Below are 57,671 nucleotides of genomic sequence, written 5' to 3'. Positions count from 1 at the left end.
AACATGTCGTCGGCCTGAAACCACACTTTGCGCGGCTGGCCGAAATCGGGGTCATCCGGACAGCCAAACCAGAAGGCCAGTACGGTAGCGGGCGTCACCGCATGCGGGCGGCGGCCGGATTTTACTTTGCCTTCCGGGCTGGCGCGGTGAATCAGCGGGGCGTCATTCATTCGTTCACTCCAAAAGGCAGCCAGACAAATGCTGCGATGCTACTGGCATGCAGGATACCGCCTCTGGCCGGTTGCGGCCAAAACTCACGCCACATGCCAGCCCGGCAAACTTGACCCGACAGCGCGATGCGGTAGACTTGCGCGATGATTTTTTACCACGAACCGCATCCTTCTTACCATTGGTGGCGCTGCAGATAAGGCAGCACTGCGGTTACGTCCAGATCACACCAGATATGTTCAAACCCGGAGTCTGCCATCAGGCCGCACCGGGTTTTTTTATGGGCGCCCAGCACCAGGCATGGGCCGCCGCTTAGCCGGAGATTTGCAATGTCTGCCCCAACTGTAACTTCCAACGACATCATCCTGACCGGCGATCGCACCACCGGTCCTTTGCATTTGGGTCACTTTGTCGGCTCGCTGCAAAACCGTGTGCGCCTGCAGGATGTCTGTAAACAATATCTGTTGCTGGCTGATGCCCAGGCGCTGACCGATAACATGGGCAATATCGCCAAGGTGCGCGACAACGTCATTCAAGTGGCGCTGGATTACCTGGCAGTGGGTATTGATCCGGCCAAAAGCACCATCTTTATCCAGAGCCTGGTGCCGGAACTGACCGAACTATTCTCGTATTATTTGAATCTGGTCACCGTGGCGCGGCTGGAACGCAACCCGACCATCAAAGACGAAATCAAACTGCGTGGTTTTGAGCGTGATATCCCAGCCGGGTTCATGACATATCCGGTGGCGCAGGCTGCTGATATCACTGCGTTCAAGGCCACGGTGGTGCCGGTCGGCGCGGATCAGATCCCGATGATCGAGCAAACCAATGAAGTGGTGCGCAAGTTCAACGCCAGCGTAGAGGCTGAAATTCTGGTGGAATGCCGCGCTTTGGTGCCGGAAAACGGCTCACGTTTGCCGGGTATTGATGGCAAGGCCAAGATGTCCAAATCGTTAGGCAACTCGCTCACGCTGGGCGCCAGTGCCGACGAAATCAGCAAAGCCGTGAAGATGATGTACACCGACCCCAACCACCTGCGCGTAGCAGACCCTGGCCAAGTGGAAGGCAATGTGGTGTTCACCTATCTGGATGTGTTTGATACCGATATTGAAAAGGTTGCCGAATTCAAAGCGCACTATCAGCGCGGTGGCTTGGGCGACAGCGTGATCAAACGTTACCTGGAAGAACGTCTGCAAGCGCTGCTGGAGCCGATCCGTACTCGTCGCGAAGCGCTGGCTGCTGATCCGGCTGCGGTGATGGAAATTCTGCGCCAGGGCACCGACAAGGCGCGTGAGCAAACCGCAGCGACGCTGGATGCGGTGAAGCGGGCGATGGGGATTGTTTATTTTTGAGTGAGGTTGTGGCTGTTTTGTTGGGTGGGTTAGCTGATGAGGCGTAGCTCACCCTGCAGAGCCGTTTGTTGTTGAATGGATGGTTGTAGCCCGGATGAAACGTAGTGAGAATCCAGAGAGCTATGTTTCAACGGAGCGCTGTTTGTCAGTGCCTTCGGCACGGTGTTGAAAGGCATTTGATACCCGGTGGTGACCGGGAGCACGTTTCTTTTCTTTGCGTCGCCAAAGAAAAGAAACCAAAAGAAAGGCGACCCCGCTGCCGCAAGGGGGCCCAACGTCAAAAGCCGAAGCAAACCGTCTGTTTGCTTAAGTTCTTTGCGCGGCTCCGCCGTTCCCTTGGTTGGCCGGAGCCTAAGGTCTCCGGCTCTCGGTCGGCGTGGTTTGCATAACGGTATGCCTAGGTCAGATGCAAGAGCAAGAGCGCCAGCTCTTCGCATCCCAACTACCTCGTCATTCCCGACCTCGGCGGTCCCCTTGGCGGGAATCTTGTGCACTGGTGGTTGCCCGCAGCGGCAACAATAAACAGGCACTGCCCGCCAACAGAGGTGTGTTTTCCGTCCCTTGGTACTACCTCCCCGCATTTGGCAGCCACCAAACGCATCAAACCGGCCATAACCATTTAAAATCCCACCCTTACTCCAACAAGGCCAAGCTTCATGCCAGCATGTGACGTAGTCGTAGTAGGCGCAGGTGCCGCCGGCATGATGTGTGCGGCCACTGCCGCCCAGCGTGGTCGCAAGGTGCTGTTGATTGATCACGCCACCAAGCTGGCCGAGAAAATCCGGATCTCGGGCGGCGGGCGCTGCAATTTCACTAATCTGGATGCGCGCCCCGAATGTTATCTCTCGGAAAACCCGCATTACGTGAAATCAGCGTTGGCGCGGTATACGCAGCACGACTTCATCAAGCTGATGAATCGCTACCAGTTGCGTTATCACGAGAAAACGCTGGGTCAGTTGTTTTGCGATGATGGCTCGCAAGCCATTATCGATATGCTCAAGGCCGAGGTCGACGCCGGTGGCACGATCTGGCGAATGGGCACCGCGGTGCTGGCGGTGCATCAAGTGGACGGTGGTTTTGAGGTGGAAACGGCCAGTGAAACCTGGCGATGCGCTTCGCTGGTGGTCGCCAGCGGTGGCTTGTCGATTCCGCAGATTGGCGCGACCGCTTGGGGTTATGAAGTCGCCAAACAGTTTGATTTAGGCATCGTGCCGACCTTTGCCGCGCTGGTACCGCTGACTTTCCAGCCGCAAGATTTGTGGACTGAACTGGCGGGCGTGGCGATTGATGATGTTGAAGTCAGCTGCGGCAAAGGGCGCTTTCGCGAGGCGATCTTGCTCACGCATAAAGGCGTTTCCGGCCCGGCGATTTTGCAGATATCTTCATACTGGCGGGCGGGCCAGCCGATTACCATCAACTTGCTACCCGATGTGGACGTTGCGGAATGGTTGGCTGAAGCTAGCCGTGATGCACATCTAGTGACCGTCTTGTCAGAACGCTTGCCGCGCAGTTTTGTGCAGGCGTTTGTTGCTCGCTGGGGGCAGAACTTGCCGCTCAAGCAATACAGTCCCAAGCAATTGGCGAGCCTGGCGCCGGCTTTACAAAACTGGCAGATCATCCCTTCTGGTTCAGTGGGCTACAAAAAAGCCGAGGTGACGCGCGGCGGGGTGGATACACGGCAGCTGGATTCAAAAACCATGATGGCCAAAGCGGTGCCTGGTTTGTACTTCATTGGCGAAGTGGTAGATGTGACCGGCTGGCTGGGCGGTTACAACTTTCAGTGGGCGTGGTCGTCCGGCTTTGCTGCAGGCAGCGCGGCTTGATCATGTTGGACAACAAAAAAGGCATCCTGCGGGATGCCTTTTTTGCGTCTGCGAGTGCGGCTTAACGCAAGCGCATGCGGCTCAACACACCGTCTTTGACCACAAACTGATGCCACAAAGCAGCCAGAATATGCACTCCAACGAGGTAATAAACCGCGTTGCCGATAAATTCATGCACTTCTTTAACCGGGCTACGCAGGTCCGGGTTGGCGGCAATCAGATGCGGCAGGGTGAGGCCAAAAAAGGAAATCTCGCGCCCACCTGCCTGTACAAAGATGATCCCGGCCAGCGGTAAAGCAAACATCACCGCATACAACACCAGATGCAACACACCTGAGGCGAGCTTTTGCCAGGTTGGGCCGGGCAGAGCGGCGGGCACGGGTTGGGTAAAGCGCAGGTACACGCGTACTACTGCCAACAACAGCACCAGTTGCCCGGCGGTCATATGCACCAGTGCCAATGTGCTGCGTAACGGGTCGCCTTTGGGAACAAAGCTGCGGATCTCAATTGCCGCGAGTGCTACGACGAAGAGTAAAAAGATCAGCCAGTGTAGTGTCACCAGGCCCGGGGAGTAACGGCTTTGACGGATAGCCATGAACGGGAATTCTCCAGATTTGCAGGTGGCATGATAGTGCGACCGAAGGGCTTAACCTTTGCTTAACAACAATGCAAATGGCCCAACCGGTAAGGGTTGGGCCATTGATGTGTTTGTTAGCGCAAACCAAGCACGTCTTGCATATCGAACAAGCCGGTGGGCTTGTCCGCCAGAAACCGCGCGGCGCGTAATGAGCCTTGAGAGTAAATGATGCGGCTGGATGCCTTGTGGGTAATCTCAACCCGCTCGCCCATGCCTGCAAACACCACCGTGTGATCACCCACCACGTCGCCGCCACGCAATGTGGCAAATCCGATAGAGGATGGATCGCGTTCACCGGTAATGCCTTCGCGGTCGTACACGGCGACTTCTTTGAGATCCCGGCCCAAGGCGCCGGCAACCACTTCGCCCATGCGCAGGGCGGTGCCGGAAGGCGCATCCACCTTCATGCGGTGATGCATTTCGACGATCTCGATGTCGTAACCGGTCGCCAGAGACTTTGCCGCGACTTCCAGCAACTTGAAGACCAGGTTCACGCCCACGCTCATGTTCTGGGCGTAGACAATTGAAATATCTTTGGCGGCGGCGCTGATTTCATCTTTATCGGCTGGCTCAAAGCCCGTTGTGCCGATCACCACACTCACACCGTGTTCGCGGCAGACCTTGAGGTGTTCCAGCGTGGCTTGCGGGCGTGTGAAGTCGATCAGCACGTCGGCGTGCGCCAACGCTTGCAGATCATCAGTGATCAGGACGCCGGACGTTTTGCCCAGGAAGGCGGTCGCATCCTGGCCCAAGGCCGGGCTGCCTGCGCGATCAAGCGCCACGGTCAGTTGGCAATCCGGTGCCGCGCTAACGGCTTCAAGCAGCATGCGACCCATACGTCCGCTGCTGCCGGCAATGGCGATCTTCAAAAACATGGTTTTACGTATTCCACAAAGCAATTACTTGAGCGGTGCGACATCCACTGCAGAAGCTGCCGAAGCGCGCGCTACTGGCGTTGCGGATGACAACGCAGCGGCAGCAGCAACGGGTTCGTCCAGTGCCATTGGCGCGCTGGCGCCATCGGTGCCCAGCTTGATCAACTTGGAAGCGGGCAGGGTTTCGCCTTCCCAGCTCTTGAGTTTGTCACCCTCGAACTCCACGTGGAAGGTAAGCTTCTCACGCAGCTTGCCGCCCTTGGCATCGCTGTAGATATAGTCCCAGCGATTGGCGTGGAAAGGATCGGTCAGCAGTGGCGTGCCCAGTACGAAACGCACTTGCGTACGCGTCATCCCTTCTTTGAGCTGTGCGACTTGATCTTTGGTGACCTCATTACCCTGTGGAATATCCAGTTTGTAGGGAGTGAGAATGTTGCCGATACTGCAACCGGCCAGCACTGTGGCGGTACCGATTGCTAAGAGAAATGGTTTGATATGCATGCGTCTTTGCTGTTTCACAACGTGGGTCGGTTGGAGCGGGTGCGGCAAACGCTATATCATAACCTGTTCTTGCTGCTTGCCGCAGCCGCCAGGTGCAACTTGTGATTTGCACCGGGTCGATGACCTAAACTAACGACGGGGTACACCATGAGTTCTGCCGCTGATTTGAAAGGTATGGGGCTGAAAGCCACCGGTCCCCGCCTGCGTATTCTCAATCTTTTCGAAACCAGCCCGCAACGCCATCTGACCGCAGAAGATGTCTATCGCCTGCTGCTGAATGAAAACATTGATATCGGCCTGGCCACGGTTTACCGGGTGCTGACCCAGTTTGAACAGGCCGGGATTCTGGTTCGCCATCACTTTGAAACCGGCAAAGCCGTGTTTGAAATGAATCAAGGCGGTCACCATGATCATCTGGTTTGCCTGAAGTGCGGCAAGGTAGAAGAGTTTTGCGATCCGGAAATCGAGAAACGCCAGGACGCCATTGCGCTTAAGCACAATTTTGAAATCCAGGATCACGAAATGTATCTGTACGGTTTGTGTGCCGATTGCCGCATCAAGTAAAAACCTGCATCGATAACCTGACCGTTTATCAGTTGTACCGTTGTATCGGGGGAGGGCGCGGGTGATCGGCTGGCTGGATGACACTGAGCGCTTTCCGCCATTGCAGCACGCGCTGCGTGAGCCCAATGGTTTGCTGGCAGCGGGCGGCGATCTATCTGCGCCGCGCTTGCTAGCCGCCTACCGGCAAGGCATTTTCCCTTGGTATATGCCGGGCGAACCCATCTTGTGGTGGAGCCCGGATCCGCGCATGGTACTCATCCCTGCCGCGCTGCATGTCCCTGTTTCTTTAGGTAAAACACTGCGCAATAAGCCTTATCGCATCACCTTTGATCAAGCCTTTGATCAAGTCATGCAAGGCTGCGCCGCACCGCGCCAAGGCGAAGACCTGACCTGGATCAGCGATGAAATCCGCGGCGGTTATGGCCAGTTGCACGATTTGGGCTATGCCCACAGCGCCGAATGCTGGATGGATGGCGAGTTGGTCGGCGGCCTCTACGGCGTTGCCATCGGCAATATGTTTTATGGCGAATCCATGTTTGCCAGCCGACCCGATGCGTCCAAGCTCGCCTTTGTGCATCTGGTTCAGTATTTGCAGGCGCAAGGATTTGGCATGATCGATTGCCAGATGCATACTGAACACTTGGCGCGCTTCGGTGCGAGCGAGATCGAGCGCAGTCTGTTTATAGAAAATCTGACCCGGCTGACTGCCGCACACCGAGAACCGGGCCGCTGGCAATACGATTTCCATAATCCGGGAAGCTGATATGAATCCGCGTGGCCACACGCTGCAGCTGCAGTTTTACGCGACTACTTCTTATCCGTGCAGCTACCTGCCCGAGCGCATGGCACGCTCGCAAGTAGCGGTGCCCTCTGAACTGATTGATGCCAGGACCTACAGCCAACTTGTGCTGCATGGTTTTCGGCGCAGTGGCCAGTTTGTTTACCGTCCGCATTGTGATCATTGCCAAGCGTGCGTGCCAGTGCGTATCCCCACTGCCGACTTCACGCCAGATCGCGCCCAGCGCCGGGCGCAGAAACTGCATGGCAATCTCAAAACCCGTTTGTTGGGACTGGAATATTCCGAGGCGCATTTCCAGTTGTATCAGCGCTATCAACTGGTGCGCCATGCGGGCGGTGGCATGGACCAGGATAACCGCGAGCAATACGAGAATTTCATCCTCAAAAGTAACGTCGCCAGCTTTCTGGCCGAGTTTCGTGACGATACGGGCGTGCGCATGGTCAGCCTGATCGATCAACTGGATGACGGTTTGTCGTCGGTTTACACGTTTTACGATCCGGATGCTGTGGGCGCCAGCTTTGGCGTGTTCAATATCCTGTGGCAAGTGGGCCTGGCCCGCCAGCTTGGCTTGCCGTATCTGTACCTGGGATACTGGATCGAAGACTGCCGCAAGATGGCTTACAAGACGCGCTATCAACCGATGGAAGGGCTGGTCAATGGGGAGTGGCAGCGGTTGGCTGATTTGCCAGCGGCCACGAAAACGCGTTGACGGTCTGACGCCGGTGCCTCGGTCCACACAAATATCGTCGGACGATGGTTAAACAAAAAAGCCTGGCAATGCCTGGCTTTTTTGTTTGCAGTAGAACCAGAGCCGTATCGCCGCTTTAACTAGTCAGCCCGTTATGGCGCAGCAGTGCGTCGGTTTGCGGTGCACGACCACGGAAGGCGATGAATGACTCCAGCGCTGGCCGACTGCCGCCACGCGCCAGCACTTCCTGTCGGAAACGCGCGCCGGTTTGCGGGTTCAACACGCCGGATTCTTCAAACGCGGCATAAGCATCCGCCGACAGCACTTCCGCCCATTTGTAGCTGTAATAACCGGCAGCATAACCGCCAGCAAAGATATGGCTGAAGCTATTGGGGAAGCGGTGATATTCCGGCACGGCCGGGGCGTCGAATTCGGTCAGCAGCTTGAAGTAGCGCTGCAAAGCTTGCGGACCGACCGTATCCATATGCAGCTCCATATCGAAAATGGAGAACACAATCTGGCGGATCATGCCGGTGCCAGAGAGGAAGTTCTTCGCCGCCAGCATTTTCTCAAACAGCGGCTCGGGCAACGATTCCCCGGTTTCCACATGTTTGGTCAGTTGCGGCAGCAGTTGCCATTCCCAGCAGAAGTTTTCCATAAACTGGCTTGGCAGTTCAACCGCATCCCATTCCACGCCGTTAATGCCGGACACATCACGCTCGTCCACCTCAGTCAGTAAGTGGTGTAAAGCGTGGCCGGTTTCGTGGAACAGTGTGATGACGTCATCGTGCGGCAGCAGCGCGGGTTTGCCATCCACGCCTTGGGCAAAGTTGCACACAATCAGCGCGACTGGCGTTTGCACGCTGCCATCCGGCAACAGATGACGGCTGCGCACTTCGTTCATCCACGCGCCGCCTTGCTTGCCTTCGCGCGCGTACATATCCATATACAGGCCGCCAACCAGGCTGCCATCCTTGTTGCGCAATTCGAAATAGCGCACATCCGGATGCCAGACCGGCGCTTCGGCCGCCACAAATTGCAGGCCGTATAGCGTTTCGACCAGATGGAACAAACCGGCGATAACGGTCGGCTCGGTGAAATACTGTTTTACTTCTTGTTCGGAGAACGCATAACGCGCTTCGCGCAGTTTTTCTGCAACAAAGGTTTGATCCCACGATTCCAGCGTATCCAGGCCAAGTTCATCCTGGGCAAAGCGCAGTAGTTCAACGCGATCAGCCTGCATGAATGGCTTGGCGCGATGGCCCAGATCACGCAGGAAATCAAGCACTTCAGCCGGGGAATCGGCCATTTTGGTGGCCAGCGATTCTTGACCGAAATTGGCAAAACCCAGCAGTGCTGCGGCTTCCTGACGCAGGGTATGGATTTGCTCGATCAGGGGCGAGTTGTTCCATTCATCCTTGCCAAACTCAGCCGCGCGCGTGGCGTACGCCCGATACAGCTTTTCCCGCAGCGCACGGTTGGTGGCGTATTGCATGACCGGAAAATAACTCGGCATTTTCAGCGTGAGCATGTAACCGGGTTTGTCGTCGGCTTGGGCCGCAGCACGAGCGGCGGCGAGGTTATCTGCAGGCAGGCCATCAAGCTCTTTGGCGTCATCAATAAACAGCGCAAATTCGTCAGTGGCATCCAGCACATTTTGCGAAAAGCGCGTGGTCAACTCGGACAGCTTTTCGGCGATCTCTTTAAAACGTTCTTTCTGGGCGGCTGGCAATTCGGCGCCAGACAAGCGGAAGTCGCGTAGCGCATGGTCAATCACCACGCGGCGCGCTTCGGTAAAAGCGGTATATTCCGGGCTGGCAGCAATGGTTTTGTAGTGCGCGTACAGCGCCTCGTTCTGTGCCAGTTCGGTAAAGAAATTGGAGATGCGCGGGATATTGCCGTTGTAGGCTTCACGCAGTTCCGGCGTATTGACCACGCTTTCCAGGTGCCCGACGGTGCCCCAGGCGCGGCCGAGGTTTTCCAGCGTTTGATCCAGCGGCACCACAAAACTGTCCCATGTCGGGTTAGTCAGCACTTCTGCCGCTTTTACGGCTTGGGCCGCTGCGTGCAGCAAGACATCCAGCGCGGGGGTGATATGTTCCGGGCGGATTTCGGCATAACGCGGCAGGCCGGAAAAATCGAGCAGTGGATTGGTTTGGGTCATAGGTGGACTCGTCTAAAATGTCTGGATCATGAAATGCGTTGGCATTGCGTCGATAGGTTAGATGGAACCGGCCATGCTGGTTGCCACTCGAACCCACCGGAACTGTGTCTGGATTGGCTGATTTGTTAGCGGGTAACTAGATAGCCTAGATGTACGCGCCTCGAACAATTATCAAGCGAGAATTGCATGGCAGTCGAAAATTTTGAGTCTTATGAGCCGCTGGTTCCGTCGACAGCGTGGGTACATCAGTCCGCACAGGTGATCGGCGAGGTCACGCTAGGCCAGAACGCATCCGTATGGCCGGGCGCGGTGGTGCGTGGCGACGTGAACTTTATCCGCATTGGCGACGATAGTAACGTGCAGGATTGCAGTGTGCTGCATACCACCCACCGCCGCCCGGAAGACCCGGAGGGCGCGCCCTTGATCATTGGCGATCGCGTGACTATTGGCCATGGCGTAATGCTGCATGGCTGTACGATCGGCAACGAATGTTTGATCGGGATGGGATCAATTGTGCTGGATCGCGTAGTGGTGCAAGACCACGTCATGCTCGGCGCCGGCTCATTGGTGCCACCAGGCAAAGTGCTGGAGTCAGGCTATCTATATGTAGGCAGCCCCGCCAAACAGGTGCGACCACTGACTGCGCAGGAGATCGCCCACTTTGCGTACTCGGCCCAGCACTATGTGAAGCTGATGCGTAAATATCATCTGCGGGATTTGAGTACGGTGCGGGATAAGGAACACGGCTAGACCGTTTTTTAGTTGTGCCCAACAAAACAAAGGGAACCTGCGAGGTTCCCTTTGCTTATGCGCGCTCTCTAATCGAGCTTATTGCAGTGGCAGTTGCATCCACAAATACGCTTGGCCTGGAACACGAAGAACCGTAATCAGATTTTTGCCATAAATCGGCGCGCTCTGGGTGCCTTTATTGACGACGTCAATGGTGGCCAAGCCGGTATAGGACGTGCCATAAACAAGATGGCAAGCTGCCGACTGGGCCACAGTCAATGTGACGTTGAAAATGTTCTTCTTGCTGCTTGGATCAACTAGCGTGATGGTGCCCGAGTAATTACAAACGCCGACGGAACCCGATGTCACCGTGGTACCAGTGAACGAGCCATCTTGGGCCACGATAACTTTGGCTGGAAAACCGTCACCCCAAGTGCCTGCCACGCTTGCTGCAGTTGTTGCGAGTGCATTGGCCGGTGCGTAGGTATCAAAAACAAACGAAGAGCCCGCAGCAGTATCGGTTAGCGAAGTTTTTGCAACAAACGTACCGCCATCATTGAATGCAGTGACGTTGCCAGATGCCAGTTGTTCGGCAGGCGAGGCCACCCAATTGGTGCCAGCCGGAGTTGCCGTGCCACTCCAGTAGGTGTTTGACGTGCTGTCAATCGCCACGAACTTGCCATCAGGCGCGACGATAGCCAGACGCGGATTGGATGAAGTGGAGAGTGAACTCTTCCAGTACCCCTCAAAGCCATTGCCGACCGCAGCGGTAGAGCCCGCATCTGGCGCGCTCAGGCTAGGTGGTTGAGGCTGCGGGGTTGGAGTCGGCGTAGGGGCCGGAGTTGGTGTTGGCGCAGAAGTTGGCGTCGGCGTTGGAGTCGGCACTGCGGAATTCTGTGCAGGCGAACTGCTGTCGCTACCGCCACCACCGCCGCAAGCGGCCAATGCCAAAGAAAGTGCGATCCCGCTCAGTGCGAGTAGTTTGTTCATCTCGGTCCCCGATTAATTTATGTGATGTGAAATTTTGAAAACGGGAGAGATTGTAAACAATGTAAGGAAACAGAGCGCCATCTTGCGTTGGTAGATGTAATTTCCAGACTGTAAGAATTTTTAAATGACTCTGCTCTGGCCATTAATTTGGTGAGTCACATTAGAAGACGATGCAAATTACGTAGGGTGATGAGCTGGAGCGCTAAAGGATTGTTTTGTTAACGCAATGATTTATAACAAAAAAATAATAATTTTTAGAAAAATAGAGCATTAGTAAAAGATGATATTTGCGCAGCAAAATCTCATCGGCGGTTATTCAAAATTTGCCCGGTAACCTTGAGTGTTTTGTAATTTTTAAAATAAAGTTAATGCTTTCGTTATTTGTAATAATTTACCCCCGCGTTTTGCTAATGTCTTGAATTTAAGGGATTTCTAATATTTCTGCCGTCCGCCGATGAACGGCAGGTCTGTGTGTCGCGATGTATCGTAATGGATACAAAATTAGCGTGTAAATCCAGCGGGTTGCGAATCATTCGTAGTAAAAGTCTGTTCTGACGTATCAAACCTTTCCTGCCGCTCAATCGAGCAGCCTGTTCTTCCCGCTGGTTTCCCCCGTTTACACAATTTTTACACCCATCCCCACAAGCTTTACCCGCCCTTTATCTCCCTCTCCCTACAGTTCACGGTGTCCAAAAGCCCTCAATCCGTGGGGCTATAACCCGCAAGGAGAAAACACATGGACGCTGTGTATCTGCTCCTCATCATCGTCTTTGGTGCGGCGATACAGGGGCTGGCAGTTTTCTGCAGGCATCTGGAGGCACGCAAATGAACTGGCTGTATTTAATGGCAACAGTAGTGTTCGTGCTACTGCTGGTCTATCTCGTTTACGCGCTGTTTAACGCGGAGGACGTGGCATGAACTCCTCTCCCGTGTTTCAGACCGCGCTGTATCTGGTGGTGTTGTTTGCGCTGGCATGGCCGTTGAGCCGCTTCCTGGCGACGGCGCTGGATGGCAGCTTGTCGCAACGCTTTGCCTGGTTGGGCCGCTCCGAGCGTGCCTTGTGCCGCGTTATTGGCGCCAATCCGGATGAAGACATGCCGTGGTGGCGTTATGCGCTGGCGCTGATCGTGTTCCATCTGATTGGCGGCTTGTTTGTCTACGCCCAGCAGCGCCTGCAAGGCGGCTTGCCGTTGAACCCGGCCAATATGGGTGCGGTTAGCCCGGACTCATCGTTCAACACGGCGGTGTCGTTCCTGACCAATACCAACTGGCAGGGCTACAGCGGTGAATCCACCATGAGTTATCTGACCCAGATGCTCTCGCTGGCCACGCATAACTTCATGTCGGCGGCGACAGGTATGGCGGTGGCGATTGCGTTTATCCGTGGCTTTGTGCGCCGTAAAGCGGGTGGTGTGGGTAACGCATGGCTGGATCTCTATCGCTCCACCGCTTATATCTTGCTGCCCATCTCCCTGGTGTTTGCCGTGTTCCTGGTGGGGCAGGGCGTCATCCAGAATTTCGATGGCTACAAAGATGTGAAGCTCACCGAAGCGGTCGCGTATCAAATCCCCAAGACCGGCGCTGATGGTCAGCCAGTGAAAGATGCCAAGGGCAACCCGGTGATGGTCGATGCCAAAACCGACGTGCAGACCTTGCCGATGGGGCCGGTGGCTTCGCAAGAAGCGATCAAGATGCTGGGGACCAACGGTGGCGGCTTCTTTAACGCCAACTCGGCCCATCCATACGAGAACCCGACGCCGCTATCCAACTTTGCGCAGATGCTCAGCATCTTTTTGATCCCGGCGGCGCTGGTGTTCATGTTTGGCCGCTGGGTCGGCGATACCCGCCAGGGGCTGACTTTGCTGGGTGCCATGACGTTGCTGTTTGTGGCCATGGTGGGCGTTGAATACTGGGCAGAAATCACCGCCAATCCGCTCCTCACGCATCTGGGCATGGATGGCAGCGTGGGCAATATGGAAGGCAAGGAATCGCGCTTCGGGATTGTTGCCTCGGCGTTGTTTACGGTGATTACCACGGCCGCCTCCTGCGGTGCGGTCAACACCATGCATGACTCGCTGATGCCAATGGGCGGTCTGGTGCCAATGTGGCTGATCAAACTGGGCGAAGTGGTGTTTGGCGGCGTGGGCGCTGGTCTGTACGGCATGCTTATTTACGCCATCCTGGCGGTGTTCCTGTCGGGCCTGATGATTGGCCGCACACCGGAGTATCTGGGCAAGAAGATCGAAGCGTTCGAGATGAAGATGGTGGCCATTGCCATTCTGGCAACGCCGTGTCTGATTCTGGGCGGGACGGCGTTATCGGTGATGCTGGATGTGGGTAAAGCCAGCATGGCTAACCCTGGGGCGCATGGCTTCTCGGAAGTGCTGTACGCGTTTGCCTCGGCGGCCAATAACAACGGTTCCGCATTCGCAGGCTTGAACGCCAATACGCCGTACTACAACACCATGCTGGCGATTGCCATGTGGTTTGGCCGCTTCACCGTGATCATTCCGGTGCTGGCCATTGCCGGCAAGCTGGCTTCCAAGCCGCGGCTGGCGGTGACTTCCGGCACCTTGCCTACGCACGGCCCGCTGTTTGTGGCCTTGCTGGTTGGCACGGTGGTGATTGTGGGGGCGCTGACGTACATCCCGGCGCTGGCATTGGGGCCGGTGATTGAACATCTGCAATTGTTCGGTCATTGACCGCTGGATAACCAAATGACATCCGTAGCCCGGATCAAGCGAGCCCCTTGGGGGTACCTCCGCAAAGCTGCCTGATCTCACACATGGCCGTTGCGGCGGGGTAGCGAGAATCCGGGCTACGGGATGGTGGATTGGCCTGGCCGAATCTGCTCTACCGAAATCTGACTCATGGAGTCATGGAAAATGAGTAAAACCAATACCTTAACGCTGCTCGACCGCAAACTCGCGGTCCCGGCGATTTATGAGTCGTTCCGCAAACTGTCGCCGGTGGCGCAATGGCGTAATCCGGTGATGTTTGTGGTGTGGGTGGGCAGTGTAGTCACCACCATTCTCGGCATTCACGCGCTGGGTGGTCATGGCGAAGCACCGGCAGCGTTCATTCTGGCGGTGGCGGCATGGCTGTGGTTTACCGTGCTGTTTGCCAACTTTGCCGAAGCCTTGGCCGAAGGGCGCGGCAAGGCGCAAGCCGCCGCGCTGCGGGCCACGCGTAAAAACGTGGTGGCCAAAAAACTGGCCAGCGCTGCACGTGAAGCCAAAGTCTCGGTCATCGACTCCAATTCGCTACGCAAAGATGACTGGTTACTGGTCGAGGCGGGCGATATCGTTCCGGCCGATGGCGAAGTGCTCGATGGTGTGGCTTCGGTGGATGAATCGGCCATTACCGGCGAATCCGCCCCGGTGATCCGCGAATCCGGCGGCGATTTCTCGGCGGTGACTGGCGGTACCCGTGTATTGTCGGACTGGCTGGTGGTGCGCGTTACCGCCAACCCGGGCGAGGCGTTTCTGGATCGCATGATTGCGATGGTGGAAGGCGCCAAGCGCAAAAAGACCCCGAACGAAGTGGCGCTGACCATTTTGCTGGTGTCGCTCACACTCACCTTCTTGGTGGTGTGTGCCTCGTTGTTGCCGTTCTCCATCTACAGCGTGACCGCCGCTGGAGCTGGTGCGCCGGTCAGCATTACGGTGTTGATTGCTCTGCTGGTGTGCCTGATCCCCACCACGATTGGCGGCTTGCTGTCGGCCATTGGTGTGGCCGGGATGAGCCGCATGATGCAGGCCAATGTCATCGCCACCTCTGGCCGCGCGGTCGAAGCAGCGGGTGACGTAGATGTGCTGCTGCTGGATAAAACCGGCACGATTACCCTCGGTAATCGTCAGGCCTCGTCGTTTATTCCTGCCCCGGGCGTGACCGAGCAAGAACTGGCTGACGTAGCGCAACTGGCCTCGTTGTCGGACGAAACCCCGGAAGGCCGCTCCATCGTCGTCCTGGCTAAAGAGCGCTTCAACCTGCGCGGCCGGGAGCTGCAAGACGCGTTGTTTATCCCGTTCACGGCACAAACCCGGATGTCTGGTGTAGATCTGGGTGTGCGCCACGGCAAGACCGATCCGGCACACGCTGTGGCTTTGGCCACGGATGGTAGTCAAGTTGCGACTTCGGTGACGGTGGCCCATGACCATGTGCGCCAGATTCGCAAAGGTTCGGCCGATGCGGTACGCAAATACATTCTGGAACTGGGAGGTGATTTCCCCAAAGCCGTGAATGACAGCGTCGATGATGTCGCCCGCCGTGGTGCCACGCCACTGGTAGTGGCCGATGGCAAAAAAGTCGTGGGCGTGGTTGAGCTCAAAGATATCGTCAAAGGCGGCATCAAAGAGCGTTTTGCCGAACTGCGACAGATGGGTATCAAAACCATCATGATCACCGGCGACAACCGCCTGACCGCCGCAGCTATTGCTGCCGAAGCAGGGGTGGATGACTTCCTGGCAGAAGCCCGCCCGGAAGACAAACTGGCGCTGATCCGCGAACACCAGGCCGCAGGCCGGTTGGTGGCCATGACCGGCGACGGCACCAACGACGCGCCAGCACTGGCGCAAGCCGACGTGGCCGTGGCCATGAACTCCGGGACGCAAGCGGCCAAAGAGGCCGGCAACATGGTCGACCTGGATTCCAATCCGACCAAGCTGATCGAGATTGTCGAGATCGGCAAGCAGATGCTGATGACGCGCGGTTCGCTTACCACCTTTAGCGTGGCGAATGATGTGGCCAAGTACTTTGCGATTATCCCGGCGGCGTTTGCGGTGACCTATCCGCAGCTCAAAGCGCTGGACGTGATGCATCTGAACAGCCCGGCTTCGGCGATTATGTCGGCGGTGATTTTTAACGCACTGGTGATTGTGGCGCTGATTCCGCTGGCGCTCAAAGGCGTGAAATATCGGGCGCTGGGGGCGGGCCCACTACTGCGGCGCAATCTGCTGGTGTATGGCTTGGGTGGGTTGTTGGTGCCGTTTGTGGGGATCAAGGTGATTGATATGTTGTTGGGGGTGGTGGGGTGGGTTTGATGGTGGCTGTGGCCACTTCGTAGGGTGGGTTAGCCGGGACGGCGTAATCCACCGATCAAGGTTCGTTGTTGAATGGGTTTTTTGTGGGGCGAGGTCAAATTCAAAAGCTTTTGTTAGTGCCTTTGGCACGTCTGTTAAAAAGCGTTTGATACCCGGGGGTGCCCGGGAGCACGTTAGTGTGGCCGTAAAGCCTTATCGTGCAACTTGCTTCGCCAAAAGAAAGTGACCAAAAAAAGGCGACCCCGCTGCCGCAAGGGGCCCTAGGTCAAAAGCCGAAACGAACCGTCTGTTTACCAGTGGTCTTTACGCGGCTCCGCCGTTCCCTCGGTCGGCCAGAGCCTGAGGTCTCCGGCTCTCGGTCGGCGTGGTTTGCAGTGTGGAATGCCAGAGTTAGTTGCAACAGCAACAGCAACAGCAACAGCAACAGCAACAGCAACAGCAACAGCAACAGCAACAGCAACAGCAAGAACCTTCTATATGTCCCCTACCTCGTCATTCCCGCGAAGGCGGGAATCCCGCGCAATGCTGATTGATCGCAGAGGTAGAAAAAAGAGTGGCCACCAGCGCACGGCCGATGTTTTTTTCTCCTGTTTCAGGCAGCTGTTTGCGGGCTAGCTCGTCACCCGCCAAGTATGTAAAACCGCGCCAACGGCGCGCAAGTATTCGAATTTAAATTTTTGGAGTAACCCAAATGAGCACCATCATCCGTCCAGCCATCACCCTTTTCGTGGTGCTGACAGCCATCACTGGCCTGGCTTATCCACTAGTCGTCACCGGTGCCGCCAAAGCCATCTTCCCGGATCAGGCCGCCGGCAGTCTGATCGAAAAGAACGGCAAAGTAGTCGGTTCCAGCCTCATCGGTCAAAGCTTCTCCGGCCCGACCTACTTCTGGAGTCGCCCGTCCGCCACCGGCCCGCAACCGAACAACGGCTTGGCTTCTGGCGGCAGCAATCTGGGTCCGACCAATCCGGCGTTGAAAGATGCAGTCAAAGCCCGCATCGATACCGTTCGTGCAGCACACCCTGATCAAACTGGCCCGGTGCCCACTGACCTGGTGACGGCATCGGCCAGTGGTCTGGACCCGCATATTTCTCCTGCCGCAGCGGCTTATCAGATTCACCGTGTCGCCAAAGCGCGTGGCTTGACCGATGACACGTTGCGGCAACTAGTTAACGCCAATACCACTCGCCCACAGTGGGGTTTGTTTGGTGAGCCTGTGGTGAACGTGCTGCAATTGAACCTGGCGCTGGATGATGCGGCCGGCAAAGTGAAAGCATGAATTGATCACCCGCTGCGAGAGCATGAGTTCAACCCAATGCGCAGCCCCGACGGGTATCCGCTGCAAGGTTGGGAGTCTCGCCCCTTGTAGTCAGCAGCGTGGATTGGGCATCCCGAAAAGTGGAAGATACAGCTCCGCAGGGTGGGTTCGGAGTGAAACGACAATCCACCGTCCCCTCAATGCACAAGGTTTTGCGGCGGATTGTCGCGCTGCTCTTTATCCCGGTATAACGGGGCGAATCCACCCTACACTACAAACCATGACCGACGACCTGCGCCCCAACCCTGACCAACTGCTTGCCGAATTGCAGGCCGATGAAGCCGTTGCCCATCGCGGCAAGCTGAAAATCTTCTTTGGTGCCAACGCCGGTGTCGGCAAAACCTGGGCGATGCTGACCCAGGCGCACAGTCGCCAGCGCGAGGGTGCGGATGTGCTGGTGGGGCTGGTGGAAACGCACAAGCGCGAAGAAACCGCCGCCTTGCTGGGGGGCTTGAGCCTGCTGCCACGGCGCACGCTCACCTATCGCGACAAAGCCTTTGAAGAGTTTGATCTGGATGCGGCGCTGGCGCGCAAGCCGCAACTGATCCTGGTCGATGAACTGGCGCACAGCAATGTGGTGGGTAGCCGCCACCCGAAGCGCTGGCAGGATATTGAAGAACTGCTGGCCGCCGGGATCGACGTTTACACCACCGTGAACGTGCAGCATCTGGAAAGCCTGAACGACGTGGTGGGCAGCATCACCGGCGTGCGCGTGCGCGAAACCGTGCCCGATCAGGTGTTTGATGCGGCTGACGATATCGCCTTGGTCGATCTGCCGCCCGATGAACTGCTCAAGCGCCTGCACGAAGGCAAGGTCTATTTGCCCGGCAACGTGGCGCGGGCGCGCGATTCGTTCTTTCGCAAAGGCAACCTGATTGCGCTGCGGGAACTGGCCTTGCGGCGCACGGCGGATCGGGTCGATGCCGAGTTGCGGCGTCACCCGGCCGTTGGTTCTGCGCCGGGCGAAACGCTGCTAGCAGCCATTGCACCGGGTTCTGCTGGTGAAACGTTGGTGCGGCATACTGCCAGGCTGGCCGGTCGCCTGAAGGTGAACTGGTGCGCCGTCACCGTAGAAACCCCGGCGTTGCTGCGCAGTAACACCAAGCTGGCCAGCGCGCGCCGCAATCTGGATCTGGCGGAAAGCCTGGGTGCCAAAGCTGCCATGTTGCCCGGCCCGAACGTACCCGAAGCGCTGGCCGCTTATGCCAGCGATCACGACATGGGGACGGTGGTCATTGGCAAACCGCCGCGTCGTCTCAACATCCTCGAAAGCTACGCTGCCAAGCTCGCGCGCTTGTCGCCCAATCTCACGGTGCAAATTGTCGGCGTTGCCCCGGCGCCGGTCGAGCGCATTGATCCGTGGGCGGTGATCGGTCGCCGCTGGCAAGGCGCGGTATGGGCGCTGATTGGTTGCGGTATCAGCACGATCATTGCCGCCCAGTTGACCCAGGTGTTCGATCTGGCCAACGTCATCATGTTGTATCTGCTGTCGGTGTTGCTGGTGTCGGTGCGCTTTGGCCGCTTTGCCGGGGCGCTGTCGTCACTGTTGTCGGTAGCGGCGTTCGATTTCTTTTTTGTGCCACCGAAAATGTCGTTCACGGTGGCCGATACGCAGTATTTGCTGACTTTCGGCATCATGCTCACGGTGGCGCTGACGCTGAGTCAGATGTCCGCGCGGTTGCGTTTTCAGGCTGAAATCGCCACCAAACGCGAGCGGCGCACGGCTGCGTTGTATGAGTTGTCGCAAGCGCTGTCCGGCGCGCTCATGCGCGAACAAGTGGTGGAACTGGCATTGGCGCATCTGGCGCCACGTTTTCAGACCGATATCGGCCTGGCTTTGCCGGATATGGACGAACAACTGCATCAGGAAGGTGGCATGGCGCTCGATCTGGCCGTAGCCGACTGGGTCTATCGCCATGGTGAAGAGGCTGGGCAAGGTACTGGTACGCTCGCCGCCGCAACAGCGTTTTATCTGCCGCTGACGGCCCCGATGCGTGTACGCGGCGTGCTGGCGCTGATCCCCAAGGGCGATTGGCTGGGTGACCGCGAAGAAAAGCGTTTTTTGCAGACTTGCGCTGCGCAGATCGGTTTGGCGCTGGAACGTGTGCACTTTGTGGAAGTGGCGCAGAACGCGCTGGTGTCGATGGAAGGCGAGCGCTTGCGCAATCATCTGCTGTCGGCCATCTCGCATGATTTACGCACGCCGATCACCGTATTGCTGGGGCTGGCCAGCACGCTGTCCGAAAGCCCTTACGCTGCGCCGCCCGCCCGCGATATCGCGCATCAACTGGTCGGTGAAATCCGCCGTATGAACGATCTGGTGAACAATCTGCTGGATATGGCGCGCTTGCAGGCGGGTGAAGTACGCTTGCGCCAGGATTGGCAGGCGGTAGAAGAAGTAGTCGGCACCAGTCTGCGCTCGCTGGAATTGCGGCTGGTCGAGCACCCGGTGCAACTGGATATTCCGGCCGATCTACCGTTGGTGGAGTTCGACGCCGTTTTGATGGAGCGCGTGCTGGTCAATCTGGTGGATAACGCCATCAAATACACGCCGTTTGGCACCCCCATTACTATCGCCGCCCGCGCCGCGCCGCAAAAACTGCTAATCACGGTTTCCGATACCGGTCCAGGTTTGCCGCCGGGGCGCGAGGAAATGATTTTCTCCAAGTTCACTCGCGGCCAGACTGAATCCGCGACGGCAGGCGTCGGCTTGGGGCTGGCGTTATGCCGGGCAATTGTCGCGGCTCATGGTGGTACGATAACCGCCGCCAACGCGCAAGGTGGCGGGGCCGTATTCACCGTGGCATTGCCACGCCGCGCACCGCCTGCATTGCCCGACCCTGAAAATTTGCTACAAGACCCCATCGCATGAACAGCCAGAGCGCCACCATCGTCATTATTGAAGACGAGCCGCAGATTGCCCGTTTTGTGGCCATGACCGTGGAAGGGGCGGGCATGCAGACACATCACGCCAGCACGGCGCGCCAGGGGCTGATCGAGGCCGGAACGCGCCAGCCGGATTTACTGGTGCTGGATCTGGGCCTGCCTGATGGCGATGGAATTGATCTGATTCGCGAGCTGCGCACCTTCAGCGAAGTGCCGATTCTGGTGCTGTCGGCGCGCAGCCAGGAAGGCGACAAAGTCGCTGCGCTGGATGCCGGTGCCGACGACTATCTGACCAAACCGTTTGGCGTGAACGAATTGCTGGCTCGCGTGCGGGTATTGCTGCGGCGGCATGCCAAAGATGCGCCGGGCGATGGCAAAGTCGCGCTGGGGGAAGTGGAGATCGATCTGGTCGCGCGTACCGTCACTCGTAATGGTGAGTCCATCCACCTCACACCGATTGAGTATCGCCTGCTGGCGACATTGATTCGCCACGCGGGCAAGGTGATTACCCATCGCCAGCTATTGCTGGAGGTGTGGGGGCCTGCTTATGTGGAGCACAGCCACTATCTGCGCATCTATATGGGCCACCTGCGGCAGAAACTGGAAGATGAACCGGCTCAACCCCGACATCTGCTCACCGAATCAGGCGTGGGTTATCGCTTGCTGATCGGTGCTTAATTTGGCCGTTGGTGCGTGGAGCGGTCACGCCAGCAGAATATGTGTCCCGGCGTTGATAAAAGCGTTCAGCAACGCAGGTTTGGTATCGCGCTCGACGATGATGGTGCTGGCTTCGGTGATCGGCGCAATCACGTAGGGCGAAGCGGCGTTAAGTTTTTCGGACGATGCCAGCACGACCGTTTCTGCCGCCCGTGCCATCAATGCCCGCTTCATATAGGCCTCTTCCATATCGCCGGTGCTCAGGCCTTCACTGGCATGCACGCCGGTGACACCCATAAAGAAAATATCCGCCCGGATATGCGCCAGGGATTCCAGCGCGGCCGCGCCGACATTGACGATGGAATGCTTGAACAGCCGCCCGCCGATCATGACCACATCTACGCCCGCATGCTGGACCAGTTCTACCGCCACGCTCGGGCTGTGTGTGACCACCGTCGCGCGCAATGTCGCAGGGAGCGAGCGCGCCAATTGCACGGCGGTGGTGCCGCCATCCAGGATCACAATTTGCCCATCGCTGATCAGCCCGGCCGCCGCCTTGGCAATGGCGGCTTTGGCTGCTGAGGCAATTTGCTGACGCTGGGCAAAATCACCCACCGCTGGCGAAGCGGGCAGGGCGCCACCATGCACCCGTTGCAACAATCCTTCTGCTGCCAGTTCGCGCAAATCGCGGCGGATGGTGTCCTCCGACAAACCCAGTTCCTGGCTGATGGCTCTGGCCTGAATCTGGCCGTCCCGTTTCAGAACGGCGAGCAGATGTTGTTTGCGCTGGCGGGTGAGCATGGTCTGGATATCCGGTTACCGATTTCTTGTTTGCACGAAAAATCTTGTTATTGCACGAAATTGCATGATAGCTTAATGGCTCATGCTCAAAAGGGCAATGGCTCTGCACAAGGGTGAGGCAATGAGTGATACAGCAAACAAGGTAAGAATCGTCGATGTGAAGGTGTTATCGGACGACTGGTATGTGCTGAAGAAAACGACTTTCGACTTTCAGCGCGCCAATGGTCAGTGGCAGCGCCAAAGTCGCGAAACCTATGACCGAGGCAACGGCGCAACCTTGCTGTTATACGATCCGCAGCGCAGGACAGTGGTGCTGACGCGGCAGTTTCGTTTGCCGACGTATGTAAACGGTTATCACGGCATGCTGATCGAGACCCCGGCCGGTTTGCTGGATCAGGCTTCGCCCGAAGAGCGTATTCGCACCGAGGTGGAAGAAGAAACCGGCTATCGCGTGCAAAACGTGCGCAAAGTGTTCGAGGCCTTCATGAGCCCCGGCTCCGTCACCGAGAAGCTGTACTTCTTTGTGGCGCAATACGATGCTTCGCACAAAGTGGCCGACGGTGGCGGGTTGGCGGAAGAAGGTGAGGATATCGAGGTGCTGGAGCTCACCTTTGCCAACGCAATGCAAATGATGGCGGATGGCGAAATCGTCGATGGCAAGACCATCATGTTGCTGCAATATGCGGCGTTGCATCTGTTTGCCGAGGTGCGGGCCAGCAAATAAAAACGCCCGCTCAAGTTGAGACGGGCGTTTGGCTGATTGATTGGGCGAGTCGCAGTACGGCTGCCCGATAATCCAGTTTGATCAGGCCAGCACGGCCAATGCAGCAGCGTAGTCTGGCTCGTTAGCGATTTCGGATACCAGTTCGGTATGCAGCACTTTGTCGTTGGCATCCAGCACCACAACGGCACGCGCAGCTACGCCAACCAGCGGGCCGCCAGCGATCTCGACGCCGTAATCATTCAGGAATTCACGACCGCGCATCAGCGACAGGGTTTGCACGTTATCCAGGCCTTCGGCACCGCAGAAACGGGCTTGAGCAAACGGCAGATCGGCGGAGATACACAACACGACAGTGTTATTCAGCTTGGAGGCGGATTCGTTGAACTTGCGTACAGACATGGCGCAAGTCGGGGTATCCACACTCGGGAAAATATTCAGTACTTTGTTTTTGCCAGCAAAGTTGGCCAGCGTCACGTCGGCCAGATCCTTGCCAACCAGTGAAAATGGTTTTGCCTGGCTACCAACGGCGGGCAGCGAGCCATTCACCGGAACGGGATTGCCGCCGAGAGTTACTTGGGACATGGGTATCTCCTGAATTGCCTGTGTGGAATGCCCGACCAACGCGAAGTTGGCCGGGTGGTCTTTGTAGATGTTGCTGGTTTTTTTGTTGTAGATGTCTCTTTGCTTTGTGCAAAGGCAGACCGCTCAACAGATGAGGTCGTGCGGCGGGATTTTCAAGCGTAAACGCGGATCAACTTCCATCGGTCGAAGATCTCCAAGGCGAATTGGCACCGTTTATGGATAAAACCAGTACAACGAGTAGCCACTGGCATTCAGACCCGCAGCATTGAGTTGCAGGAAAACATGCAATTCGTCATTGGTGGCCAGGGCGGTGCGTTTTTTCTCGTTGGCAACCAGATAGTCTTTGGCAGTAAACACCTTCTTTGCCACAACTTCTTCTTGCGCGTTGGTCAAGGTCAGCTCCAGCGACGGGAGTGCCTGATCATAAGCGGCCAGATTGCGCAGCGATGCCGATAGCTGAATCAACTCAGGATGATCCGGTACAAAGATCAGTTCGGAATAATCCGAACGCAGCAGGCTGGCATTGCGCGGCAACGGCAGGTCGCAACCAAACAGCTGGCAAACGGAAGTCAGCGGTGGACGCAACCACGGGAAGTTGACGCTCAACTCATTGCGATAGCGGATTCCGGCCTGGAACACCAATAACAGAATCAGCAGCACAGCCACGGGCAGCGCGGCGTAATGCCACTTGGGCCGCGCCGCTGGCAACGCCAGCAAGGCATCGTCTTCTGCGGTACGAATCGGGAAATAACCTTCACCACGCTCACTGGCCTGGGCAGACCAGGTTTCCAGCGGCACGGTAAAAATCGGCTCTTCTTCTGCGGTAACATGAGCCGGCTCGGCCGCAACTGGCGGCGCAACAGGCTCGGCGGCGGGCGCAGTTGCAGTTGATACAACAGGCTCAATCGCTGGTGTCGGAGTAGCTACAGGCGGTGCAACGTAATCGTCGTAGTCGGTGGCTTCGGCTTCAGCTGCCACAGCGGCAATCGCCTGAACGTAGGAATTTGCCAGCCAGTCCTGCACGGACTCTTGTGGCGACACTGTAATTGTCTTGGCGAGGTCAGGTGCGATTGCAGCTTGCGGCGTGTGAGCGACGGCTGCCGGCGTGGGAGTTGGCAATGGAGCCGGTGCCAGCAACGGTGCCGGAACCGGGCTGGGTGCCGGTGTCTCAATGGGGGCAGGCGCTGGCGCAAAAACCGGAACGTATTCTTTGGCGGCAGGTTGTGCGCTGATGCTCACTGGTGCCGGAGCGGCTGCCACAGGGGTTGGAACAACTTGCGGCGCGGCGCGTTCGACCACTGGCGCAGGTTTTTCGGTGCTGGCTTGCAGTTCCAGGCTGTCACGTGCATTGAAAATGAATGCACATTTGCCGCAACGCACTTTGCCGCCATGGGCGGCCAGTTGCGTTTCGGTTACTTTGAAGGCGGTGCGGCAGTTGGGGCAGCGCGTAACGTAGCTCATGGCCGCGATTCTAGCCTGTAACCTGACACCGGTCACGGTTGCGCAAGTATGTTGTTACGTGCAATACGCAGGCATGCAAAGAAGCGCCCGGAATATGCGATTATCATTGGGATTCTTTCTCAGAGCCTCAGCACCATGAGCAATCCAGTCAGCGGCGTTAGCCACCGCCGCGTGCTTGGCCTGGCGTTTCCTATTGCGCTGGCCAATCTGACCCAACCTTTGCTCGCCGCCGTGGATACCGCCATGGCCGGGCATTTGACCGATGCATCCGCCATTGGTGGCGTGGCCTTGGGCGGCGTGTTTTTCAGCTTCGTGTTCTGGGGTTTCGGCTTTTTGCGCATGGGCACGACGGGTCTGGTGGCACAGGCTTGGGGTGCCAGAGATGACATTGCTCTGCGCGATAACCTCTTACGCGCCATGTCGCTGGCGCTGGCGATCGGGCTGACGATTTTGCTGTTGCAGGTGCCGTTGATTGGCTTCGCGCTGAAGTTGCTCGGCGGTAGCCCGGCGGTACAAAGTGACGCGGCAAGCTACGCGCATGCCCGCATCTGGTCGGCTCCGCTGGTGCTGGCCAACTATGTGGTGCTGGGCTATTTGCTGGGCGTGCAGCGGGTGCGCTGGGCCTTGTTGCTGCAGTTGCTGATCAATCTGGTCAATATCGTCGCGGTTTACAGTTTTGTGCGTGGGTTGGGGTGGGGGATTGTCGGTATCGGTTGGGCCACGGCCTGTGCCGACCTGGCGGGTTTTATTGCTGGCGTGCTGGTGTTATCCAGATTGCTGCCACATGTTTTGCCAGGCATGGTCTGGCGCCGCCTGATTGAATCTGCCTCACTACGCCGCCTGGCGTTAATCAATCGCGACATCTTTTTTCGGACCATGTTGCTGTTGGCCAGCTTTGGCTGGTTTGCCCATGCCGGTGCCAGGCAGAGCGACGTGATCCTGGCCGCCAATGCCTTGTTGATGAATTTCCAGACATTTATGGCGTATGGGCTGGATGGCCTTGCCCATGCGATTGAAGCACTGACCGGTGAAGCTATTGGCGCGCGCCGCCGCGATCAACTGGTGCGGGCGATCAAGATCAGCCTGTTATGGTCTAGCGTGCTGGCTCTCATTTTCAGCGTGGTTTATGCCCTGGCTGGCCCGACGATCATTGGTTTGCTCACAGATCAGAGCGCAATCCGCATTGCCGCCGAACGTTATTTGCCCTGGGCCGTACTGGCACCCGTGATCTCGGTCTGGGGGTTTTTGCTGGATGGGGTGTTTATTGGCGCCACGCGCACTCACGATTTAATGCGCTGCATGGCCTTGTGCTTTGGCTGTTTTATCGTGCTGGCGCTGATCTTGTTGCCCTTAATGGGTAATCACGGCTTGTGGCTGGCACTGATGCTATTCATGGCGTTGCGCGGCGTGACGCTGGGGCTGCGCTTGCCCGCGTTGGTGGCAGATGTTGCGGACGAAGCCGATACGGATGTTGGGCTGGCCGGGCGTGTTGTGACGGTTCGGAGTTGAGCCTGGTGATGCGCTGGTCCACCTGGAGTGGCAATAAAAAAGCCGGTTGCAAACGCGACCGGCTTTTATCTGGATGACGCGAACGGCCATCAACCTTGTTTGCGCGTACCCGACAAGCACACCCAGCCTTCTTCGGCAGCGGGCGGCAAGAAGGTGAACCACACGCCGTAAATCGCCATGACTTCATCGGCCTGTTCTTCCAGAATGCCCGACAACGCAATGTGCCCACCGGCACGCACACGCCCGGCCAGCAACGGTGCCAGCGTTTTGAGCGGGTTGGTCAGAATGTTGGCGACCACCACGTCGTATTGCTGCTGGGGTGCTTCGTTGGGCAAGAAGAACGAGATTTCCACGTTGTTCTGCTCGGCATTCTGGCGTGATGCAATCATCGCTTGCGCATCGATATCCACGCCGTGTGTGTCGCCAGCGCCCAATTTCTTCGCGGCGATGGCCAGAATGCCGGAACCACACCCGTAATCCAGCACGGTTTCGCTTTGCTGGATATTGCTGTCCAGCCATTTCAGGCACAACCGCGTGGTGGGATGGCTGCCGGTGCCGAACGCCAGACCGGGATCAAGCACGATGTTAATCGCACGTGCATCGGGCGATTCGTGCCATGTGGGTGTAATCCGCAGCCGGTCGGAAATGCGGATCGGATCAAACTGCGATTGCGTCAAACGCACCCAGTCTTGTTCTTCCATGATCTGCACGGTGTACAGCGGGTGGGCAATGCCGGTGCTGTTGCATGCTGCGGCCACGATGAATTCTGGCGCTGCGCCATCTTCCAGCAAGGCCACCACGATGCTTTTTTCCCACAGTTGTTCGAGCGGTTCACCCGGCTCGCCAAAAATGGGTTTTTCATCGGCGGTGCCCGCAGTGGCGTCCTCGATCGACACGGACAGGGCGCCCAGATCGAAGAGGGCGTCCGACAGCGCCTCGGCATTCCGGGAATCTGTTTCGATACGAAGTTCTTGCCAGGACATGATGCTGCCTCAAAACCAAATGACCATTCTCGCATTGCTCAGCACTGCAAGAAAAGCGCGATTTACGACATGCAACAGGGGCTTTGCCCGAAGTTGCAGATTTTTTGCTGGCTAACAAAGCAAAACGGAGCCGTAGCTCCGTTTTGTATTACCACCATTCAGAGGCAGTTTAGCCGATCTGATTTTCCAGCAATGCGCGGATTTCCGGCATTTTGTGCTCCAGGTAATGAATACTGGTGCCGCCCTTGATAAAGGCCGCATCCAGCAACAGTTGCTGGTGCAAAGGAATATTGGTGTTGATGCCTTGAACCACCATTTCCGACAGCGCAATACGCATGCGGGCCATAGCCTGCTCGCGTGTGTCACCGTAGGTGATGATCTTGCCGATCATCGAATCGTAGTTTGGCGGAACAAAATAGCCTTGGTACACGTGTGAATCCACCCGCACGCCTGGGCCACCCGGCGTATGCCACGTGGTGATGCGACCTGGGCTCGGTACAAACTTGAGCGGGTCTTCGGCGTTAATGCGGCACTCAATGGCGTGGCCTTTGAGCTTGATGTCTTTTTGCGTGTAATTGAGCTTCAAGCCAGCAGCAACGCGGATCTGTTCTTGCACGATGTCCACGCCAGTGATCATTTCGGTCACCGGGTGTTCCACCTGCACGCGGGTGTTCATTTCAATGAAATAGAACTCGCCATTTTCGAACAGAAACTCAAAAGTACCGGCACCGCGATAACCGATCTTGCGGCAAGCATCGGCGCAGGCTTCGCCCACACGTTTGCGTTGCGCTTCGGTAATGCCTGGAGCCGGCGCTTCTTCGATCACTTTCTGGTGGCGGCGTTGCATGGAACAATCGCGTTCGCCCAGATAAATGGCGTTGCCGTGGGTATCGGCCAGAATCTGGATTTCCACGTGGCGTGGGTTTTCCAGAAACTTTTCCATGTATACGGTCGGGTTGCCGAAGGCGGCACCTGCTTCCGACTTGGTCATTTCGACCGAACGCAGCAGTTCGTTTTCTTCGTGCACCACACGCATACCGCGACCACCGCCGCCGCCAGCGGCCTTGATGATCACCGGATAACCGATCTTGCGGGCAATCTTCAGAACTTCGGTGTTGTCGTCTGGCAGCGCGCCATCTGAGCCCGGTACGCACGGCACCTTGGCCGCTTTCATGGCGTTCTTGGCGGAAACCTTGTCACCCATCAGGCGGATGGATTCAGGCTTGGGGCCGATGAACACAAAGCCGGATTCTTCTACACGTTGCGCAAAGTCAGCGTTTTCCGACAGAAAACCGTAGCCTGGGTGAATGGCTTGTGCTTCTGTGACTTCAGCGGCAGCAATCAGCGACGGTACGTTCAGATAGCTCAAACCGGACGGGTTCGGGCCGATACATACCGACTCATCGGCCAGCTTTACGTATTTGGCTTCGCGGTCGATTTCAGAATGCACGACCACGGTCTTGATGCCCATTTCGCGGCATGCACGCAAAATCCGCAGAGCAATTTCTCCGCGATTTGCGATCAGAATCTTGTCAAACATGGCTCAACTCCGTGAGAAGTGAGAGATCTGGCGCAACCTGGCTGGTGTTATCGACCAGTTTTGCAGCGCCGTACACCTCACAGAATTATCCAATAATGAACAGCGGCTCGCCGTATTCAACCGGCTGACCGTTTTCCACCAGCACGGCTTTAACCGTGCCGCTGACTTCGGCTTCGATCTCGTTCAAGAGCTTCATCGCCTCAATGATGCACAGCGTATCGCCGACATTCACTTGCTGGCCGATTTCAATGAAGTTCTTGGCGCCAGGGCTTGGCGCGCGGTAGAACGTGCCGACCATTGGCGACTTGACCGGTGTGCCTTCTTGCACGGCCGGAGCGGCTTCAGCCGCAACCGGTGCCGCAGCTGCCGCAGGGGCGCCGGCTGGCAACTGGATCTGCGGTGCCTGGGTCAGGTAAGTTGGCGCGAGGGATTGATTCACGCGGGTAATGCGAACTTTTTCTTCGCCCTCGGTCACTTCAAGCTCGGCAATGCCGGATTCCTCGACGAGATCGATCAGCTTTTTGAGTTTGCGCAAGTCCATTGATGGCAACCCTTCTTTGATATGTATTTAGTTTTGGGACAACGACGTCGTCTTCAGGACGTCTTGACGGAATGATTGAGCGCGAACGCCAAGGCATATTCATAGCCTTTGGCGCCCAAGCCGCAGATCACGCCAACGGCGAGATCGGAAAAGAACGAGTGATGCCGAAACGATTCACGGGCGTGAACGTTGGAAAGATGTACTTCCACAAAAGGCTTTTTGACGCCGGAAAGGGCATCGCGCAACGCCACACTGGTATGGGTGAACGCGGCCGGATTAATGACAATGAAGTCAGTGCCGTCGTTCAAGGTTGCATGAATGCGTTCGATCAACTCGAATTCGCGATTGGACTGGAATGTTTCAACCAGGGCACCCACTGCGGCGCCTTGTTCAATCAAACGGGCATTGATGGCAGCCAGTGTATCGGCGCCATAATGTTGCGGTTCGCGTACCCCGAGCAGATTGAGGTTGGGACCGTGCAGAACCAGTATTTTTCGGCCTTGCGTCATGGTCGCCCCGGATCGAGTGTTCCCTGTCATCGGCGGGAGTTTGCCGAGCCAGATGGGTGTTGTCCAGTAAATTCGACGAAATTCGCAGAATTTGCAAGATAAAACACTCGTTTGAAAACGTGTTTTAACGAAGCACAGCGCGGCTTGCGACCGTTTGCTGCTGATATACTGCCGTAACTTTGTTACAGCGACTACTGAGTATTTCCATGCAGTTATCTGATTTTGATTACCACTTGCCCGAGCATTTGATCGCCCAGTTTCCGCCGGAACAGCGCGGTGGCAGCCGTTTACTACACGTGGATGGTGCCACCCTGCAAGATCGCACGTTCGCCGAACTTCCCGGCTTTTTACGCGCAGGCGACGTTTTGGTGTTCAACGACACCAAAGTGATCAAGGCGCGGCTGTTTGGGCAGAAAGAAAGCGGCGGCCAGATTGAGGCGTTGATCGAACGCGTATTGGGCCCGCATCGCGCGCTCGCGCACGTGCGTTCATCCAAGTCGCCCAAGCCGGGCAGCAAACTGATCTTCAATGGCGGCTGGACTGCCACCATGATTGAACGCCAGGGCGAGCTGTTCTTGCTGGAGTTCGATGCAGAAGCATCGGTGCTGGAGATTCTGGATGCGGCAGGCTTGTTACCGCTGCCGCCGTATATCACCCACGTGCCCGATGAGGAAGACGCCAAACGCTATCAAACCGTTTATGCCCGCGACCCAGGCGCTGTGGCGGCCCCGACCGCCGGGCTGCACTTTACCGATACGTTGCTGGAACAACTGCGCGCGCAAGGTGTGCAAACCGCGTTTCTGACTCTGCATGTGGGCGCTGGTACTTTCCAGCCGGTGCGGGTGGAGAACGTGGCAGAGCACAAAATGCATTTCGAGCGTTACGCCATTTCGCCAGAAACGGTGGCGCTGCTGCAAAAGGCCAAGGCTGAAGGCGGACGCATCATCGCGGTGGGCACGACTTCATTGCGCGCACTGGAAGCTGCCAGCCAGCAGGGCTTTCTGGCGCAACCAGAAGGCGATACCGATATCTTCATTACGCCCGGATATCAGTTCCGCGTGGTGGACCGGTTGGTGACCAACTTCCATCTGCCCAAGTCCACGCTGTTGATGTTGGTGGCCGCGTTTGCCGGTCACGACACCATGATGAACGCCTATCAGCACGCCGTTGCGCACGAATACCGTTTTTTCAGTTATGGCGACGCCATGCTGCTGGAGCGGCAATCCCTGTAGAATCATGGGTTTTGCTTGTTGGCCCGGGTGTGGCCAGCGCGGCGCAGGCAGCTGGCTTGTGCTGATTTTTGATCAAGCATCGGACTGTTTTCCGATAGCGAGAGGTATGTATATATATGTCCCAACACACTCAGCAAGCACTTGATGGCTTGCAGTTCGAACTGAAGACCACCAGCGGCGGTGCTCGCCGTGGTCAGGTGACGCTGAATCATGGCGTGGTGCAGACCCCGGTGTTCATGCCGGTCGGCACCTATGGCACGGTCAAGGCCATGACCCCGCGAGATCTGAATGAAATCTCCGCGCAGATCATCCTGGGCAACACTTTTCACCTGTGGCTGCGCCCGGGGCTGGAAGTGATTGGCCAGTTTGGCGGGCTGCATGAATTCATGGGCTGGGATAAGCCCATCCTTACTGATTCGGGCGGCTTCCAGGTATTCAGTCTGGGCGATTTGCGCAAGATCACCGAAGAAGGCGTCAAGTTCCAGAGCCCGGTGAATGGCACCAAGTTGTTTCTCACGCCAGAAGAATCCATGCGTATCCAGCGCGTGCTCAATTCTGACGTCGTGATGATTTTTGACGAATGCACCCCGTATCCGGCTACGCACAAAGAAGCGGCCGATTCGATGCGCATGTCTGCCCGCTGGGCGCGGCGCTCGCGTGATGAGTTTGACCGGCTGGAAAACCCCAACGCGCTGTTCGGCATTGTTCAGGGTGGCATGTATGAAGACCTGCGTGACGAATCGCTGGCGGGGCTTGATGACATCGGTTTTCACGGCATGGCCATTGGCGGCCTGAGCGTAGGCGAGCCACGCGAAGAGTTTTACCGCGTACTGGCGTACACCGGCCCCAAGTTGCCGGTGAACAAGCCGCGTTATCTGATGGGTGTGGGTACGCCGGAAGATCTGGTTTTTGGCGTTTCGCAAGGCATCGACATGTTCGATTGCGTGATGCCAACCCGCAATGCGCGCAACGGTATGTTGTTTACACGCTACGGCGACATCAAGATCAAGAATGCCAAACATCGGCAAGACAAACGTGTGCTGGATGAAACCTGCGACTGCTACACTTGCCGCAATTTCAGCCGGGCGTATCTGCATCATTTGTTCCGCTCGGGCGAAATTCTGGCCGCACAACTGAATACTATCCACAACTTGCGCTACTACCAGGTGTTGATGGCAGACATGCGCGCCGCCATTGAACAAGATGCATTCCCCGCCTATGTGACCGGTTTTCACGCTGACCGGGCACGAGGAACTGACTGATTACACGACAGTCAGAGGCGAGCTACCGGCCACTTTGGGCCTGGTAGCATGTCCGCTTGGACGGCCCGTTGTGGATTTCATCCAGGTCGCGGGCTAAAATAAGCGGCTTTTTTAATCGTTTTACACTTATACGGAAAATCAACCGCCATGCAGCTGATCCCTTCTGCCTTCGCCGCTGATGCGGGCGCAAGCGCCGGCCCAATGGGAGGACTGCTGTCCTTCGCGCCGATGATCGTCATCTTCGTGCTGTTCTATTTCTTGTTGATTCGTCCGCAACAAAAGCGCGCCAAAGAGCAACAAGCCATGTTGCAAGCCGTGCAAAAGGGCGATGAAATTGTGACTACCGGTGGTTTGCTGGGACGCGTTGCCAAAGCAACGGATGCTTATCTCACGATTGAACTGGCTGACGGTGTTGAAGTGTTGATCCAGCGTTCGGCAGTTGCCCAGCGCCTGGAAAAAGGCACGATCAAAAACAATAAGTAAAACGTAACCCGAGAAGCGGCAGCATCGTCTGCCGCTTGTCATTACCGGCTCTGAACATGAACCGTTATCCCGTGTGGAAGTACCTGCTGATCATCGTCACCGTTGTGGTGGCGGTGCTTTACACCCTGCCGAATCTCTTCGGTGAAAGCCCCGCAGTGCAGATTTCCAGTGCCCGGGCCACCGTCAAGGTGGATGCCGCGCTGCAAGATCGCGTAACGGCTTTGGCTACCAAGGCCGGGTTTACCCCAGAAGCTGTGCTGGCTGACGCCAATTCGGTCAAGCTGCGCTTCAAAGACACTGAAACCCAGCTCAAGGTCAAGGATGCCATCCAGTCCGCGCTGGGCGACGATTACTCCGTGGCGCTAAATCTGGTGCCGCAAACACCGGCATGGCTGGTGGCCATTGGTGCCAAGCCGATGTCGCTGGGTCTGGATTTGCGCGGTGGTGTGCACTTCTTGCTAGAAGTGGACATGGATGCTGCGGTCAGCAAGTCGCTGGACAAAACCGCCGGTGACGTGCGCCGCGAACTGCGCGACAAAGAAATCCGCTACGGCAAGATCGATCGCCTGCGCGACAGCGTAGTCGTGCAATTGCGTGACGCACAAACGGTGGATGACACCGCCAACGCGCTGCGCAAAGCCCTGCCGAATATGGCACTGACCGAAGCCAAAGACCCGAACAACTACTCCGTGACGTTGACCTTCACGCCAGCCTCTTTACTGCAACTGAAGAACGATGCAGTGAAGCAGAACATCACCACGCTGCATAACCGCGTGAATGAACTGGGTGTGGCCGAGCCGGTGATCCAGCAACAAGGTGAAGGCCGCATTGTGGTCGAACTGCCTGGTGTGCAGGATACCGCCAAGGCCAAGGATATTCTGGGTCGTACCGCCACGCTGGAAGTACGCCTGGTTGATGACGACCAATCGCATCTTCAGCAAGCGCTGGCTGGTAACGTTCCGGATGGCACGGTACTGATGACCGAACGTGGTCGCAATGGTCAACCTAGCCCGATCCTGGTCAAGAAAGACGTAGAACTGACTGGCGACAGCATCAACGACGCCCAGCCTGGTTTTGACGATCACAGCCAGCCAGCGGTCTCGATCAGCCTGGATTCAACCGGCGCCAATATCTTCCGTCAGCTCACTCACGACAACGTGAACAAGCGCATGGCGATGATTCTGGTAGAAAAGGGTAAGGGCGAAGTCGTTACCGCTCCGGTGATCCGTAGCGAAATCGGTGGTGGTCGCGTGCAGATTTCCGGCGCCATGACGGTGGCTGACGCCAACGACACCGCGCTGCTGCTGCGTGCCGGTTCGCTGGCCGCGCCGATGAACATCGTGGAAGAACGCACGGTTGGTCCAAGCCTGGGTAAGGAAAACATCCAGAAGGGCTTTGAGTCGACCATGTATGGTTTCCTCGCCATTGCCGTATTCATGGTGATCTATTACCGCGTGTTCGGTGTGTCCTCGGCCATTGCGTTGAGCGCCAACCTGATGTTCCTGCTGGCGCTGTTGTCCATGCTTGGCGTTACGCTCACGCTGCCAGGTATCGCGGCGATTGCGCTGACGCTGGGGATGGCGATTGACTCCAACGTGCTGATCAACGAGCGCGTGCGTGAAGAACTGCGCAACGGCATGAGCCCGCATATGTCGATCCAGAACGGCTACGCTCACGCGTTTGCCACCATTCTGGATTCGAACGTTACCACCCTGATCGCCGGCCTGGCTCTGCTGATCTTCGGTTCGGGCGCGGTGCGCGGCTTTGCCTGGGTGCATTGCTTCGGCATCATCACCTCCATGTACAGCGCTGTGTTTGTTTCCCGCGGCCTGATCAACTTGTTCTACGGCTACCGTCGCCGCTTGTCCACGCTGGCTGTATAAGGCGGGGGAGAAAAAAATGATTGAGTTTTTCCATGTAAAGCGCGACATCCCGTTCATGAGCTACGGGAAGATCACCACGGCGATTTCGCTGGCGACCTTCTTGCTGGCCGTGTTCTTTCTGGTGCACAAAGGGCTGAATCTGGGCGTTGAGTTCACCGGTGGTACGGTGGTCGAAATGCAATACAGCCAGTCAGTGGATCTGAATTCGGTCCGGACCAAGGTTGATTCGCTCAAGTACGGCGATGCTCAGGTGCAGGCGCTGGGTAACACCCGCGACGTGATGGTGCGTATCCCGAACATCAAGGGCAAGACCTCGGCCCAGCTATCTAACGATGTGCTGAACACGCTCAAGCAAGACCGCCCGGACGTACAAATCCGCAAGGTTGAGTTTATTGGGCCGTCGGTGGGCGATGAACTGGTGTCGCACGGCCTGACCGCGCTGACGCTGGTTTGCGTCGGCATCATGGCCTATCTGGCGATTCGCTTTGAGTGGCGTTTTGCGGTCTCCGCCATCATCGCCAACATGCATGACGTGGTGATTATTCTCGGGTTCTTTGCGTTCTTCCAGTGGGAGTTCTCGCTGACCGTGCTGGCCGCGGTGCTGGCTGTGCTGGGTTACTCGGTGAACGAATCGGTGGTGGTGTTTGACCGGATTCGCGAGAATTTCCGCAAGCCCAACATGCGCGGCAAGGGTGTGCCGGAAATCATTGATAACGCCATTACCGCCACCATGAGCCGGACCATCATCACTCACGGTTCGACCGAAGTGATGGTGTTGTCTATGCTGATCTTCGGCGGCCCGGCATTGCACGGGTTTGCTTCGGCACTGACGATCGGTATTTTGTTCGGGATTTATTCATCGGTGCTGGTGGCTTCGCCACTATTACTGATGTTTGGCGTGACCCGCGACAACATGATCAAGCCAGTGAAAGTCAAACAGGAAGCAGTGGTCTAACCGCCAACAGGTGTGGCTTGTCGCCACATCTGCAATGCAATAGATCATGACGCCGGCGCTGTTTGCGCCGGCGTTGTCTTTTTCTGAGTCAGTTTTATTTAACAAGTGCCGTGATTACCCGTACCATTCCGGCTGCGCGTGTCACACTCTAACCAGACAGGACTTCCCCGCCCCATGGACTTCAATCTGATCCAGATTTTTCTGCACCTGGACGTTTATCTGCAGCAAATGGCGCAGAACTACGGCACCGGCATTTATGCGCTGCTGTTCGCGGTGATCTTTTGCGAAACCGGTCTGGTGGTTTTTCCGTTCCTGCCGGGCGATTCATTGCTGTTTGTGGGCGGCGCGGTGGCGGCACTGGGCGGCATGGACCCATACCTCCTGGCGGGGACGTTGATTCTGGCGGCTATCCTGGGCGACAGCACCAACTACATCATTGGCCGTACCATCGGCGAAAAGCTGTTCAGCAATCCCAATTCAAAAATATTCCGTCGTGATTACCTGACGCGCACGCATGAATTTTATGATCGCCACGGCGGCAAGACCGTGACGCTGGCGCGATTCATCCCCATCGTGCGCACCTTTGCACCGTTTGTCGCAGGTGTGGGCAAGATGCCGTATCTGCGCTTTCTGGCGTTCAGCGTATTCGGTACGCTGGTTTGGGTAGGTGGTCTGGTGGCGCTGGGTTATTTCTTTGGCAACATCGAGTTCATCAAGAAGAATCTTTCCGTGATGATCATCTGCATTGTTGGTATTTCTTTCCTGCCGATGATCATCGGCGCGGTACGGCACAAGCTGGGCAAGGCATGAGTGAAGCGTTTTACACCGATAAAGTCGCCGTTCGCGCGGCTTTTGACAAAGCAGCCAGTACCTATGACGCCGCAGCCGTATTGCAGCGTGAAGTCGTCCAGCGCATGGCCGAACGGCTGGACTATATCCGCATCAAACCAGAGCGCATGCTGGATGCAGGTAGCGGCACCGGCTTTGCCTGTCCGATTCTGCGCGAACGTTATCCGGAAGGGCGGCTGATTGAACTTGATCTGGCGCCCGGCATGCTGCGCATCGCACGTGAGCAACGTGGTGGTGGCGGCATCAAGGCCATGTTCGACCGTCGCAAGCCAGTACAGGTATGTGGCGATCTGGAAGCGCTGCCGCTGGCCAGCAACTCGGTTGATCTGATCTGGTCTAGCCTGGCCTTGCAGTGGTGCAATGTGCCGGATGCGGCCTTTGCCGAAATGCTGCGCGTGCTCAAGCCGGGCGGCTTGCTGATGTTCTCCACGCTCGGCCCGGATACCCTTAAAGAGTTGCGTTCGGCCTTTGCCAGCGTTGACGGCTACACCCATGTGAACCAGTTTATCGACATGCACGATCTGGGCGATGCGCTGGTGAACAGCGGCTTTGCTACGCCAGTGATGGACATGGAACACATCACGCTAACCTATCCCGAACTCAAACCTATCCTCGCTGACCTGAAAGGCATTGGCGCGCATAACGCAACGCGCGGCAGACGTAGCGGCATGATGGGCAAAACGGCATGGCAGCGGGTCGTGGCCAATTACGAGCAATTCAGGCGAGATGGCGAACTGCCAGCAACCTACGAAGTGGTTTATGGCCACGCCTGGAAACCTGAAATCATGCCGGCCAGAACACTGGCCGATGGTAGTCAGGTGATTGAATTCCGGCCGAGAGCACGCTAATGGCCGCGCAGGGTTACTTCATTACCGGCACGGATACCGAAGTCGGTAAAACCGTCGCCACTTGTCAGTTGCTGAGAGCCTTTAACGCAGCAGGCAAGCAAACCATCGGTATGAAGCCGGTTGCGTCAGGTTGTGAGCTGCGTAGCGATGCAGATGGTCAGTCTTTTATGTGGAATGCTGACGTTGCCGCGCATGCCGCAGCCTCTAGCGTGCAGGCAGATGGGCAGTTGGTGAATCCCTACCGCTTCATGCCGCCAATCGCCCCGCATCTGGCCGCTCGCGAAGCGGGAATTGACGTTTCTTTGCCACATCTGCTGCAATGCTCCGCGGCCTTGCAGCAGCAGGCAGATGTGGTGCTGGTGGAAGGTGCTGGCGGCTGGTATGCACCGCTAAACGAGTCCGCCATGATGGCTGATCTGGCTAAAGCGTTGGGCTTTCCGGTGATTCTGGTGGTGGGGATGCGTTTGGGTTGTATCAACCATGCGCTTCTGTCGGTGCAGGCCATAGAGGCGAGCGGACTCCAGTTTGCGGGGTGGATCGCCAACCGGGTTGATCCGGCCATGTCACGCTACGAGGACAACCTGCAAACCTTGCAAAAGGCGCTGCGTTCCCCACTGTTGGGGCAGATCGAGTATGCTGCCGCAGCCGAGCAAGGCTGCTTGCCAGCGACGGCGTTGCATTTTCTTTGCTGAACACTTGTGTCAGGGTTTCGCGTGGCGCAAACTTGCGGGCGACATAGTCGGACCACCCAATGAAAAAACTCTCTGGTTTTTTACGGCCTGCGATATTCGCGGTTCTGATAGCACTCTCTTTGTTGACTGGCTGTTCTAAAGTCGCATTCGAGGGCACCGATATTACCGGGGTAGACTTTGGCGGTGATTTCACGCTGGTGGACCATCACGGCAAAGCCCGACGTCTGGCGGATTTCAATGGCAAGGTCGTGGCGCTGTTTTTTGGTTACACCCATTGTCCGGATGTTTGTCCAACCACCATGGCAGAATACGCGGCGGTCATGAAAACACTGGGCAGCAAGGCGTCACAGGTACAAGTCCTGTTTGTGTCGCTGGACCCGGAACGGGACACCCCGGCGTTACTGGCGCAATATGTCCCGGCGTTTAACCCCGGATTTATTGGCATGACCGGCACGCCACAACAAGTGGCAGACGTCGCCGCGCGTTATAAAGTGGTGTACCAGAAACAAGGTTCAGGTGCGGATTACACCCTGGATCACAGTGCGGGCAGTTATTTACTGGATAGAAAAGGGCGCCTGCGGGTGCTGGAAAATTACGGTGCTGCGCCATCGGTATTGGCGAAAGACCTGAATACCCTGATTGAGGAATAAGCTTGCATGAGCGAGCCTGAGAACCAACAAGAACAGCAAAGCCCCATTGCCGAGGGCGAAGACGTATCACCGTTCTTGCTGACCAACGTACTGGAAATCGGAGCCGTCTTGCGCCAATTGGTGCAGCGGGGCGATTTCGTGACCATCTATTTTTCGCATGGTCAGCAGTTGATGCTGTCGCGCATTCTGGCTGTGGATGTCGCCAAGCGCGAACTGATCCTGGATGTGGGCGGCCACCAGGCAACCAACGACGCGCTGGCCAAATCCGAGCGAAATATCGTGGTGGCCATGCCTGATGGGGTGAAAGTGCAATTTGTGATCGGCCAGCCAGACATTGTCGAATTTGAAGACTCGCCTGCATTCAGGGTTCCTTTTCCGCGTGACCTCGTAAAACTGCAAAGGCGCGAATTTTTCCGGATTGATACCCCATTGGTCCGCCCGTGGGCCTGTGAAGTGATCCTGGCAGGTAACCAGCGAGCCACGCTGGAGGTCCATGATATTTCGCTCGGCGGCGTGGGGCTGTGGGCAAACTCAACTCAAGCGGCAATGCTTCAGCCAGGTGAGAAGGTGCCCAAAGCCGAACTGGAACTGGGGCAGTGGGGCAATATGCCAGTGAATCTGGAAGTGCGTTCCCGCCGGGTGATGATGACGCGTTCCGGGCAGGAAATGCATCATATCGGCTGCCGCTTTCTCAATATTGGCCGCAGCGCCGAAGCCATGCTGCAGCGTTTGCTGGCGCACCTTGAACGTGAGCGTAAGTCATTGGTCGATCGCTAGGAGCAAGGTTACTTTTGAGTCGCCCTATAAAACAAATACCCCGCTAGATGCGGGGTATTTGTTTTGGTTAGCCACAAGTGGCAACCGTCAGGGATGGATTGATCTGAAGAGTCAGAAGGTCAGCACCACGCGTCCCAGCAATTCGCCCGCTTCCATTTTGGCGAAAATCTCATTGATCTCATCCAGTTTGGCTGTGCTGTAATGCACTTTGACCTTGCCGTCTGCCGCAAACTGCAGTGATTCACGCAAGTCTTCGCGGGTGCCAACGATGGAGCCGCGAACGGTGATGCGCTTGAGCACGACGTCAAAAATGGGTGTTTCAAAAGTGCCCGGTGGCAAACCAACCAGCGAAATCGTGCCGCCACGGCGCAACAGATCGATACCTTGTTTGAAGGCGGCAGGCGATACCGCAGTAACCAGCGCGCCGTGCACGCCACCGGTGTCTTTCTGCACTTTGGCCACCATGTCCGCGTCGGCGTAGTCGTAGGCCAGATCTGCGCCCAGTTCTTTCGCCAGCGCCAGTTTGTCAGCGCCGTGGTCAATGGCAACCACCTTGAAACCCATGGCCTTGGCGTATTGCACCGCGACGTGCCCCAAGCCGCCGATGCCGGAGATGGCGACCCAGTCACCGGGTTTGGCGTCGGTCTCTTTCAATCCTTTATAGGTGGTCACGCCAGCGCACAGAATCGGCGCGACGTCCGCAGGATCAAGCCCTTTCGGAATCACGGCCACGTAGTCGGCCGGGGCGAGCATGTATTCGGCAAAGCCACCGTTCACCGAATAACCGGTGTTGTTTTGGGTTTCGCACAGCGTTTCCCAGCCGGTGACGCAATAAGTGCAGCAGCCGCACGCATCATGCAACCACGGCGAGCCAACGATATCACCCTTTTTGATGCGTTTTACGCCCGGCCCAACCTGCACGACTTCGCCAACGCCTTCATGCCCCGGAATAAACGGTGGTGTTGGTTTCACCGGCCAGTCCCCATGGGCCGCGTGCAAGTCGGTGTGGCACACACCGCAGGCGATCAGGCGGATCAGCACCTGGCCTGGACCTGGATCGGGGATATCGACATGGGTGATTTCGAGCGGTTTTTTGAATTCGCGAACCACGGCTGCGCGTGCGGAAACCGGCATGATGAGACTCCTTGCCTGAGGATAAAAGGAGGAAGCCACGGCAAGCCGTGGCTAATTGGAAAACGATACGACTCGGTGACCTACTGAGGTTTGACCTTAGGCAATTTATGAGAAATTTGCGAATGCAAATATTTCATTGTCGTGGGCCAGCGCAAATGCAGGCGCAATTCTCGTTTGATACGGCAGTTGCGCAGTTTTCTGGATTCATTGAGATACGACATCAGCGCCGGTGACAGCTGCTGACTGGCTTCGCTGCGGGCGATGCGTGGTGGTCGGGGTAGATCGCAGGCGTCGGCAACCTGGTCAAACCAGTCGCCCATGAGTGTCGGGTGATCATCCACCGCGTTGTAGGCCCGTAATGGTTTGCCCCGAAATAACGCCAGGCAAACCGCGTGGGCCAGGTCGTCGGCATGAATATGGTTGGACCAGCTGTCCTCTGCGGGATTGATAGAAGGATCGCCCCGCCTAACCCGTTCTACTGGCAAACGGCCTTCGGCATAGATGCCAGGCGCCCGCAGGATGCTTAAGCGGCGACCAGCGCGCCGCGCCCAAGTCCGCATTTGCTGTTCTGCGCTGACTCGTCGCCGGGCACGTGCGGAATCCGGTCGCAATGGCGCGCATTCGTCCAGCCATTGGCCGTCGGCATTTCCATAGACCCCGGTCGTGCTGATGTAGACAGCCGCCAGGGTTGGGTATGCTAAAATTGGCCGCTTCTGTGGTCTTGCCGACGATTTTTGTAATGCAGCAAGCAACTTGTGAGTACGCAAATCGGCCTCACCTGAAGCAACAGGCGGCGCGCTATGAATCAGTGCTGCGCGCAGGCCGCCGAGGCGGCTGAGTGTAGACGCATCGTCAAGGTCGGCCCGCAATACATGGGCACCGGCGTGTCGCAGTTCGACGGCCTGATCTTCGCGGCGGCAGATCACAAAGACTTGAAACCGTGCCAGCAACCAGGGCAGTGCGCGCGAAATGACGTCGCCACAACCGGCTATCAACAAGCGGGGGCGCATGAGGTGACGCGATCTATTTCTGTTTATTGGCAACACTTGATTGATCTGGAAAGATTTTACGATGTCCAAGCAACTTACCATCCTCCCCGCTGGCCAGCAAATCACCATGGAAGACGGCCAGACTATCCTTGATGCCGCCATTGCTGCCGGTTTCAGCATGCCCTATGGCTGCAAAAACGGCGCATGTGGTGCTTGCAAGGGCCAAGTGGTGAGTGGCGAAGTCGATTATCCAGATGGTTACGCCGAATCCGCTTTGCCACATATGGAGCGTGAGCGTGGCATGGCGTTGTATTGCTGCGCGGTTCCCACGGGCGACATTACGGTGGAATGCCGTGAAGTCTCGGCCACCAAAGATATCCAGATCAAAACCTTGCCGTGCCGGGTGCAGAAGATCGAAAAAATCTCGCATGACGTCGCGGTACTGTCGTTCAAGCTGCCGACGACTGAACGTTTGCAGTTTCTGGCCGGGCAATACATCGACCTGCATACCAAGGGTGGCAAGAAGCGCAGTTTCTCTATTGCCAATGCCCCGCATGATGACGAATTCCTGCAGTTACACATCCGCTGCATGCCCGGTGGCGAGTTTGCCAACTATGTCTGGAATGAGATGAAAGAGCGCGAGATCATGCGCTTTACCGGCCCGCTGGGGTCGTTCTTCCTGCGTGAAGACAGCGATAAGCCGATCATCTTCATCGCCACCGGTACCGGCTTTGCGCCAATCAAGGGCATTCTGGAGCACGCCTTCAACAAGGGCATCAAGCGCGAGATGATCCTGTACTGGGGCTGCCGCAGCTTGCAGGATTTGTACATGCCGCAGCTGCCTGCCGACTGGCAGCAAGCACATCCGAACTTCAAGTTTGTCCCGGTAATGTCAGACCCATTGCCGCAAGACAACTGGTCGGGGCGTACGGGCTTGGTGCACGAAGCGGTGATGGATGACTTTGGTAGTCTGGCCGGGCGGCAGGTTTATGCTTGCGGTGCACCGGTGATGGTGGAGGCGGCCTTCAAGAATTTTGTTTCGCGCGGCTTGCCGGAAGATGAATTCTTCTCCGACGCATTCTTCAGCTCCAAAGACCTGACCAAGCCACCGGTTGCTTGAGTTTCGCTTTGTGCTTTTGCGGATGCATGCAAACAACAAACAACCACCGGCGGGTGGTTTTTTGTTGGACGCCAGCGATGCCGACATGCAAATGGCTGGCCCAAAAAAAGACCCCGCCGAAGCGGGGCCAAACTAGTGCAAGGAAAGCCTGGATTATTGAGTGACCGGTTGCAGCGTTGCTGGTTCAACGGCCAGTTGTTCATCGCTCCAGCGTCGCAAGCCAAGAATTTTCTCGCCCAGCGACGACAGGGCAGCACGCGGGTAACGCGTTTGCTCCCAATTGCGCGGATCGCCAGGAAAGGCATAGCCCCGCGCCGGTTCGCGGCGGTACCAGCTAGCGACGCGCCAATTTCGCAACTCGGTATTGGTTTCGTCAGCAGGGGTAAATGAAATGTATTGGGCCAGCCGCACCTTGTTGCTTGAGGTATTTGGGCGGATACCGTGGGCGAGCAAGCTGTTGAAGATCAACAAATCTCCAGCCTGCATCGGAATAAACCGCGGCGACCACGGTACGGTGGCCAAGTCTGGTTGCCACGGATTGCGATCCGCCGGGGCGCTTTGGCGCCATTGGGCAAAGTGTTCAAACAATTCGGGAATGCACTGAAAACCGCCACCTTCTTCAGTGGTGTCAGACAACGCCAGTACGCCCTGAACATTGACTGGCAGCGGATCGAGCGTGGTGTCGGAATCCCAGTGAATGAATCCGCCAAACTTGCGGGTGCCCTGATTGGGCGGATTGAGATTGGCGCGATCAATAGTGACCCACAAGTCTTCGCGGTCCCAGATATCCACAAACGCATTGTAGATGCGCTCGTTCTGGCGGTTATTCCACATGGTCTGGTTCTGGTATGCCTCGACCATGCCGGAGCCATTGAGCTCTTTCATTTCATGGTCGCGCAACTGGGGCTTGCTCCAGTTGGCCGGGTCTTGCGGGCTTAACTCCTGGAACTCCCATAAAAAATCGGTAGTGCGTTTGACCTCGGCCGGGGTGATGGCCTGTTTGATGATTACAAAGCCATAACGCTGCCAGTGAGCGAAGTCAGCCTCGCTCAACACTCGCAACGGTAGCTGCTTTTGCAGATCACGCAATTGGACTTGTTCAAGATAAGCAACAGATGGGTTGCCTGGGCGATTGTCGCCGTATTGATAACGGTCATTCATGTCGGTCTCCGGTGTGGACGGTTGATTGTGCACGGGCAAAGACCGGTGAATTGCGCCGTAGCTGGCGCAGTTTGATACTATTGTGACGTTTCATTGCGCAGTGCAGGTACAAAAGTGAAGCCGCAACTAGAGCACGTTACTGTTCCCGATGGCGCATCCTGGGCGTTGCTGTGGCGCGAGCTACCGGAGTTGCCTTTTGAGTGGCATTACCATCCCGAATACGAACTGACGCTGACGGTTAACGCGTGCGGCCAGCGCTATGTGGGGGATCACCTGGGCGACTTTGCCGATGGAGATCTGGTGCTGGTCGGGCCTAACTTGCCACATACCTGGTCCGCCGCGCAGGCATTGGAAAGCACACGCCCGGTGCTGGCAGTTGTGGTGTGGTTCAGTCGGGATTGGGTAACGCGGTTGGTGACGGATTTGCCGGAGTTGCTGCCTATCCAGCGACTGGCGGATAACGCGTTGCAAGCATTGGCTTTTTCTGCCGAAGCGGCTGCTCGCGTGCAGCCCAAATTGCTGTCGTTAAATGCGTTGGATGCCGGGCGGCGCATGCCCGTATTGCTGGATGTGTTGCTTGATCTGGCGCAGGACGCCAGCGCGCAGACATTATCTGCACAGATCATGCGGGCGAGTACGGATGGCAGTGGTGAACGGCTGGGCAAGGTACTGGATATTTTGCATCAGCGTTTTGCCGAACCAGTGCCGGTGGAGGAATTGGCACGCAAGGTGGCGTTGTCGGTCGGGGCGTTTCACCGCTTCTTCAAGCGCCATACCGGCAAAACCGTGACGGCGTATCAGGCGCAGTTGCGCATCGGGCATGCTTGCCAACTACTCATCCAGACCAGCAAACCCGTTGGGGTGATTGCCGAGATTGCGGGCTATCGGAATCTGGCGCATTTCAATCGCCAGTTTCTGGCCACCAAAGGAATTACCCCAAGGCAGTTTCGCCAGCATTATCGGTAATGATGAATCCCGCAGTTGCCCAAATGACGCGCAAACAAAAGCCGGGCCTTGCGGCCCGGCTAACTTCAAATTACCAGGAGAGACCGGTTGATTAGAAGTAGGTCTTCACGCCAGCCATGACGCGGTAGCTGTTTTGACCAGCAGCGGCAGTGTCAACGTTGCCGTAGTACAGGGCGTCGTCAGCTGCGCTGAACGATGCGTTGTCCTGGTTCTTCACGTAGCGAGCGTCAACAAACGCCAGCGATTGCTTGGACAGGCTGTAGTTGTAACGTGCATCAATTGCTTGTGCGCCGGAGTCTTTCTGATCGACACCGTTAACCTTGGTGTCACGCAGATTGAAGTAGCTCAGGTATACGCCGTGCTTGCCGGTTTCGTACGAACCTTGTGCAACCCACATGTCTTGCTTGGCATCCGTACCAGTCAGACTGCCTTCAGAGCGCTTGAAGCCACCCTTCACGCCAATACCGTTACCGAACTTGTAGTTCGCGCCGGCATACCAGTTCTTGGTGTTAGTACCATCAGGCAGAACGTCTTGCGAGGTCACGTCGGTCGTGGAGGACTGAACGTTGTCACGCTTTTGGTAAGTACCTTGAATACCCAGACCTTCCCACTTGTAGGTGGCAGCAACGTCGTAACCCTTGTTGCCTTGCACGCCTTGGTCTTCGAACAGGTAAGCTGCCGAAGCGTTAAAGCCGTACAGGTTAGGCGTGTCGTAACGAGCGACGTTCTTGGCGTAGTTGGATTGACCAACGCCGTAGTCACGTGCCAGCCATTCTGCGCCAGTGTTGCCGTACAGAGCGTCCAGAGTGTCATAAGTCGGGGTCAGCATGTTACCGGCGCGGAACGTACCGTAGTCACCAGTCAGACCGATGTACGCTTGACGGTTGCCCCAGTTGGCGGTGCCGCCTTGGGTGCGGTCGCCTGGCTGGTTCTGGATTTCTTGCTCAACACGCCAGATCAGCTTGCCGCCGGCATCCAGCTTGTCGCTACCGGACACACCAATGATTGCATCATAAGAAACACCGCCGGACTTGGTATCGCCAGCCTTCAGGTATTGCACGCCACCGGTGATGTTACCGTCGATGGTCACGTCAGCCATGGCAGCGCCAGCGCCCAGAGCCAGGGCAACTGCGAGTGTTGTGTATTTGATTTTCATAATGTGTTCTCCTTTGTCTTAATCCACGTCTTGTTTGGCTTGTCGGCATGGCCGCAAACTTGGATGCAGTTTAAGGAGAGGGCTTCTGGCACACCCGTAACTATTTCCAACGGCATAATGTGAATTTTTACGGAATTTTTTTGACCTAACGCGCTACATACCCGCGTGCTATATTGACTTCCCGCAAGGCTCTGGTAAGAGATAACTGCCCATGGTATGTCGTGTGGTGTTCAATCAGAAGGGGGGGGTGGGCAAGTCCACCATCACAGTCAATCTCGCTGCAGCGGCCGCCATAGCCGGTCGTTCGGTGCTGGTAGTCGATCTCGACCCGCAAGCCAACACCAGTCGCTACCTGTTGGGCGAGGTGCTGGCGCAGGCCACGCCGACGCTGACCGAGTTCTTCGAGCAAACACTTAATTTCAGTCTTTACGCTCACGTGATGGATGATTTCGTCCATGCCACGCCGTGCCAGGGCTTGTTTCTTCTCCCTGCTGGCGACAGCCTGGCCGAGCAGCAGAGCAAGCTGGAAGCGCGCTACAAGATCTACAAGCTGCGTGAATCGTTGCAGGAGTTTGGCGGGCGCTTCGACGAAATCTGGCTCGATACGCCACCGGCGCTTAACTTCTTTACGCTTTCAGCGCTGATTGCCGCCGATCGGTGCCTGATTCCCTTCGATTGCGACGCGTTTTCGCGTGAAGCATTGGTCGGTTTGCTGGGGCGAGTGGCGGAAATCAAGGCGGATCACAATCCGCGGCTGGAAGTGGAAGGCATCATCGTGAACCAGTTTCAGGCGCGCGCCAGTTTGCCGACCCGAATGGTCGAGGAACTCGCCGCCCAAGGGCTGCCGGTACTGCAGCCCTATTTATCCAGTTCGGTCAAAATCCGCGAATCGCATGAGCGGGCGATGCCATTGGTGCAACTGGATCCACGACATAAACTTGCGCAAGCGTTTAGCGAGCTCTATCAATCACTGGCAAAGTAGCGGCCCAGGTGTGTTCGCCGCATGATTTGACTCAGGAGTGCTGTATTCATGAATTCCGGCAGTATCGATAGAAAACCCCGTTTGTTGATTGTGGATGACGAGCCGTTCAATCTCGAAATCCTGAGCGAGCATCTGCAAGACGCTGATTATGAAGTCATTACTGCCGAAGACGGCGAGGCTGCATGGGACTTGCTGGCAACTGATCGGGCGTTCGATGCCATATTGCTGGATCGCATGATGCCGCGGATGGATGGCATGGCATTGCTGGCGCGGCTCAAGCAGCAACCGGAGCTGATGCAGGTCCCCGTGATCATGCAAACGGCAGTTGGCGCAGCGGAAAACGTGCGGGAAGGGCTTACCGCAGGGGCGTATTACTATCTAATAAAGCCATTTCAGCGCGACATGCTGCTGGCCATTGTCAGCGCGGCGGTGGATTTCTATCGCGAAAAGCGCCGGCTGGAACAGCAACTGGTGGCGCAAGCTGGCAATTATGGCCAGTTGATCAATGCCGAGTTCGAATTCCGTTCACTGGAAGAAGCCCGGCAACTCACGCTAGTGTTATCGCACGCCTGCCCGGAACCCCAACGCGTGGCGCTGGGTTTGTCCGAATTGCTGGTGAATGCGGTTGAGCATGGCAATTTAGGCATTCGCTATGGCGAAAAAACGCGGCTGTTGCAGTTAGGGCGTTGGCAGGATGAAATTGAGTCCCGGCTGAGCCACCCGGACTACGCCGGCCGCCGCGTAAGGGTGCAGTTTCAGCGGGGTGAGTCGGCAATCACCATCGTGATCACCGATCAGGGCGCGGGTTTTGACTGGCGGCCATTCCTGGAGTTTTCACCGGAGCGGGCGTTTGATCCGCACGGGCGCGGCATTTCCATGGCGCGCATGCTGTCGTTTGATCAGATCGAATATCAGGGCGAAGGCAATACGGTCGTGGCACGGGTGTCTCTGGCTGGCGCATGAGCGCTAACTAGCACCCCGCAGGCGGACGGTTACTCCAGAATCTCAACCGGCATGCCTACTTCAACCCGCCCAACATTGCCTGCCAGCACGTTTTGTCCGAACTCTGCCCCTTCCGGGCCTTTACGCCGCTGGGCGATGGTACGCAGCGGTTCCTGGTCGGCTGACTTTTCGGCCGTTTGAGGATCAACCGTGGTGAATACACAGCGCCCGCAGGGCTTGGCAATCTGAAACATCACATTGCCAATGCGGATCTGCTTCCAGCCATCCTCGGCAAAGGCGGGCGCGCCGGATATCACCAGGTTGGGCCGGAACCGTGCCATTTCCATATCCCGGCCAACCCATTCGCTGAGTTGCTGGCGTGAAGTTTCGCCAATCAACAGTAGTGGAAATCCGTCGGCAAAAGACAGTGGCACATCCGGAAAAGGCCGCACCCGACGCTGGGTTTCGCCGGTATACAACAACCGCGCCGCGCGGCCCAGATAATCACTGAACCAGGCGTCTGCCGACTTGGCGCCAGACCAGGCTGCAAAATCATCTTTCCACACCGATGCCGGGCAGGCCTGACTAAACAATGCGCGTTCCACGCTCAGGACCGGCATGCCAGGAGCGGACAAGGTCAGGCTGTGCTCGTCCACGTCGGTGACGACTTTGACCAGCGTTGGGCAATCACGCCCGGTAATCATGCGGCCATCGGCTGAAGTCACCATCCACGCGCGATCATCGGGCAGCCCCAACGGGGACAACTCACTGGTCTGTAGCGACAGACCTTGGGTGGATTTAACCGGATAACGATAAATGGCAGAAAGCGTGGGCATGGAAGTCTCGCAAGTGCGCAATCAAGCGGCGAAGCGCTGCAGATATGGATGTACTAATAGAGCGCTAGCTTATCACCACTGCATAAACCAGTAATGCGGATGCGTTTCGCGCCAGCGCTCAATGGCCACTTCGCTACCGCTGGTTGTGATGATGACGGCGCCATCCCGATCGGTGCGCAAATCCTGCGCACCTTGCGCGGCGTAACGTGCGACGATTTCTGGCCGGGGATGACGAAAGCGGTTGAGAAAGCCGGATGAGTACACCACCCAGTCCGGGTGTGTCGTCTCGACAAATGCTAGTGATGACGAAGTAATGCTGCCGTGGTGCCCGGCGACCACGACGTTGAAATGCCCTAGCCAGTTGCGCTCCAGCATGGTGGCTTCCTGGGCGACGCCCACATCGGCGGTAATCAGCATGCGGGCATGGGCGGTTTCGATTTCCAGTACGCAACCGCGAGCATTTTCATCGGGCATGGGTTCTCCGGCCACTGGCCACAACACGGTGAACTCCACGCCATCCCAAGTCCACGCGTCGCCAGCTGCGCAAGGTTCATCGTGTCGGGCCAGCGCATGGGCCGGATGATCCGTCGGCAACTGCGCCCGCAACGTATTCACCGGAATCGCGTGCATCAGCGCTTCGGCACTGCCGGAGTGATCATTATCTTTGTGCGACACCACCAAGGTGTCGAGTGATGAAACGCCGTTGCTTTGCAGCACCGGCAAGATTGCCCGCTGCGCCTGGCCGGGTTTGCCAGTATCAAACACTAGCGTGTGCTGACGGGTCTGGATCAATACCGACAAGCCCTGGTCGACGTCGATTACCGTTGCCCGGAATTCGCCTTCAGTTACTCGGACAGCGGGAACAACGAACAAGGGCAATAGCATCACCAGTCCAAAACAGCGCCCGGGCAGCCCACGCGGCAACAGCAAGATCAGCACGCCCGGCAGCGCGAACGCCACAGCAAAGCGCGATGGCGGAACGAAAACCGGGGAAGGTGCCAAGCTGCTCAGCCATGTCACAGCAAAGTTGGTGTACGCAAACACGCGTTCCGCCGCCTGCAGCGCATAACCAGTGGGGTCCAGTAGTCCGACCAAAGTGAGTGGCGTGACCACCATGCTGACTACTGGAATGGCGATGGCATTGGCCAGTGGAGAAATCAACGGCATGCGGCCGAATACGCAAAGCAGAATGGGCAGGGTGCCTAACGTTGCGGCGAGTTGCATAGACGCCCAGCCGCGCCAGCCTCGCGCTTGTTGCAAACGGTTGCCGCTCAGCCACAACAAGGCGCCGACGGCCAGAAACGATAACCAGAACCCGGCAGAAATGACGGCAAAAGGATCAACCAGTACCACGATGAACAACGCCAACAGCCAGATCAGGCTGCGTGCCATCGGCCGCGCGCTGACCAGGCACAGAACGCCAACAGCCAGCATGAGGACGGCGCGTTGCGTCGGGATACCGAGCCCGGCCAACAGGCTGTAGCCAATCGCCGCAGCTAGCCCACACCACAGGCGCAATCGGGGAATGCTCAAGCGGCGGGCGAGAATGGGGATGCGGCGAACGACACCGCCGGCTGCCAATCCGGCGAGCGCGGCGACCATGCTGATGTGAAGTCCTGATATGACAATATTGGGTGTATGAATACATGAAGTATTTGATGCCCTGCAGGCAGCTAACAGGTTTTTTTATATATAGAAAATTTGTTCAGCTAGCTTCTGCATTACTGCACGCGAGCTTGCTTCGGGACGGGGCAAGGTCGTGGTGAAAGCTGTGAATTTACATTGTCGCTTGATGCCCTCATTGGAAACACCTTCAACGGTTGCCAATGCAACACGCTTTCGTTGGTGGGGCCGCAGGGGTCGGTAGCCATCGCTCACGCTTGGGAATATGCCGGGTGGATTAGTACACCTCGGTTGCTGCGCTCGCTCATCTTGATCTCCATGCGCGAAAGCTAGGAGACAAATAAAAAATAGTTGTTGTAATTACATCATGAACGCTATTTGACCATTCATCCAGAATGAACGGCCTGCTAGATTCCTGAAATATCAAATTAGAAAACGATAATTTGTGAAGCTAGCCGAAGCGTTACTGATTCTCTCGCTGGCAATCCAGCCGGTGTTCGCCAAGTCCCCCCCAAGTACCCGGCTGCGTCTCAAACAGTTCAAGCACCTTCAACTGATAACGACCTGGTTGAACAGGGCACTTACGTCAACAAGGCGGGCAACACCGTTCACAAACCAGCACATACCAAGAGTGGTCGAGCGCCGGATGGAGCAACGGCCAAGTGCGGGGATGGCACGTACAGTTTCAGCCAGAATCATCGTGGAACATGCAGCCACCATGGCGGGGTTGCCGACAGGCTTTGATCGTTCAGGTGTCATCGGCTTGTTCTTAAAAAAATTTGAAACTAGTTTAGGCTGTGTCCGCAGCTTCCTGCTATTTTGGTCGTTTCAGGTTGTGAGTTTCAGGTTGTGATGAAAGCTCCCGAGTTGTTTGCTCTATGAATGTTCCGCCATCCATCCTATTCAGGCTCGATTCACGCGTTTGAACCCGGGCGGTGCTACAGCGTCACTGTGCTAATGCGCCGCGGCATACATAAACCGTCGCTTCACTGGTGGCGCCATGTAGCAGTGTGGCGGTAAAATTAGGGCATAAACGCTGTGGGATGAAGTAATTCTTACGGTAGTCACGCATTATGTTTACAGTGTTGATGTCGCCCCCTTTTTTTGGGTAAAAAAAATAATCTCGGAACATAAATGCAGCAGCCACGTTTTATAAGTTTGTTCGCAGGATGTGGAGGATTAGACCTCGGCTTCATTGAGGCGGGATTTGAGCCTCTTGCTGCTTACGATATCTGGCCATTAGCCATAGAAAATTACAAAAAAAATATTGGAGACCATGGTGCCGTATATGACTTATCTACCGGAATGCTTCCAGCGGACATTGTCTGCGATGTTGTTCTTGCAGGTTCTCCATGCCAAGGGTTTTCCACCGCGGGTAAACGTCAATTTGATGACCCGCGGAATAATCTTTTACACGCGGCTGCTGCGATTGCGATAAAAGCTCGGCCTAAAGTAATTGTGTTTGAAAACGTACTAGGTGTGATTCAAGGTAAACACCGGATACATTGGGACACTGTGTGCAACTCAATTCGATCTGCTGGGTATCAAACAACCACATTAGTGGTGGATGCACGTGAAACAGGCCTGCCTCAGTTGCGTAAGCGTGTGGTTTTGATCGCTTGGAACACTGGAGCTAGTTTTCGCCCAGAACTAGATATTTGTACCATGCCAAGTCTTGCCGAGGTAATTCATGGCGCCGAGTCTTGTGAAAATCATGAACCCCGATTGCTTGCTAAAGACTCCAACGAGTATAGAGTAGCTTCGCATATTCGATCAGGACAAAAGCTTTGCAATGTACGCGGCGGAAGTGCATCAGTTCACACCTGGAATATCCCGGAGGTTTTTGGCTTCGTATCGGACCCTGAGATTGAAATTCTTCGTTCTCTAATGGGGTTACGCCGCAGGCGAAGAGTTAGAGACTTTGGCGATGCGGATCCAGTTCCTTTAGATGTGTTGCAGGCAGAACTAAAAAGATGCGTCGCTGCAGATGTAAAATCTCTTTTGCAGAAAAATTATTTGCGCGACCTTGGCGGGGTTCTTGATCTCAAACATACGTTCAATGGTAAGTATCGTCGACCATGTCCAAACGGTGTTTCACATACCGTAGATTCAAGATTTGGTGATCCTACCTGCTTTCTGCACCCCGATGAACCACGAGGATTTAGCGTTCGTGAAGCTGCACGCATACAAGGCTTCCCGGATCGATACATTTTCCATGGACCACAAAGTGATCAATTTAAAATGGTGGCCAACGCGGTTCCACCGGCAATGGGCCTGTCCATTGGTAAGATGATTAGGCGTGGATTGTGTTTATGAGTATGCAGCTTAACTTAATTGAACAGTGGCAGCGTGTTGGCCATCCAGTGGATGGAGAGCGAATGCGCTTGGCAATCCGCCTTCGTACACATTACGAGTTGTTAGCAGAAAAACTATTTCAGCAATATGAGCCGATTAAAAAGGAAGCCCGCTTAACCAGTAGGGGTTTTCTTTCAAAGTTAAATATATGGCTATGCAACTTCGATACAGAGGAACAGCAGTGGGCTGCTTTCCGATCTGTGGAATACCTTTTCTTTGCGGGGCAAGATGAATTTGAAGAGTTGTATCGTTGTGCGTTGCAGCATAAGATAGTTCCTTGGCTCATTGATCAAGCACAAATAGATATTTTCGGAATTGATGCAGAAACTCAAATTGATTCTGAGTTATGTGCATGCTGGCCCTGCCCGGTGACAGACAGTTTGAGGATCAGCGCATTTCTACATATATCACGTATGAGTGGAAAGCCATATAGGCCGGATTGGGCCAGTTTGAAGCAGTTTTCTTGTAAAGAAAAAATAGAAGAATACAAAAAAACCGAGAATATAAAATATTTGGTTCTGCTTGAAGACTTCGTCGGAAGCGGTGGTCAGGTAGTGAGAGTTCTGAAATTTGCTTTTGAGGTTTTTACTGGCCCAATTTTTCTAGTTCCGTTAATTATTTGCGCTCCGGGAGATCGTAAAATTAGGGAGTTAATATCAAGTTCGAGACGAAAAGATATTAGTTATAATCCAGTTTTGGTGATTGAGGATAGCTGTTTAATTAGTGAAATTCCTCAAAGTAGCGAACCTAAGCTTTTCGCAGAACTACGCGGTGCAATGGATGCAGGTTATAAAAAAATAGCAAAAAATGAGGAATTAAATGGGAAAGGCTATGGATGGGAGGCCACCGGTAGCCTGATGGTTATGCATAGTAATTGCCCCAATAATACACCACCAATTTATCATTATTCTAGCTCCAATTGGCAGCCATTATTTCCGAGGGCGATTAGGGAACCGCAAAGGAAGAAGTCGTGAACCGATTTGATAACCCTTTTCATGATTTATGGGTCACGGAGATCCTTGACCCTAAAGAATTCGTAAAAATGTTCAGTCCTATGGTCGCCTCACATGCAGAGGAGCTGTTTGGGACGGGAAATGTGGTGGTGCGCGGTAGGCAAGGAAGTGGCAAGAGCATGCTGCTTGGGCTGCTAAACACCAAAACACGAGTTGCATACGCCAACTCGGGCACAGAGTATCCAGCACCAAATGACTATAAGGCTTTTATTGCGGCGGGCATAAATCTCACCCGAGATAATGCAAGAATTGTGACTGCGCGATTGTCAGAGCTTCCTGAGCCAATACGAAGAGGCTGGGCTGCTGCTACATTTGCGGATTATGTTAATTATTTGCTTGTTCAGGACTTGTTGAGAAACGTTATTTATTTGGCTGAAGAGCAAATTAGCACCGGTGCTCTTGAAAACGAGCTTCCTGTAAATTGGTCGGGATCCTATAAGAGTAAATTGACTGAAATACTCCTATTATCCGACGTGTGGGGCATTTTTTTTGAGGGCTGCAAATCTATTGAAGAAATCGTCAAGCGTGTTTCTTTCCGACTCTCGGAATATCGGCGATATTTTAATTTTAGTGTAAATTCTCTCAATGCAGAAATTGAAAAAACAAAAACGGACATCGGTGAACCAGTGGCCGTTCTGGCAGAGGCCCTGCGCGAGTCAGGTGTTCTTCCAAGAGAAGCTTTAATTTATCTTAAAATAGATCAGCATGAGGAATTATACGAACTAGAGCGCAGTAGTGGAACTGCAAGTCTGTTTAGGCAGGTTATTAACCGAATGTTGGCTATGAGAGATGGTCGCGTCGCTTATCGAATTGGAACACGCCACTACGCATGGACTGAGGAAATGACCGTATGGGGTAGCGGCGCATATTTGGAGAATATGCGAGACTATTCCATGATTGATATTGATTCAATCTTGAAGAGGAACGAAAATAAGGCTTTAGGGTTTCCATTTAAGGATTTTGCCGAAGATGTTTTTCGTCGACGGTTGGGCGTTTATGGGTTGGATGTTAGTAAGCCTTACCCTAAAGGCCTTTTGTTTGAGGTTTTTGGTGATTCGATAAAACCCATCGAGCGTGCTAAATTGTACGTGAAAGGTAAACCCTCACAAATCAGGTTGCCTAGGAGTTATGCCCCGGAATGGCAAAAAGTCTTAGACGCTCTATGGGAGTCTGACCCGCTGGATGCAATGCTTGGCGCTGCATGGCTTCGTCAACGTGCGCAGCAAAGAAGCGGGATTGCACGGGACGCATCCAAAATTGGTACATTCCCATGGAGGGATCGGCCTTATTGGAGAAAGGAAAGGTATGAAGCCGCGCTGGTTCAGATTGCAGGCGAATGTAATGAGACCTTGATTTGGAGCGGAAAAAGTCATTTGATCGACTTGTCCGGGTCTAATATCTTGGCATTTATGACTATCTGCCGTGCTATTTGGGCCGCATGGCTAAGGAAGTTATCTGATGCAGAGTTAGAAAGTATTGAATTTCCCCGTATTGGCGTTGATGAGCAAGTTATTGGCGTTGCAGAGGCCAGCAGGATTTGGGCTGACAAATTGAAAGAAGGAACCGATGGGGATAAGCGCGCACGGTTTATCTCTGCCCTAGGCGCATGGTTTTCACGCAGAATTAGAGGCGATAAGGCACTATCAAATCCTGGACATAATGGAATTTCATTATTGGTGAGTGAGTTCGACAATAAAAATTTTATTAGCGACTTAATACGATCCTGCAGAGATCAAGGTGATTTAATAGAGTCATCTCACACAACTAAGACGAAAGACGCAAAGCCGCGTAAGAAGTGGTATCTAAACCCGCTTCTTAGTCCAAACTTCCGAATTCCTCACGTAAGAACGAAAGAGCCTATATACGTATCGATAGGCGATTTAACTGCCGTATATAACGATTCTCTCGTTGAGCCAAGATCCTCTAAATATCAGCATGATGATGGCCCGACCCAAACAGAGCTTTTCTAGGAGATAGAGGTGGCTGTGATTCGTCCTTGGGGCAACGTGAATTGGCTTATGCCGCGTATCGGAGCCCGGGAGTGGTCAAGTGCATGCTGCACATCTTTTGAACCAAGATGTACCGCTGTATCTGAGTGGGTGTCCTCGAACATTCGAGGTGGTAAGCATTTTGTACTGCGGATAGATGATCCGCCGAATAGATTTACCGACGAAATAAGAACGAGAACGGATTATCATCAAGGAAAAATATTTTCAGCCTTGGGAAAAGACGTCCACTTACATATAAGTGGCCTGTTAGATTCTCCATCATTGATACATCAATTTGTTAGAGAATTAGATTTGGTTTCAGGTTCGCTGGTTCTTGATATTACAGCTATGCCAAAAAGATTTTTTTTGTTTATAGTCTCCCGCTTGCTCGCTTCAAAGAATTTACGAGATCTGGTCATATGTTATACCCGCGCCGAAGGGTATAAAGAGGGCTTGCTCACGGAGGATGCGGAGCCACCATCGGCGTTACCCGGTTTCGCCAGGGTAAGTTCAGACGGTGGTGATACTACGATGGTTGTAAGTGTCGGTTATATGGCTTTTAACTTAACTGATCTTCTAGAGCAAGCTCGGGGGAGGCAGCTTAAATTTTTATTTCCTTTTCCTCCAGGGTCTCCAGGATTTCGTAGGAATTGGGATTTATTGCGAAAATTAATTCCGAACATTTCCATTCAGACTGACATCCAACGCATTCATGCTATAGATATGTTTGCAGCTATGGAATGGATTGACGGGTTGGCGCGTGATAGCTCGGCGCCAATAGATATGATACCTTTAGGACCTAAGCCCCATGCGCTGGCAATGGCGTTGGCAGCTCGAAAAATTGGTGATAATGCCGAGCTGCTATATTCTCAGCCTAGGGTTTACCATCCCGACTATTCGCACGGAATTTACATGGATCAAGCAGGAAAAGCTGAGGTCGTAGCATACTGTCTACGAAGAGAGTATATAGACTACGTTTAGCCAAACTCCCAGAGAACTAACAGGTTTTATTTATATATATAGAAAAATTTGAACAGCTAGCTTCTGCTGTACCGCACGCGGGCTTGCCCTGAATGGGGCAAGGTCGTGGTGAAAGCTAAAAAATCATGTCAGACATTAAATGTTTGCAGATTGGATTGTTGGTGGTTAGCGATGCAATCAACAACGCAAAATGCCCCAAGCTGAAGCTGGGGCATTTTTCATTGCTGATTCCGCAGGCAGCCGCTGACGAAATTCTCGAGGTGTTCAACTGGCTTTATTGCAATTTTTTCTGTTGCTATCATAAATAGCTAAATGGACTCAGTGCCACCTGTTGACGGGTAGAACATCTGAATGTGGTTTGAGTGGGGGGTCAATGTGAGGTCATGTGTTGCCACCTGGTGTGAGTATATCTGTGCCAGATGGGAAACCGGTATATGCCAGCAAAACCGGATATGGCACCCATGGGGTTTGAATATGTCGGGTTTAATGCGTGGAAACCGGCATCTCGCCGATATGATTTGATATGCAATAATGTACGAACCAGATATGTGTTTTGCCGACGAATGCATGTGTGCCAGATAGGAAATCGGTGCATGCCAGCAAAACCGGATGTGGCACCCATGTAGCTTGAATATGTCGGGTCTAATGCATGGAAACCGGCATCTCGCTAATGTGGTTTCATATATGGCAATGCATGAACCACATGCGTGTTCCCGGTGAATTCATGTGTGCCAGATGCCAAACCGGTCAATGCCAGCTAAACCGTATATGGCGACCGCATGAACTGAATATGGCGCGTTGCCGACGTCACCCCGGATTTGAGTAGCACCGTGATTTAGAGTCCAATCCCTTTTATCCAAGGAGACTGGACGTGAAGAAGCGTTATTCGGAAGAACAAATCATCGGCTTTCTGCGCGAGGCCGAGTCGGGTATTCCGCTCAAGGAACTGTG

Annotated in this window: 53 protein-coding genes (1 of these 53 running past the window's edge); 33 read left to right on the top strand and 20 right to left on the bottom strand. The window is 55.6% G+C overall.

Annotation, left to right across the window (positions count from 1 at the left end; all coding sequences use genetic code 11):
• On the bottom strand, window positions 1-170 hold the start of the coding sequence (locus tag P4L78_RS08235) for a DUF924 family protein (protein WP_309327560.1). Its footprint begins 475 nt before the window's first position; 170 of the gene's 645 nt are visible here — the first part of the coding sequence; its start codon is at window positions 168-170; its stop codon lies beyond the left edge, outside the window.
• 327 nt (window positions 171-497) lie between these two features.
• Between P4L78_RS08235 and trpS the strand changes: the two genes are divergently transcribed.
• On the top strand, window positions 498-1,520 hold the full coding sequence (gene trpS, locus P4L78_RS08230) for a tryptophan--tRNA ligase (protein ID WP_309327559.1): 1,023 nt from the start codon (window positions 498-500) through the stop codon (window positions 1,518-1,520).
• A gap of 656 nt (window positions 1,521-2,176) precedes the next feature.
• Window positions 2,177-3,343: an NAD(P)/FAD-dependent oxidoreductase gene (locus tag P4L78_RS08225; RefSeq protein ID WP_283150380.1), complete on the top strand. Its 1,167-nt coding sequence runs from the start codon at window positions 2,177-2,179 to the stop codon at window positions 3,341-3,343.
• Between the two features lie 61 nt (window positions 3,344-3,404).
• Here the strand turns inward: P4L78_RS08225 and P4L78_RS08220 are convergent, their stop codons facing one another.
• The 3 genes from P4L78_RS08220 to P4L78_RS08210 all read right to left on the bottom strand — a co-directional run bounded on the left by P4L78_RS08220 (window position 3,405) and on the right by P4L78_RS08210 (window position 5,356).
• Window positions 3,405-3,938: a cytochrome b gene (locus P4L78_RS08220; RefSeq protein WP_309327557.1), complete on the bottom strand. Its 534-nt coding sequence runs from the start codon at window positions 3,936-3,938 to the stop codon at window positions 3,405-3,407.
• 116 nt (window positions 3,939-4,054) lie between these two features.
• Entirely contained in the window at window positions 4,055-4,855 is an 801-nt protein-coding gene (dapB, locus tag P4L78_RS08215; RefSeq protein ID WP_309327556.1) for a 4-hydroxy-tetrahydrodipicolinate reductase, read from the bottom strand.
• A 24-nt stretch (window positions 4,856-4,879) separates the two neighbouring features.
• A complete protein-coding gene (locus P4L78_RS08210) occupies window positions 4,880-5,356 on the bottom strand; it encodes an outer membrane protein assembly factor BamE (RefSeq protein WP_283150377.1) in 477 nt (158 codons plus the stop codon).
• Between the two features lie 147 nt (window positions 5,357-5,503).
• On the opposite strand from P4L78_RS08210, the gene fur reads away from it, so the two are divergent.
• The 3 genes from fur to P4L78_RS08195 all read left to right on the top strand — a co-directional run bounded on the left by fur (window position 5,504) and on the right by P4L78_RS08195 (window position 7,428).
• Entirely contained in the window at window positions 5,504-5,920 is a 417-nt protein-coding gene (gene fur / locus P4L78_RS08205; RefSeq protein ID WP_283150376.1) for a ferric iron uptake transcriptional regulator, read from the top strand.
• Between the two features lie 61 nt (window positions 5,921-5,981).
• Window positions 5,982-6,683, top strand: a complete 702-nt coding sequence (aat, locus tag P4L78_RS08200; RefSeq protein WP_309327553.1) for a leucyl/phenylalanyl-tRNA--protein transferase — start codon at window positions 5,982-5,984, stop codon at window positions 6,681-6,683.
• 1 nt (window position 6,684) lies between these two features.
• Complete coding sequence (locus P4L78_RS08195; RefSeq protein WP_309327551.1) at window positions 6,685-7,428, top strand: arginyltransferase; 744 nt, start codon at window positions 6,685-6,687, stop codon at window positions 7,426-7,428.
• Window positions 7,429-7,543: 115 nt separating this feature from the next.
• Here P4L78_RS08195 and P4L78_RS08190 read toward each other — a convergent pair whose 3' ends face one another.
• Window positions 7,544-9,571, bottom strand: coding sequence for a M3 family metallopeptidase (locus P4L78_RS08190; protein WP_309327549.1), 2,028 nt, complete (start codon window positions 9,569-9,571; stop codon window positions 7,544-7,546).
• 186 nt (window positions 9,572-9,757) lie between these two features.
• Here P4L78_RS08190 and P4L78_RS08185 point away from each other — a divergent pair, with 186 nt between their 5' ends.
• Entirely contained in the window at window positions 9,758-10,321 is a 564-nt protein-coding gene (locus tag P4L78_RS08185) for a gamma carbonic anhydrase family protein (protein ID WP_309327547.1), read from the top strand.
• Between the two features lie 78 nt (window positions 10,322-10,399).
• Here P4L78_RS08185 and P4L78_RS08180 read toward each other — a convergent pair whose 3' ends face one another.
• Window positions 10,400-11,290, bottom strand: a complete 891-nt coding sequence (locus P4L78_RS08180; protein ID WP_283150371.1) for a hypothetical protein — start codon at window positions 11,288-11,290, stop codon at window positions 10,400-10,402.
• An 825-nt stretch (window positions 11,291-12,115) separates the two neighbouring features.
• On the opposite strand from P4L78_RS08180, the gene P4L78_RS08175 reads away from it, so the two are divergent.
• From P4L78_RS08175 to kdpB, 3 genes are all read left to right on the top strand, one after another.
• On the top strand, window positions 12,116-12,208 hold the full coding sequence (locus P4L78_RS08175; RefSeq protein WP_283150370.1) for a potassium-transporting ATPase subunit F: 93 nt from the start codon (window positions 12,116-12,118) through the stop codon (window positions 12,206-12,208).
• Window positions 12,205-13,992 carry a potassium-transporting ATPase subunit KdpA gene (gene kdpA / locus P4L78_RS08170; protein WP_309327546.1) on the top strand — a complete coding sequence of 596 codons (1,788 nt, stop codon included), beginning with the start codon at window positions 12,205-12,207 and terminating at the stop codon, window positions 13,990-13,992. Before P4L78_RS08175 ends, kdpA begins: the two co-directional genes overlap by 4 nt.
• 183 nt (window positions 13,993-14,175) lie before the next feature.
• Complete coding sequence (gene kdpB, locus P4L78_RS08165; protein ID WP_309327545.1) at window positions 14,176-16,332, top strand: potassium-transporting ATPase subunit KdpB; 2,157 nt, start codon at window positions 14,176-14,178, stop codon at window positions 16,330-16,332.
• Window positions 16,333-16,597: 265 nt separating this feature from the next.
• Here kdpB and P4L78_RS08160 read toward each other — a convergent pair whose 3' ends face one another.
• Window positions 16,598-16,798: a hypothetical protein gene (locus P4L78_RS08160; RefSeq protein WP_309327543.1), complete on the bottom strand. Its 201-nt coding sequence runs from the start codon at window positions 16,796-16,798 to the stop codon at window positions 16,598-16,600.
• 225 nt (window positions 16,799-17,023) lie between these two features.
• On the opposite strand from P4L78_RS08160, the gene kdpC reads away from it, so the two are divergent.
• The 3 genes from kdpC to kdpE all read left to right on the top strand — a co-directional run bounded on the left by kdpC (window position 17,024) and on the right by kdpE (window position 21,214).
• Window positions 17,024-17,611, top strand: coding sequence for a potassium-transporting ATPase subunit KdpC (gene kdpC / locus P4L78_RS08155; protein ID WP_309327542.1), 588 nt, complete (start codon window positions 17,024-17,026; stop codon window positions 17,609-17,611).
• A gap of 259 nt (window positions 17,612-17,870) precedes the next feature.
• Window positions 17,871-20,522: a DUF4118 domain-containing protein gene (locus P4L78_RS08150; RefSeq protein ID WP_309327541.1), complete on the top strand. Its 2,652-nt coding sequence runs from the start codon at window positions 17,871-17,873 to the stop codon at window positions 20,520-20,522.
• Window positions 20,519-21,214, top strand: coding sequence for a two-component system response regulator KdpE (gene kdpE / locus P4L78_RS08145; RefSeq protein ID WP_309327540.1), 696 nt, complete (start codon window positions 20,519-20,521; stop codon window positions 21,212-21,214). The genes P4L78_RS08150 and kdpE overlap by 4 nt, the downstream gene beginning before the upstream one ends.
• 24 nt (window positions 21,215-21,238) lie before the next feature.
• On the opposite strand, the gene P4L78_RS08140 is transcribed toward kdpE, so the two are convergent.
• On the bottom strand, window positions 21,239-21,994 hold the full coding sequence (locus P4L78_RS08140; protein WP_283150364.1) for a DeoR/GlpR family DNA-binding transcription regulator: 756 nt from the start codon (window positions 21,992-21,994) through the stop codon (window positions 21,239-21,241).
• Between the two features lie 121 nt (window positions 21,995-22,115).
• Between P4L78_RS08140 and P4L78_RS08135 the strand changes: the two genes are divergently transcribed.
• On the top strand, window positions 22,116-22,718 hold the full coding sequence (locus P4L78_RS08135) for an NUDIX domain-containing protein (RefSeq protein ID WP_283150363.1): 603 nt from the start codon (window positions 22,116-22,118) through the stop codon (window positions 22,716-22,718).
• A gap of 81 nt (window positions 22,719-22,799) precedes the next feature.
• On the opposite strand, the gene tpx is transcribed toward P4L78_RS08135, so the two are convergent.
• Together tpx and P4L78_RS08125 are read right to left on the bottom strand one after the other, a co-directional pair.
• On the bottom strand, window positions 22,800-23,300 hold the full coding sequence (gene tpx / locus P4L78_RS08130) for a thiol peroxidase (RefSeq protein ID WP_283150362.1): 501 nt from the start codon (window positions 23,298-23,300) through the stop codon (window positions 22,800-22,802).
• 213 nt (window positions 23,301-23,513) lie between these two features.
• Window positions 23,514-24,761 carry a DUF3426 domain-containing protein gene (locus P4L78_RS08125; RefSeq protein WP_309327539.1) on the bottom strand — a complete coding sequence of 416 codons (1,248 nt, stop codon included), beginning with the start codon at window positions 24,759-24,761 and terminating at the stop codon, window positions 23,514-23,516.
• A 135-nt stretch (window positions 24,762-24,896) separates the two neighbouring features.
• On the opposite strand from P4L78_RS08125, the gene P4L78_RS08120 reads away from it, so the two are divergent.
• On the top strand, window positions 24,897-26,270 hold the full coding sequence (locus P4L78_RS08120; RefSeq protein WP_309327538.1) for an MATE family efflux transporter: 1,374 nt from the start codon (window positions 24,897-24,899) through the stop codon (window positions 26,268-26,270).
• Window positions 26,271-26,359: 89 nt separating this feature from the next.
• On the opposite strand, the gene prmA is transcribed toward P4L78_RS08120, so the two are convergent.
• The 4 genes from prmA to aroQ all read right to left on the bottom strand — a co-directional run bounded on the left by prmA (window position 26,360) and on the right by aroQ (window position 29,843).
• On the bottom strand, window positions 26,360-27,253 hold the full coding sequence (prmA, locus tag P4L78_RS08115) for a 50S ribosomal protein L11 methyltransferase (RefSeq protein WP_309327537.1): 894 nt from the start codon (window positions 27,251-27,253) through the stop codon (window positions 26,360-26,362).
• A gap of 169 nt (window positions 27,254-27,422) precedes the next feature.
• The gene (accC, locus tag P4L78_RS08110; RefSeq protein ID WP_283150358.1) at window positions 27,423-28,793 is read right to left on the bottom strand and encodes an acetyl-CoA carboxylase biotin carboxylase subunit; all 1,371 of its coding nucleotides are present in this window, start codon (window positions 28,791-28,793) and stop codon (window positions 27,423-27,425) included.
• Window positions 28,794-28,878: 85 nt separating this feature from the next.
• On the bottom strand, window positions 28,879-29,334 hold the full coding sequence (accB, locus tag P4L78_RS08105) for an acetyl-CoA carboxylase biotin carboxyl carrier protein (RefSeq protein ID WP_283150357.1): 456 nt from the start codon (window positions 29,332-29,334) through the stop codon (window positions 28,879-28,881).
• A 53-nt stretch (window positions 29,335-29,387) separates the two neighbouring features.
• A complete protein-coding gene (gene aroQ, locus P4L78_RS08100; protein ID WP_283150356.1) occupies window positions 29,388-29,843 on the bottom strand; it encodes a type II 3-dehydroquinate dehydratase in 456 nt (151 codons plus the stop codon).
• Window positions 29,844-30,049: 206 nt separating this feature from the next.
• Between aroQ and queA the strand changes: the two genes are divergently transcribed.
• The 10 genes from queA to P4L78_RS08050 all read left to right on the top strand — a co-directional run bounded on the left by queA (window position 30,050) and on the right by P4L78_RS08050 (window position 39,474).
• Window positions 30,050-31,075, top strand: coding sequence for a tRNA preQ1(34) S-adenosylmethionine ribosyltransferase-isomerase QueA (gene queA, locus P4L78_RS08095; protein ID WP_309327536.1), 1,026 nt, complete (start codon window positions 30,050-30,052; stop codon window positions 31,073-31,075).
• Window positions 31,076-31,191: 116 nt separating this feature from the next.
• Window positions 31,192-32,337, top strand: a complete 1,146-nt coding sequence (tgt, locus tag P4L78_RS08090; RefSeq protein WP_283150354.1) for a tRNA guanosine(34) transglycosylase Tgt — start codon at window positions 31,192-31,194, stop codon at window positions 32,335-32,337.
• A 147-nt stretch (window positions 32,338-32,484) separates the two neighbouring features.
• Window positions 32,485-32,820: a preprotein translocase subunit YajC gene (gene yajC, locus P4L78_RS08085; protein ID WP_283150353.1), complete on the top strand. Its 336-nt coding sequence runs from the start codon at window positions 32,485-32,487 to the stop codon at window positions 32,818-32,820.
• A 56-nt stretch (window positions 32,821-32,876) separates the two neighbouring features.
• Entirely contained in the window at window positions 32,877-34,703 is a 1,827-nt protein-coding gene (gene secD / locus P4L78_RS08080) for a protein translocase subunit SecD (protein WP_309327534.1), read from the top strand.
• Window positions 34,704-34,722: 19 nt separating this feature from the next.
• A complete protein-coding gene (gene secF / locus P4L78_RS08075; RefSeq protein WP_283151403.1) occupies window positions 34,723-35,658 on the top strand; it encodes a protein translocase subunit SecF in 936 nt (311 codons plus the stop codon).
• 174 nt (window positions 35,659-35,832) lie between these two features.
• Window positions 35,833-36,468 carry a DedA family protein gene (locus P4L78_RS08070; protein ID WP_283150351.1) on the top strand — a complete coding sequence of 212 codons (636 nt, stop codon included), beginning with the start codon at window positions 35,833-35,835 and terminating at the stop codon, window positions 36,466-36,468.
• Window positions 36,465-37,355, top strand: a complete 891-nt coding sequence (gene bioC / locus P4L78_RS08065; protein WP_309327533.1) for a malonyl-ACP O-methyltransferase BioC — start codon at window positions 36,465-36,467, stop codon at window positions 37,353-37,355. The genes P4L78_RS08070 and bioC overlap by 4 nt, the downstream gene beginning before the upstream one ends.
• Window positions 37,355-38,047, top strand: a complete 693-nt coding sequence (gene bioD, locus P4L78_RS08060) for a dethiobiotin synthase (protein WP_309327532.1) — start codon at window positions 37,355-37,357, stop codon at window positions 38,045-38,047. The genes bioC and bioD overlap by 1 nt, the downstream gene beginning before the upstream one ends.
• Window positions 38,048-38,106: 59 nt before the next feature.
• Window positions 38,107-38,697, top strand: a complete 591-nt coding sequence (locus P4L78_RS08055; protein WP_309327531.1) for an SCO family protein — start codon at window positions 38,107-38,109, stop codon at window positions 38,695-38,697.
• A 6-nt stretch (window positions 38,698-38,703) separates the two neighbouring features.
• On the top strand, window positions 38,704-39,474 hold the full coding sequence (locus tag P4L78_RS08050; RefSeq protein ID WP_283150347.1) for a flagellar brake protein: 771 nt from the start codon (window positions 38,704-38,706) through the stop codon (window positions 39,472-39,474).
• Between the two features lie 111 nt (window positions 39,475-39,585).
• On the opposite strand, the gene adhP is transcribed toward P4L78_RS08050, so the two are convergent.
• Window positions 39,586-40,608, bottom strand: coding sequence for an alcohol dehydrogenase AdhP (adhP, locus tag P4L78_RS08045; protein ID WP_309327530.1), 1,023 nt, complete (start codon window positions 40,606-40,608; stop codon window positions 39,586-39,588).
• Between the two features lie 80 nt (window positions 40,609-40,688).
• Entirely contained in the window at window positions 40,689-41,726 is a 1,038-nt protein-coding gene (locus P4L78_RS08040; RefSeq protein WP_309327529.1) for an NAD-dependent epimerase/dehydratase family protein, read from the bottom strand.
• On the opposite strand from P4L78_RS08040, the gene P4L78_RS08035 reads away from it, so the two are divergent.
• Window positions 41,680-42,717 (top strand): CDP-6-deoxy-delta-3,4-glucoseen reductase, encoded by a 1,038-nt coding sequence (locus P4L78_RS08035; RefSeq protein WP_283150344.1) that lies wholly within the window; start codon window positions 41,680-41,682, stop codon window positions 42,715-42,717. The two genes, P4L78_RS08040 and P4L78_RS08035, sit on opposite strands and share 47 nt — an antisense overlap.
• Before the next feature lie 153 nt (window positions 42,718-42,870).
• Here P4L78_RS08035 and P4L78_RS08030 read toward each other — a convergent pair whose 3' ends face one another.
• Entirely contained in the window at window positions 42,871-43,878 is a 1,008-nt protein-coding gene (locus tag P4L78_RS08030) for a phytanoyl-CoA dioxygenase family protein (RefSeq protein WP_309327528.1), read from the bottom strand.
• Between the two features lie 114 nt (window positions 43,879-43,992).
• Here P4L78_RS08030 and P4L78_RS08025 point away from each other — a divergent pair, with 114 nt between their 5' ends.
• A complete protein-coding gene (locus P4L78_RS08025) occupies window positions 43,993-44,844 on the top strand; it encodes an AraC family transcriptional regulator (protein WP_283150342.1) in 852 nt (283 codons plus the stop codon).
• A gap of 91 nt (window positions 44,845-44,935) precedes the next feature.
• Here P4L78_RS08025 and P4L78_RS08020 read toward each other — a convergent pair whose 3' ends face one another.
• On the bottom strand, window positions 44,936-46,000 hold the full coding sequence (locus tag P4L78_RS08020; RefSeq protein ID WP_309327527.1) for a porin: 1,065 nt from the start codon (window positions 45,998-46,000) through the stop codon (window positions 44,936-44,938).
• Between the two features lie 211 nt (window positions 46,001-46,211).
• On the opposite strand from P4L78_RS08020, the gene P4L78_RS08015 reads away from it, so the two are divergent.
• Both P4L78_RS08015 and P4L78_RS08010 read left to right on the top strand, forming a co-directional pair.
• Entirely contained in the window at window positions 46,212-46,982 is a 771-nt protein-coding gene (locus P4L78_RS08015) for a ParA family protein (protein ID WP_309327526.1), read from the top strand.
• A 48-nt stretch (window positions 46,983-47,030) separates the two neighbouring features.
• Window positions 47,031-47,945, top strand: a complete 915-nt coding sequence (locus P4L78_RS08010) for a response regulator (protein ID WP_309327525.1) — start codon at window positions 47,031-47,033, stop codon at window positions 47,943-47,945.
• A gap of 29 nt (window positions 47,946-47,974) precedes the next feature.
• Here the strand turns inward: P4L78_RS08010 and P4L78_RS08005 are convergent, their stop codons facing one another.
• Both P4L78_RS08005 and P4L78_RS08000 read right to left on the bottom strand, forming a co-directional pair.
• Window positions 47,975-48,760: an MOSC domain-containing protein gene (locus P4L78_RS08005; protein WP_309327524.1), complete on the bottom strand. Its 786-nt coding sequence runs from the start codon at window positions 48,758-48,760 to the stop codon at window positions 47,975-47,977.
• 72 nt (window positions 48,761-48,832) lie between these two features.
• Complete coding sequence (locus P4L78_RS08000) at window positions 48,833-50,383, bottom strand: DNA internalization-related competence protein ComEC/Rec2 (protein ID WP_309327810.1); 1,551 nt, start codon at window positions 50,381-50,383, stop codon at window positions 48,833-48,835.
• Between the two features lie 438 nt (window positions 50,384-50,821).
• Here P4L78_RS08000 and P4L78_RS07995 point away from each other — a divergent pair, with 438 nt between their 5' ends.
• The 5 genes from P4L78_RS07995 to P4L78_RS07975 all read left to right on the top strand — a co-directional run bounded on the left by P4L78_RS07995 (window position 50,822) and on the right by P4L78_RS07975 (window position 56,720).
• Complete coding sequence (locus tag P4L78_RS07995) at window positions 50,822-51,127, top strand: DUF3761 domain-containing protein (RefSeq protein ID WP_405051526.1); 306 nt, start codon at window positions 50,822-50,824, stop codon at window positions 51,125-51,127.
• A 390-nt stretch (window positions 51,128-51,517) separates the two neighbouring features.
• Complete coding sequence (locus tag P4L78_RS07990; RefSeq protein ID WP_309327522.1) at window positions 51,518-52,699, top strand: DNA cytosine methyltransferase; 1,182 nt, start codon at window positions 51,518-51,520, stop codon at window positions 52,697-52,699.
• Window positions 52,696-53,712 carry a hypothetical protein gene (locus P4L78_RS07985; RefSeq protein WP_309327520.1) on the top strand — a complete coding sequence of 339 codons (1,017 nt, stop codon included), beginning with the start codon at window positions 52,696-52,698 and terminating at the stop codon, window positions 53,710-53,712. Before P4L78_RS07990 ends, P4L78_RS07985 begins: the two co-directional genes overlap by 4 nt.
• Window positions 53,709-55,721 (top strand): hypothetical protein, encoded by a 2,013-nt coding sequence (locus P4L78_RS07980; RefSeq protein ID WP_309327519.1) that lies wholly within the window; start codon window positions 53,709-53,711, stop codon window positions 55,719-55,721. Before P4L78_RS07985 ends, P4L78_RS07980 begins: the two co-directional genes overlap by 4 nt.
• A gap of 9 nt (window positions 55,722-55,730) precedes the next feature.
• Complete coding sequence (locus P4L78_RS07975; RefSeq protein ID WP_309327518.1) at window positions 55,731-56,720, top strand: hypothetical protein; 990 nt, start codon at window positions 55,731-55,733, stop codon at window positions 56,718-56,720.
• Window positions 56,721-57,671: the final 951 nt, after the last annotated feature.

Origin of the sequence: Silvimonas sp. (genome assembly GCF_031291215.1) — a bacterium.
Lineage (GTDB): Bacteria > Pseudomonadota > Gammaproteobacteria > Burkholderiales > Chitinibacteraceae > Silvimonas > Silvimonas soli.
Note: the sequence above shows the minus strand (reverse complement) of the source record. Positions and strands in the feature narration are given on the sequence as shown.

Coding starts and splice junctions, on each gene's coding strand:
- P4L78_RS08185 (WP_309327547.1), top strand. CDS start 9,758: ATGGCAGTCGAAAATTTTGAGTCTTATGAGCCGCTGGTTCCGTCGACA.
- P4L78_RS08030 (WP_309327528.1), bottom strand. CDS start 43,878: ATGAATGACCGTTATCAATACGGCGACAATCGCCCAGGCAACCCATCT.
- P4L78_RS08050 (WP_283150347.1), top strand. CDS start 38,704: ATGAGCGAGCCTGAGAACCAACAAGAACAGCAAAGCCCCATTGCCGAG.
- kdpB (WP_309327545.1), top strand. CDS start 14,176: ATGAGTAAAACCAATACCTTAACGCTGCTCGACCGCAAACTCGCGGTC.
- P4L78_RS08010 (WP_309327525.1), top strand. CDS start 47,031: ATGAATTCCGGCAGTATCGATAGAAAACCCCGTTTGTTGATTGTGGAT.
- accC (WP_283150358.1), bottom strand. CDS start 28,793: ATGTTTGACAAGATTCTGATCGCAAATCGCGGAGAAATTGCTCTGCGG.
- tgt (WP_283150354.1), top strand. CDS start 31,192: ATGTCCCAACACACTCAGCAAGCACTTGATGGCTTGCAGTTCGAACTG.
- P4L78_RS08035 (WP_283150344.1), top strand. CDS start 41,680: ATGTCCAAGCAACTTACCATCCTCCCCGCTGGCCAGCAAATCACCATG.
- P4L78_RS08015 (WP_309327526.1), top strand. CDS start 46,212: ATGGTATGTCGTGTGGTGTTCAATCAGAAGGGGGGGGTGGGCAAGTCC.
- P4L78_RS08135 (WP_283150363.1), top strand. CDS start 22,116: ATGAGTGATACAGCAAACAAGGTAAGAATCGTCGATGTGAAGGTGTTA.
- P4L78_RS08220 (WP_309327557.1), bottom strand. CDS start 3,938: ATGGCTATCCGTCAAAGCCGTTACTCCCCGGGCCTGGTGACACTACAC.
- P4L78_RS08210 (WP_283150377.1), bottom strand. CDS start 5,356: ATGCATATCAAACCATTTCTCTTAGCAATCGGTACCGCCACAGTGCTG.
- P4L78_RS08040 (WP_309327529.1), bottom strand. CDS start 41,726: ATGGTGATTTGCTGGCCAGCGGGGAGGATGGTAAGTTGCTTGGACATC.
- P4L78_RS08005 (WP_309327524.1), bottom strand. CDS start 48,760: ATGCCCACGCTTTCTGCCATTTATCGTTATCCGGTTAAATCCACCCAA.
- P4L78_RS08225 (WP_283150380.1), top strand. CDS start 2,177: ATGCCAGCATGTGACGTAGTCGTAGTAGGCGCAGGTGCCGCCGGCATG.
- P4L78_RS08120 (WP_309327538.1), top strand. CDS start 24,897: ATGAGCAATCCAGTCAGCGGCGTTAGCCACCGCCGCGTGCTTGGCCTG.
- bioC (WP_309327533.1), top strand. CDS start 36,465: ATGAGTGAAGCGTTTTACACCGATAAAGTCGCCGTTCGCGCGGCTTTT.
- P4L78_RS08125 (WP_309327539.1), bottom strand. CDS start 24,761: ATGAGCTACGTTACGCGCTGCCCCAACTGCCGCACCGCCTTCAAAGTA.
- P4L78_RS07990 (WP_309327522.1), top strand. CDS start 51,518: ATGCAGCAGCCACGTTTTATAAGTTTGTTCGCAGGATGTGGAGGATTA.
- kdpE (WP_309327540.1), top strand. CDS start 20,519: ATGAACAGCCAGAGCGCCACCATCGTCATTATTGAAGACGAGCCGCAG.
- queA (WP_309327536.1), top strand. CDS start 30,050: ATGCAGTTATCTGATTTTGATTACCACTTGCCCGAGCATTTGATCGCC.
- P4L78_RS08180 (WP_283150371.1), bottom strand. CDS start 11,290: ATGAACAAACTACTCGCACTGAGCGGGATCGCACTTTCTTTGGCATTG.
- P4L78_RS08055 (WP_309327531.1), top strand. CDS start 38,107: ATGAAAAAACTCTCTGGTTTTTTACGGCCTGCGATATTCGCGGTTCTG.
- tpx (WP_283150362.1), bottom strand. CDS start 23,300: ATGTCCCAAGTAACTCTCGGCGGCAATCCCGTTCCGGTGAATGGCTCG.
- yajC (WP_283150353.1), top strand. CDS start 32,485: ATGCAGCTGATCCCTTCTGCCTTCGCCGCTGATGCGGGCGCAAGCGCC.
- P4L78_RS08190 (WP_309327549.1), bottom strand. CDS start 9,571: ATGACCCAAACCAATCCACTGCTCGATTTTTCCGGCCTGCCGCGTTAT.
- P4L78_RS08140 (WP_283150364.1), bottom strand. CDS start 21,994: ATGCTCACCCGCCAGCGCAAACAACATCTGCTCGCCGTTCTGAAACGG.
- trpS (WP_309327559.1), top strand. CDS start 498: ATGTCTGCCCCAACTGTAACTTCCAACGACATCATCCTGACCGGCGAT.
- adhP (WP_309327530.1), bottom strand. CDS start 40,608: ATGCCGGTTTCCGCACGCGCAGCCGTGGTTCGCGAATTCAAAAAACCG.
- dapB (WP_309327556.1), bottom strand. CDS start 4,855: ATGTTTTTGAAGATCGCCATTGCCGGCAGCAGCGGACGTATGGGTCGC.
- aroQ (WP_283150356.1), bottom strand. CDS start 29,843: ATGACGCAAGGCCGAAAAATACTGGTTCTGCACGGTCCCAACCTCAAT.
- P4L78_RS08150 (WP_309327541.1), top strand. CDS start 17,871: ATGACCGACGACCTGCGCCCCAACCCTGACCAACTGCTTGCCGAATTG.
- P4L78_RS08175 (WP_283150370.1), top strand. CDS start 12,116: ATGAACTGGCTGTATTTAATGGCAACAGTAGTGTTCGTGCTACTGCTG.
- P4L78_RS08020 (WP_309327527.1), bottom strand. CDS start 46,000: ATGAAAATCAAATACACAACACTCGCAGTTGCCCTGGCTCTGGGCGCT.
- P4L78_RS08195 (WP_309327551.1), top strand. CDS start 6,685: ATGAATCCGCGTGGCCACACGCTGCAGCTGCAGTTTTACGCGACTACT.
- secD (WP_309327534.1), top strand. CDS start 32,877: ATGAACCGTTATCCCGTGTGGAAGTACCTGCTGATCATCGTCACCGTT.
- fur (WP_283150376.1), top strand. CDS start 5,504: ATGAGTTCTGCCGCTGATTTGAAAGGTATGGGGCTGAAAGCCACCGGT.
- P4L78_RS07985 (WP_309327520.1), top strand. CDS start 52,696: ATGAGTATGCAGCTTAACTTAATTGAACAGTGGCAGCGTGTTGGCCAT.
- kdpC (WP_309327542.1), top strand. CDS start 17,024: ATGAGCACCATCATCCGTCCAGCCATCACCCTTTTCGTGGTGCTGACA.
- accB (WP_283150357.1), bottom strand. CDS start 29,334: ATGGACTTGCGCAAACTCAAAAAGCTGATCGATCTCGTCGAGGAATCC.
- prmA (WP_309327537.1), bottom strand. CDS start 27,253: ATGTCCTGGCAAGAACTTCGTATCGAAACAGATTCCCGGAATGCCGAG.
- bioD (WP_309327532.1), top strand. CDS start 37,355: ATGGCCGCGCAGGGTTACTTCATTACCGGCACGGATACCGAAGTCGGT.
- P4L78_RS08070 (WP_283150351.1), top strand. CDS start 35,833: ATGGACTTCAATCTGATCCAGATTTTTCTGCACCTGGACGTTTATCTG.
- kdpA (WP_309327546.1), top strand. CDS start 12,205: ATGAACTCCTCTCCCGTGTTTCAGACCGCGCTGTATCTGGTGGTGTTG.